The organism is Arthrobacter sp. FW306-1B-G06A, assembly GCF_058781765.1.
Genome location: NZ_JBYSXB010000044.1, coordinates 1 through 44,568, shown reverse-complemented (window position 1 = coordinate 44,568; position 44,568 = coordinate 1). Strand labels below are relative to the sequence as shown.

At 64.0% G+C, this 44,568-nt stretch carries 43 protein-coding genes and 1 tRNA gene; 21 read left to right on the top strand and 23 right to left on the bottom strand.

Annotation, left to right across the window (positions count from 1 at the left end; all coding sequences use genetic code 11):
• The coding region (locus AC3WJM_RS19370; RefSeq protein ID WP_492272706.1) for a CAP domain-containing protein at window positions 1-1,377 on the top strand (1,377 nt) is incomplete at its 5' end.
• Between the two features lie 7 nt (window positions 1,378-1,384).
• On the opposite strand, the gene AC3WJM_RS19365 is transcribed toward AC3WJM_RS19370, so the two are convergent.
• The gene (locus AC3WJM_RS19365) at window positions 1,385-1,831 is read right to left on the bottom strand and encodes an SRPBCC family protein (RefSeq protein WP_284991138.1); all 447 of its coding nucleotides are present in this window, start codon (window positions 1,829-1,831) and stop codon (window positions 1,385-1,387) included.
• Window positions 1,832-2,068: 237 nt separating this feature from the next.
• Here AC3WJM_RS19365 and AC3WJM_RS19360 point away from each other — a divergent pair.
• The 3 genes from AC3WJM_RS19360 (at window position 2,069) to AC3WJM_RS19350 (ending at window position 3,513) form a co-directional block, all read left to right on the top strand.
• Window positions 2,069-2,142 (top strand) — tRNA-Gly (locus AC3WJM_RS19360).
• An 85-nt stretch (window positions 2,143-2,227) separates the two neighbouring features.
• On the top strand, window positions 2,228-2,362 hold the full coding sequence (locus AC3WJM_RS19355) for a hypothetical protein (protein ID WP_264637052.1): 135 nt from the start codon (window positions 2,228-2,230) through the stop codon (window positions 2,360-2,362).
• Window positions 2,363-2,379: 17 nt separating this feature from the next.
• Window positions 2,380-3,513, top strand: coding sequence for a N(5)-(carboxyethyl)ornithine synthase (locus tag AC3WJM_RS19350; RefSeq protein ID WP_370872243.1), 1,134 nt, complete (start codon window positions 2,380-2,382; stop codon window positions 3,511-3,513).
• A gap of 78 nt (window positions 3,514-3,591) precedes the next feature.
• Here the strand turns inward: AC3WJM_RS19350 and AC3WJM_RS19345 are convergent, their stop codons facing one another.
• Window positions 3,592-4,989: an MFS transporter gene (locus AC3WJM_RS19345; RefSeq protein WP_492272705.1), complete on the bottom strand. Its 1,398-nt coding sequence runs from the start codon at window positions 4,987-4,989 to the stop codon at window positions 3,592-3,594.
• 150 nt (window positions 4,990-5,139) lie between these two features.
• Here AC3WJM_RS19345 and AC3WJM_RS19340 point away from each other — a divergent pair, with 150 nt between their 5' ends.
• Entirely contained in the window at window positions 5,140-5,994 is an 855-nt protein-coding gene (locus AC3WJM_RS19340; RefSeq protein ID WP_059389831.1) for a LysR substrate-binding domain-containing protein, read from the top strand.
• A gap of 24 nt (window positions 5,995-6,018) precedes the next feature.
• Here the strand turns inward: AC3WJM_RS19340 and AC3WJM_RS19335 are convergent, their stop codons facing one another.
• Window positions 6,019-6,618: a TetR/AcrR family transcriptional regulator gene (locus AC3WJM_RS19335; RefSeq protein WP_441432975.1), complete on the bottom strand. Its 600-nt coding sequence runs from the start codon at window positions 6,616-6,618 to the stop codon at window positions 6,019-6,021.
• A 99-nt stretch (window positions 6,619-6,717) separates the two neighbouring features.
• On the opposite strand from AC3WJM_RS19335, the gene AC3WJM_RS19330 reads away from it, so the two are divergent.
• From AC3WJM_RS19330 to AC3WJM_RS19320, 3 genes are all read left to right on the top strand, one after another.
• On the top strand, window positions 6,718-7,056 hold the full coding sequence (locus AC3WJM_RS19330; RefSeq protein ID WP_492272704.1) for a hypothetical protein: 339 nt from the start codon (window positions 6,718-6,720) through the stop codon (window positions 7,054-7,056).
• Between the two features lie 55 nt (window positions 7,057-7,111).
• Window positions 7,112-7,540, top strand: a complete 429-nt coding sequence (gene panD / locus AC3WJM_RS19325) for an aspartate 1-decarboxylase (protein WP_172465683.1) — start codon at window positions 7,112-7,114, stop codon at window positions 7,538-7,540.
• A 143-nt stretch (window positions 7,541-7,683) separates the two neighbouring features.
• Window positions 7,684-8,610 carry an AEC family transporter gene (locus AC3WJM_RS19320; RefSeq protein ID WP_059389827.1) on the top strand — a complete coding sequence of 309 codons (927 nt, stop codon included), beginning with the start codon at window positions 7,684-7,686 and terminating at the stop codon, window positions 8,608-8,610.
• Window positions 8,611-8,693: 83 nt separating this feature from the next.
• On the opposite strand, the gene AC3WJM_RS19315 is transcribed toward AC3WJM_RS19320, so the two are convergent.
• From AC3WJM_RS19315 to AC3WJM_RS19305, 3 genes are all read right to left on the bottom strand, one after another.
• A complete protein-coding gene (locus tag AC3WJM_RS19315; protein ID WP_306963179.1) occupies window positions 8,694-11,333 on the bottom strand; it encodes a trehalase-like domain-containing protein in 2,640 nt (879 codons plus the stop codon).
• Between the two features lie 114 nt (window positions 11,334-11,447).
• Window positions 11,448-12,437, bottom strand: a complete 990-nt coding sequence (locus tag AC3WJM_RS19310; protein ID WP_492272703.1) for an LLM class flavin-dependent oxidoreductase — start codon at window positions 12,435-12,437, stop codon at window positions 11,448-11,450.
• Between the two features lie 82 nt (window positions 12,438-12,519).
• Window positions 12,520-12,792, bottom strand: a complete 273-nt coding sequence (locus tag AC3WJM_RS19305) for a YybH family protein (RefSeq protein WP_307054862.1) — start codon at window positions 12,790-12,792, stop codon at window positions 12,520-12,522.
• Between the two features lie 190 nt (window positions 12,793-12,982).
• On the opposite strand from AC3WJM_RS19305, the gene AC3WJM_RS19300 reads away from it, so the two are divergent.
• From AC3WJM_RS19300 to AC3WJM_RS19290, 3 genes are all read left to right on the top strand, one after another.
• Window positions 12,983-13,957, top strand: coding sequence for an ABC transporter substrate-binding protein (locus AC3WJM_RS19300; protein ID WP_492260440.1), 975 nt, complete (start codon window positions 12,983-12,985; stop codon window positions 13,955-13,957).
• A 70-nt stretch (window positions 13,958-14,027) separates the two neighbouring features.
• Window positions 14,028-14,978 (top strand): D-2-hydroxyacid dehydrogenase family protein, encoded by a 951-nt coding sequence (locus AC3WJM_RS19295; protein ID WP_492272702.1) that lies wholly within the window; start codon window positions 14,028-14,030, stop codon window positions 14,976-14,978.
• Between the two features lie 26 nt (window positions 14,979-15,004).
• Complete coding sequence (locus AC3WJM_RS19290; RefSeq protein ID WP_492272701.1) at window positions 15,005-15,439, top strand: GNAT family N-acetyltransferase; 435 nt, start codon at window positions 15,005-15,007, stop codon at window positions 15,437-15,439.
• A gap of 3 nt (window positions 15,440-15,442) precedes the next feature.
• On the opposite strand, the gene AC3WJM_RS19285 is transcribed toward AC3WJM_RS19290, so the two are convergent.
• From AC3WJM_RS19285 to AC3WJM_RS19270, 4 genes are all read right to left on the bottom strand, one after another.
• The gene (locus AC3WJM_RS19285) at window positions 15,443-15,985 is read right to left on the bottom strand and encodes a GNAT family N-acetyltransferase (RefSeq protein WP_492272700.1); all 543 of its coding nucleotides are present in this window, start codon (window positions 15,983-15,985) and stop codon (window positions 15,443-15,445) included.
• Window positions 15,986-16,057: 72 nt separating this feature from the next.
• A complete protein-coding gene (locus tag AC3WJM_RS19280) occupies window positions 16,058-16,609 on the bottom strand; it encodes an NUDIX hydrolase (RefSeq protein WP_307054853.1) in 552 nt (183 codons plus the stop codon).
• A 293-nt stretch (window positions 16,610-16,902) separates the two neighbouring features.
• Window positions 16,903-17,130 carry a hypothetical protein gene (locus AC3WJM_RS19275; RefSeq protein ID WP_307054851.1) on the bottom strand — a complete coding sequence of 76 codons (228 nt, stop codon included), beginning with the start codon at window positions 17,128-17,130 and terminating at the stop codon, window positions 16,903-16,905.
• Window positions 17,127-17,369, bottom strand: a complete 243-nt coding sequence (locus AC3WJM_RS19270; protein WP_307054848.1) for a hypothetical protein — start codon at window positions 17,367-17,369, stop codon at window positions 17,127-17,129. Before AC3WJM_RS19270 ends, AC3WJM_RS19275 begins: the two co-directional genes overlap by 4 nt.
• Before the next feature lie 366 nt (window positions 17,370-17,735).
• On the opposite strand from AC3WJM_RS19270, the gene AC3WJM_RS19265 reads away from it, so the two are divergent.
• A complete protein-coding gene (locus tag AC3WJM_RS19265; protein ID WP_492272699.1) occupies window positions 17,736-18,302 on the top strand; it encodes a hypothetical protein in 567 nt (188 codons plus the stop codon).
• 1,294 nt (window positions 18,303-19,596) lie between these two features.
• Here the strand turns inward: AC3WJM_RS19265 and AC3WJM_RS19260 are convergent.
• Window positions 19,597-20,169 (bottom strand): hypothetical protein, encoded by a 573-nt coding sequence (locus AC3WJM_RS19260; protein WP_492272698.1) that lies wholly within the window; start codon window positions 20,167-20,169, stop codon window positions 19,597-19,599.
• A gap of 218 nt (window positions 20,170-20,387) precedes the next feature.
• On the opposite strand from AC3WJM_RS19260, the gene AC3WJM_RS19255 reads away from it, so the two are divergent.
• The 5 genes from AC3WJM_RS19255 (at window position 20,388) to AC3WJM_RS19235 (ending at window position 25,612) form a co-directional block, all read left to right on the top strand.
• Complete coding sequence (locus AC3WJM_RS19255; protein WP_492272697.1) at window positions 20,388-20,948, top strand: hypothetical protein; 561 nt, start codon at window positions 20,388-20,390, stop codon at window positions 20,946-20,948.
• Between the two features lie 105 nt (window positions 20,949-21,053).
• Window positions 21,054-21,380, top strand: coding sequence for a hypothetical protein (locus AC3WJM_RS19250; protein ID WP_492272696.1), 327 nt, complete (start codon window positions 21,054-21,056; stop codon window positions 21,378-21,380).
• A gap of 205 nt (window positions 21,381-21,585) precedes the next feature.
• Window positions 21,586-22,491 (top strand): hypothetical protein, encoded by a 906-nt coding sequence (locus tag AC3WJM_RS19245; RefSeq protein WP_492272695.1) that lies wholly within the window; start codon window positions 21,586-21,588, stop codon window positions 22,489-22,491.
• Between the two features lie 235 nt (window positions 22,492-22,726).
• Window positions 22,727-23,029 carry a colicin immunity domain-containing protein gene (locus AC3WJM_RS19240; RefSeq protein ID WP_306963217.1) on the top strand — a complete coding sequence of 101 codons (303 nt, stop codon included), beginning with the start codon at window positions 22,727-22,729 and terminating at the stop codon, window positions 23,027-23,029.
• A gap of 972 nt (window positions 23,030-24,001) precedes the next feature.
• A complete protein-coding gene (locus AC3WJM_RS19235; RefSeq protein WP_492272694.1) occupies window positions 24,002-25,612 on the top strand; it encodes an ABC-F family ATP-binding cassette domain-containing protein in 1,611 nt (536 codons plus the stop codon).
• Window positions 25,613-25,625: 13 nt separating this feature from the next.
• Here the strand turns inward: AC3WJM_RS19235 and AC3WJM_RS19230 are convergent, their stop codons facing one another.
• From AC3WJM_RS19230 to AC3WJM_RS19195, 8 genes are read right to left on the bottom strand one after another with little or no spacing between them, the layout of a single operon-like run.
• A complete protein-coding gene (locus AC3WJM_RS19230) occupies window positions 25,626-25,748 on the bottom strand; it encodes a hypothetical protein (RefSeq protein WP_492272693.1) in 123 nt (40 codons plus the stop codon).
• The gene (locus tag AC3WJM_RS19225) at window positions 25,745-27,154 is read right to left on the bottom strand and encodes an NtaA/DmoA family FMN-dependent monooxygenase (RefSeq protein WP_492272692.1); all 1,410 of its coding nucleotides are present in this window, start codon (window positions 27,152-27,154) and stop codon (window positions 25,745-25,747) included. The genes AC3WJM_RS19230 and AC3WJM_RS19225 overlap by 4 nt, the downstream gene beginning before the upstream one ends.
• 9 nt (window positions 27,155-27,163) lie before the next feature.
• Window positions 27,164-28,351, bottom strand: a complete 1,188-nt coding sequence (locus AC3WJM_RS19220) for an LLM class flavin-dependent oxidoreductase (RefSeq protein WP_492272691.1) — start codon at window positions 28,349-28,351, stop codon at window positions 27,164-27,166.
• On the bottom strand, window positions 28,348-29,193 hold the full coding sequence (locus tag AC3WJM_RS19215; RefSeq protein WP_492272690.1) for a DUF1684 domain-containing protein: 846 nt from the start codon (window positions 29,191-29,193) through the stop codon (window positions 28,348-28,350). The genes AC3WJM_RS19220 and AC3WJM_RS19215 overlap by 4 nt, the downstream gene beginning before the upstream one ends.
• A complete protein-coding gene (locus AC3WJM_RS19210; protein WP_492272689.1) occupies window positions 29,177-30,337 on the bottom strand; it encodes an LLM class flavin-dependent oxidoreductase in 1,161 nt (386 codons plus the stop codon). The genes AC3WJM_RS19215 and AC3WJM_RS19210 overlap by 17 nt, the downstream gene beginning before the upstream one ends.
• Complete coding sequence (locus AC3WJM_RS19205; protein ID WP_306963228.1) at window positions 30,334-31,332, bottom strand: ABC transporter substrate-binding protein; 999 nt, start codon at window positions 31,330-31,332, stop codon at window positions 30,334-30,336. Before AC3WJM_RS19205 ends, AC3WJM_RS19210 begins: the two co-directional genes overlap by 4 nt.
• A gap of 12 nt (window positions 31,333-31,344) precedes the next feature.
• Entirely contained in the window at window positions 31,345-32,184 is an 840-nt protein-coding gene (locus AC3WJM_RS19200; protein ID WP_492272688.1) for an amino acid ABC transporter ATP-binding protein, read from the bottom strand.
• Window positions 32,181-33,260, bottom strand: a complete 1,080-nt coding sequence (locus AC3WJM_RS19195) for an amino acid ABC transporter permease (protein WP_492272687.1) — start codon at window positions 33,258-33,260, stop codon at window positions 32,181-32,183. Before AC3WJM_RS19195 ends, AC3WJM_RS19200 begins: the two co-directional genes overlap by 4 nt.
• A gap of 266 nt (window positions 33,261-33,526) precedes the next feature.
• Here AC3WJM_RS19195 and AC3WJM_RS19190 point away from each other — a divergent pair, with 266 nt between their 5' ends.
• Together AC3WJM_RS19190 and AC3WJM_RS19185 are read left to right on the top strand one after the other, a co-directional pair.
• Window positions 33,527-35,512, top strand: a complete 1,986-nt coding sequence (locus tag AC3WJM_RS19190) for an FAD/NAD(P)-binding protein (RefSeq protein ID WP_492272686.1) — start codon at window positions 33,527-33,529, stop codon at window positions 35,510-35,512.
• A gap of 56 nt (window positions 35,513-35,568) precedes the next feature.
• Window positions 35,569-36,090 (top strand): GNAT family N-acetyltransferase, encoded by a 522-nt coding sequence (locus AC3WJM_RS19185; protein WP_284991114.1) that lies wholly within the window; start codon window positions 35,569-35,571, stop codon window positions 36,088-36,090.
• 2 nt (window positions 36,091-36,092) lie between these two features.
• Here AC3WJM_RS19185 and AC3WJM_RS19180 read toward each other — a convergent pair whose 3' ends face one another.
• Window positions 36,093-36,671, bottom strand: coding sequence for a DinB family protein (locus tag AC3WJM_RS19180; RefSeq protein ID WP_492272685.1), 579 nt, complete (start codon window positions 36,669-36,671; stop codon window positions 36,093-36,095).
• Window positions 36,672-36,746: 75 nt separating this feature from the next.
• On the opposite strand from AC3WJM_RS19180, the gene AC3WJM_RS19175 reads away from it, so the two are divergent.
• Window positions 36,747-38,441, top strand: coding sequence for a helicase HerA-like domain-containing protein (locus tag AC3WJM_RS19175; protein ID WP_492272684.1), 1,695 nt, complete (start codon window positions 36,747-36,749; stop codon window positions 38,439-38,441).
• Window positions 38,442-38,553: 112 nt separating this feature from the next.
• Window positions 38,554-39,546, top strand: a complete 993-nt coding sequence (locus AC3WJM_RS19170) for a zinc ribbon domain-containing protein (protein ID WP_306963243.1) — start codon at window positions 38,554-38,556, stop codon at window positions 39,544-39,546.
• 37 nt (window positions 39,547-39,583) lie between these two features.
• Here AC3WJM_RS19170 and AC3WJM_RS19165 read toward each other — a convergent pair whose 3' ends face one another.
• The 3 genes from AC3WJM_RS19165 to AC3WJM_RS19155 all read right to left on the bottom strand — a co-directional run bounded on the left by AC3WJM_RS19165 (window position 39,584) and on the right by AC3WJM_RS19155 (window position 44,113).
• The gene (locus AC3WJM_RS19165; protein WP_492272683.1) at window positions 39,584-41,557 is read right to left on the bottom strand and encodes an NHL domain-containing thioredoxin family protein; all 1,974 of its coding nucleotides are present in this window, start codon (window positions 41,555-41,557) and stop codon (window positions 39,584-39,586) included.
• Window positions 41,557-43,722 (bottom strand): bifunctional copper resistance protein CopD/cytochrome c oxidase assembly protein, encoded by a 2,166-nt coding sequence (locus AC3WJM_RS19160; protein WP_441438416.1) that lies wholly within the window; start codon window positions 43,720-43,722, stop codon window positions 41,557-41,559. The genes AC3WJM_RS19165 and AC3WJM_RS19160 overlap by 1 nt, the downstream gene beginning before the upstream one ends.
• 106 nt (window positions 43,723-43,828) lie before the next feature.
• The gene (locus AC3WJM_RS19155; protein WP_184739845.1) at window positions 43,829-44,113 is read right to left on the bottom strand and encodes an HU family DNA-binding protein; all 285 of its coding nucleotides are present in this window, start codon (window positions 44,111-44,113) and stop codon (window positions 43,829-43,831) included.
• Window positions 44,114-44,568: the final 455 nt, after the last annotated feature.

The following is a 44,568-nucleotide window of genomic DNA, read 5'->3' as shown; positions in this document are numbered from 1 at the left end:
GGCCCGGACCCGCTCCCCGGCGCCGCAGGGGACGTCCCGCCGCCGGATCCGGCTCCAGCCCCGACCAAATCCTCCCCCGCGGCCGTCCCGCTCGTCTCGGCGCAAGCATTGGTCAATGACGACAATTCCGCCCAGGTTCTGGCCGTGTTCAACGCCATCAATGCCTACAGGACGTCGCTTGGCTTGAACCCGGTGAAGTACAACCCCACGGTGTCCACTCTTTCGCAGGACTGGTCCAACAACATCGCCAGCCGCCAAGTGATTGAACACCGCCCCAACTTCTGGACCGATCCCAGGGCCTTGAACCCCAACAACGGCGCAGGTGAAGTCATCGCTGTCCGCTGGGATCGGGATGCCGCCCAGCTTGTCGAATGGTGGAAAAGCTCGCCCGCCCACGACGCACTGCTGCGTGATCCACGTTTCAACGTGATTGGCGTCGGCATCACTTTCACGGACGGCAACTACCAAACCACCCCCAATAGCTACACGATGTGGGGCGTGGTCAATCTCTTCGGCTACACGACGCTGCCCGCCGGCACAGTCAACAGCCCGGGCGCGGGCACAGCCCCGCCCCAACTTCCGCCACCGACGGTCTGCGACCCCATCGTGAAGCACCAACCACCCACGCTGGACCTCAGTGCGGCAGCCATCCGCAGCGCAGGTGACCTCGTCGCCGTCGACCCTTCGGGAAACCTGAGGGACTACCCTGCACTTGGCAACGGCACGTTCGGTCCCGCCCGGACAGTCGGGACCGGTTTCGCCGGGGCGAAAGAAGTGATGACCACTGATTGGGACCGCGACGGCGTGATCGATGTCCTCGTCCAGATGCAGGACGGCAGGCTCCTCCTCTACCCCGGAGTGGTGAGCGGAGGGTTCAAGGCCCCAGTGGTGTTGGGCCTATCGGGGTGGCAGTCGATGACCATGGCCGTGGGCATCTGGTGCGGCAACAACCGGCTCCCGCAGATCCTCGCCATTGATTCCAGCGGCGCGCTTTACCTGTACCGGAACGTGGGGCTAACCGCCATGGTGGGGCGGACTCAAGTGGGCACGGGCGTCAGTGCCATCCGGCTCAGCATGGTGGACTACGACGCCGACGGCTTCCAGGACCTGCTGGCCGTGGAAGCAAACGGGAACCTGCGCCTCTACCGCGGCTCCGGGCTCACCACGCCGAAGTCGGAGGCAAGGCTGGTAGTGGGAACCGGATGGACGGACTACTCCGGATTGCGCTCGCTCAACGGAGTCACGGGCCTCAACACGACTGGAATCGCGGGCCTCCTGAGCAACGGAACGATCGAATACTGGGACCTGACCGGCGGACGCCTCACGACGCCGAGCACTCCGGTCACCGGCTTGGGCGGACTCAAGCTGGCGCAGTAACTGGGCCCTAAGCCTCGGAGGTTTGCTCCTCGATGACCGACTTGAGCTGCTCCAGCTGGACTACTTCCTCTTCCATGGTCTTCTGGATCATGCTATTCATGAGTTTCTGCAAGCCTTTGGGGTGGTACTCCAGCGCGAACCGCAGGCGGGTATTGGGCCCCTCGGTGCTGAGGTAGTAGCCGCCGGTGGGCCGCGCAGGACCGGCAACGACGGCGAAGCGCACTTCGGCGCCCGGCCTGGCTTCAGTGATTTGGAAGTCAGCCGCGATCGGCCGCCCGCCCGGCCCCGCCAAAGTCTGCTGGTAAACGGCGCCTTTTTCGCCGGCATGTCCGGAACGGAGGGAAATGCTGCGGATTCCACTGCGCCACAGGGGATTGTTGAGCCCGTCCACCAGGAACTGGTAGACGGTCATGGCGTCGCGACCAATGAGTACTTCATGCTCTGCAAATGCCACGGAATCCTCTTTCGGCGTACGGCTCTTGGACATAGCCGGGTTCCCCATGACACAGCAGCTAACTGCTACAGAATAGTCAGGCGTGGCGCAGCGCAACACACCCACGTCGAGCCTTAACCGAATCTTTACGAGCCCGGCAGGGAATTTGATGAGACCGTGATACCGGTGAGTCTGTGTCCGGATCAGCGCGCCATCTGCGCTAAGCTGGGATCTGCTCCGGCTGGTTTGCGGAGCAATGCGGGCGTAGCTCAATGGTAGAGCGCTAGCTTCCCAAGCTCGATACGCGGGTTCGATTCCCGTCGCCCGCTCCATTTCTGCCCTGATACAAGGTGCCCAAGCCCTTGGGTGTATCGTCAGGAGCTAGGAGCCATTTCGGCTCTGCTCTAGGGAGCGATCATGGCTGACAAATCACCTCGCCAAGCTGCATCGAAAAAATCCGGCAAATCCATCAAAGAAAAGCGCGCGGATAAGAGGGCTTCAGAGTCCTCCGCGACCACGGTGGCCAAGCCGGCAACCGGCAACAAAAAGTGAGCGGCCATATAGGTGCCATGACCCTCGGCATCCTGTCGACATCGCGGAAGCCGGACGAGCGCCGGCTGCCCGTCCATCCCCTGCATCTGGAGCGCATTGCTCCGGAACTCCGGCAACACATCCGGCTGGAGCGCGGCTACGGCGAGCGCTTCGGCTTTTCGGACAGCCAACTTGAGCCGCTGGTCGGTGGCATGGCAAGCCGTGAAGAACTGATCTCGAATTCGGATGTCATCCTCCTGCCCAAACCGCAGCCGGAAGACCTGGCCGACCTCCGCGACGGGCAAGTCCTCTGGGGTTGGCCGCACTGCGTCCAGGACAGGGCCATCACCCAACTCGCCATCGACAAGAAGCTGACCTTGATCGCCTTCGAGGCGATGAACCATTGGGCCAGCGACGGCGGCTTCGGGCTTCACGTGTTCCATAAGAACAACGAACTTGCAGGCTACTGCTCCGTCATCCACGCCCTTGCCCTAACGGGCTCGACGGGTGACTACGGGAGGCGGCTGAGCGCCGTCGTGATTGGTTTCGGGGCCACGGCGCGTGGCGCGGTCACAGCCCTGAACGCGCACGGCATCCACGATGTCCAGGTGCTGACCAACCGCGGAGTTGCGGCGGTCGGTTCGCCCATCCACTCGGTGCGCATAGTGCAGTTCGACCACGACCAGAACGCCCCTTTCCTGAGCGAGGTCATTACCGATCGCGGACGCAAGCCGCTGGCTCCGTTCCTTGCCGCCGCCGACATAGTGGTCAACTGCACGCTGCAGGATCCGAACTCGCCGCTGACGTACCTGCGGACCGAGGACCTGGATGCGTTCCAGCCGGGCAGCTTGATTGTTGACGTCTCCTGCGACGAAGGCATGGGCTTCAGTTGGGCGCGGACCACGACGTTCGCCGAGCCCATGTTCACGGTGGGCGACCACATCAACTACTACGCCGTGGACCACAGCCCGTCCTACCTGTGGAACTCGTCCAGCTGGGAAATCAGCGAGGCGCTCCTGCCGTTCCTCGAGACTGTCATTTCGGGCCCCGAGGCCTGGGACGCCAGCGAAACAATCTCGCGTGCCATCGAGATCCGCGACGGCATCATCCGGAACCCGGACGTGCTCCAGTTCCAAGAGCGCTCAGCCGACTACCCGCACCTCGCGGCGTAGTCGCCTCGTAACCTCATAATGCGGCTGAGCCGGGCGCCTTGTGGGTGCCCGGCTCAGCCGCGTTTTGGCGACACTCCGCTACGCCGACTGCGGGACGATCCGCACCATCCGGCGTCGGTCCCGGACATTCACTTTGAGCCGCAACTCAGACTTCCGGGCCAGCACGACGGCGACCGTCGCCGCTGCGAGCGCCGGCACCCCGCCTGACACCAAGAGTGCAGCGTGCGGGTTCAGGTGCTCGGCAAGCCAGCCCATCATGGGTCCACCGATGGCTTGGCCACCAATGAGCACCATGATGTAAAGGCTCATGACGCGGCCGCGGATGCTCATGTTGGCGCTGACCTGGACCAACTGGTTGGCGGCGGTCAGGAACATGAGGCACCAGAATCCGGAGAGGACCATGGCAGCGGAGAGCCACACCATCGATGGCGCCAACGCGGCCAGGCACAGCATCAAGCCATACGTCCCGGCGCACAGCACCACCGAGCGCAGGCGCAACTGGCGGCGGCGGGCCGACGTGATTGCTCCGGCGAGCGCGCCAAGGGCCACCATGGCGTTGAGCAAACCGTAGCCGCCGGCACCGGCATGGTAGATGTGGTCCGCGAAGGCAGCGAGGAGCACGGGCAGGCTCATCGCGAAGACCGCTACAAAGCCGGCCATGAGCCACGGCCAGTAGATCGTGGGCTTGCTGAGTGCATATCGCAGTCCCTCCTGCAGCATCCCCTTGCGTTTTGGCACGGGCGTGCTGACATAAAGTTCATTCTTGCGCAGCATCAAGAGCATGGTGACCGTGGAGCAGCAAGCAACCGCGTTCGCCGCGAAGGCCCAGCCCGCTCCGACCGCGGTCAGCAGCACGCCGGCCAGGGCGGGACCAATGAGGCCGCCCAACTGGAATGTGGTGGAGTTGACGCTAATCGCGTTGCGCAGGTATTTCGGCCCCACGAGTTCGTTGACGAAGACCTGCCGTGCGGGCTGGTCGAGGACCGTCACGAGGCCCAGGACAAAAGCGATCACGTAAACGTGCCACACCTCGATGTGGTGGCTCAACGCCAACACGGCAAGGATGGCAGCCAGGGAGGCCGCGACGCTTTGGCACAGGATGAGGATGCGTCGCTTGGCGAAGCGGTCCGCCATCATGCCGCCCCAGGGGCCCAGGAAAAGCGACGGCGTGAACTGCAATGCCACCGTTATTCCGACGGCGGTGACGGATCCGGAGAGCTGTAGTACCAACCAGTCCTGGGCGATTCTCTGCATCCAGAGTGCGATGACGGCCACGAAGTGGCCGACGGCGAAGATCCGGAAGTTGGGTACTTTGAGGGAAATGAAGGTGTGCCGCCAAGGCAGCCGTTCGTTGATGACGGCGATCGGCTGGGTGACCGTGTCAGGGTCGGCAGCGTGCGGAATTCGGCTGCTTGCGGCGAGTGAATCGATGGCGGGTTGGCTGACGTTTGCCGCTGAGGGCGGTGGGGGTGCCAAAAGTAGTCCTTGGATAGGCGTTTCGCTGGGATGCCTTTAACGCTAGGGTTGGCCGCGGTGATTATGGAAGTGAATTGGCCGTATAACTAGCATTGCGAAGTGCAATACACCGGCGTGAGCGGCGGTGAAGGTAGCTATCCAAGGAGTCCCGTGTTCGAACCCGTGCAGCTGCGGTCCTTCCTGGCCGTGGCCGAGACTTTGAGTTTCACGAAGGCAGCCGAGCGCCTCGGCCTGGCCCAACCCACGGTCAGCCAGCATGTGCGAAAGCTGGAGATGGCGGCCAAACGGGCGCTCGTAGCCCGCGACACCCGGGATGTCCGGCTCACCGACAATGGCGACGCCATGGCAGGCTTTGCCCGCAATATCCTCTCAGCGCACGATTCCGCGGCGAGGTACTTTTCCGGTTCAGCCATGCGCGGCCGTTTGAGGTTCGGAACCGCCGACGACCTCGCGATCACGGGGCTGCCTCGGATCCTGCGCGAGTTCCGGCAGCTGTACCCCCAGATCAACCTTGAACTCACGGTCAGCCAGAGCGACCAGCTCTACAAACGGGTCAATGCGGGCCAGTTGGATCTCGTCTTCGTGAAGTGGGTGGGCGAGGCGAAGGACGGCACGGTGGTGCGGCACGACAAATTTGCCTGGGTCGGGGTCGAACAAACGGTGCTGGACCCGGCCAGCCCCGTGCCGCTGATCTGCTATCCGGCTCCGAGCGTCAGCCGGAAACTGGCCATCGACGCGCTGGAGGCCATGGGCCGGACGTGGCGGGTCACCTGCTCGACCAAGCAGATCGCCGGTGTCCTGGCAGCGGTGCGTGCGGGCATCGGCGTCGCCGTGATGCCGTCGTCGTTGGTTCCCGAGGACCTCACGGTGATCACCAAGCGCTTCGACCTCCCGCCCGTGGGCGACGTCGACTTCACCTTGATCCGCAACCCCTTGGCGAACGCCGAGGTGGTGGACGCGCTGACGCAGGCGATCATCGGCAGAACACTCAATAAGCAGGCGTAGCAAGGGCCACCAAACCGCGCGTGGCTAAACCGCGCTGCGCTCCGGGGCGAGCGCCTGCGCGGCGAGAAGGACGGTCCGGACGATCGCCTTCCGGCGCCGCTCCGCCCTCATTGGCCCCTTGCTGCCGGCCATGAGGCCATCCAGCTCGGGCAGTACCGGCCACGCGTCACACAACGCAATGATGGTGAGCATCAGATCGGCCGCGTCTTCCTTGGACGTCCCCGGCATGGCCCGGATGACACCGTCAACCTTGTTCCTGCAGTTCGCGGCCCGGTCCGGACGGTTCACCACATATTCGCCCCGCTCCAGACCCTCCCAAAACAGCAGCCTCGGAAGGGTGGCGTCCTGGTGGTGATGGTCGAACAGGCGTCCGGCGTAATCGGCCAAGGCTTCGGGACCGGCGCCCTCGATGCGGACTTCGTCCACCACTTTGCTGAGCTGGGACGCGATCACGGCGTCGAAGAGAAGATCTTTCTTACCGAAGTACTGATAGATGCGTTCCTTGTTGACTCCGGCCGCAGCAGCGATGCGGTCCACCCTGGCGCCGGCGAGTCCGAATTGGCAAAACTCGGCAGTCGCCGCCTCAAGGAGGAGTCGCTTGGTCCGCTCGGTATCCCATGCCATGTGTCCACCTTAACAGATTCCAACCAAGTAGTTGCAGTTTTCGAGGGTGGGGTCTAGTCTGAACTCACGCCGAAAGCAACCAATTAGTTGGAGAATGTCATGGACACCCAAATCCCCGTTGCCGCATCCGCGGACAGCGCCGCGGTTGCGGCGTTTGCCGAGCCGGCCGCACACGCGCACTCTGCGCATCTGCCTTCCATGCACACACCGTCGGTGCATATGCGTGCCGTGATCACCTGGCTCGCCATTTTTCCGCTCGTGGCGATCGGCATGACGATCCTCGCTCCGCTCACGGAGTCATGGCACCCCGCGCTGCGCGCCCTCGTCCTGACCCTTGTTGTGGTTCCTACCGCCGTCTACCTCGTTGTCCCCAAACTGATCGCTGGCTACGGCTCGCTGAAGAGGCGGCAGGCACGGAAGGCCGCCGCCAAGGCCTAGCGTGTGTCAGGCATCACCCGGCGATCCGGCGGCCACACGCTAAACTTGTCACGTTATGAACCGCACAATGTTTAAGTCCAAGATCCACCGTGCCACGGTGACCCATGCCGATCTGCACTATGTAGGTTCAGTGACGGTCGACCTGGATCTGCTGGATGCTGCGGATATTCTCCCCGGCGAGCTCGTCTCCATTGTTGACGTGACGAATGGCGCGCGCCTGGAGACTTACACCATTGCCGGTGAACGCGGCTCCGGCGTCATCGGCATCAACGGGGCCGCGGCGCACTTGGTGCACGTGGGCGACGTCGTCATCCTCATCACCTACGCGGAGATGACCACCGAAGAAGCCAAGGCCTACCAGCCCAAGGTTGTCCATGTGGACAGGGCCAACAAGATCGTCCAACTCGGCAGCGATCCCGCCGAAGGCATCACTCCGGGCATCATGCGCCCGCCGCACGCCCTCAACAACGCCCAGCTGAACTAGGCTTCCCGTAGTCGCGGGGCACCTCCTTACGTGGTCCACATGGCGGAACATGCCGCCGTCGTGCCTTACGGGCGAATAAAGCTGATTTAGGCTGGGACTGTGAACCCACGCCGCCCCGCGCCCGTCCCCCGCCGGATGTCGTAGTGCTGGGCGTCCTTTCCGGGTTCTTCGTGGTGTGGGCCATCATCCTGGTGGGCATGTTCGTCGGCAAGCGCGGGATCCTGGGGGACAATGCGCGTTCGGTCCTCAGCGGCCTGACTTTCTTCGTCGCGAGCCCTGCGCTTCTCTTTGAAACCCTGGGCAAGGCCCGTCTTCACGATGTCTTCGCCGCTCCGCTCCTGGTCACGGCGGTGGGCGCCGTCGCCACAGGCAGCCTTTTCTTCATCGTCGTGAAGTTCTGGCTCAAGCGTTCCTTGCCCGAATCGCTTATGTCCTCCATGAGCGCTTCGCTAGCCAACTCGGCGAACCTCGGCATCCCTATCGCGGTGTTCGTCCTGGGCGACGCCAGCTATGTGGCGCCCCTGCTGATCTTCCAGCTCGCGTTCTTCACGCCCATGTACCTGATGGCGCTCGATGCCAGCACCAGCAGCCACCGCACCACTCCCCTGCGCTTCGTCCTGATGATCGTCCGGAACCCGATGATCGTAGGATCCGCCCTCGGTTTGGTGGTCGCCGGGACGGGCTGGCAGGTGCCTTCGCTCATCATGGAGCCGATCCATTTGATCGGCGGTGCCGCAATTCCCGCGATGCTGATGGCGTTCGGGATGAGCTTGAATGGTTCGCGGCCCCTGCAGAAGGACACGGGCCGCCGGACGGATGCCCTGCTGGCCAGCGGCTTCAAGCTGTTTGTCCACCCCACAATGGCGTACCTGTTCGCCCGCTTCGCGCTGGGCCTGGAAGCGCATGCGCTGTTCGCCGTGGTGGTCACGGCGGCCCTGCCCACCGCGCAGAACGTGTTCGTGGCGGCGAGCCGCTACAACACGGGAATCACCGTGGCCAAGGATACGGTCCTGATCACCACGGTGGTGGCCGTCCCGGCAATGATCGCAGTGGCCCTCCTGCTCACCTAAGTCCGCCCCACCCAACTAGCTCGCAGTAGGTGTCGTTTAGACGCCCCAAAACGACATTAAGTGCGAGTCAGCTGGGCGGGCGCCTACTCTTCGTCCACCGAATCCAGATACCTGTCCAGGAGTTGCGCGCAGCGGATGAAGCCCAAATGCGAATACGCCTGCGGGTGGTTTCCCAAGTGGGTTTCCGTGCCGGGATCGAACTCCTCGGGAAGCAGCCCGGTAGGACCGAAGAGCGCCACCAGCTGGTTGAACAACTCCAGCGCATCGTCCAGCCGGCCCACCGCCAGATACGCCTCAATCAGCCAGGTGGTGCAGATGTGGAACCCGCCCTCCAAACCCGGCAGGCCGTCGTCGTACCTGTACCGGAACACGGTGGGACCCACCCGCAGTTCCCGCTCGACCGCGGTGACGGTGTCCAGGAAGCGCTGGTCGCGGACGTCCAGCAGGCCTGAAAGCCCGATGTGCAGGACAGCCGCGTCCAGGTCGGGGCTGTCGTAGGCCACGGTGTAGGAGCTCGCGGAATCATCCCAACCCTCCCGGAGGACCTCCGAGCGGATGGTGTTGGCCGTTTCCTCCCACTCGGCCCCGATGGGGCGTCGGAACCGGACCGCCGTGTGCATGGCCCGGTCCAGCGTCACCCAGCACATCACCTTGGTGTAAATGTGGTGCCGCGGCGCGCGCCGGGCTTCCCAGATGCCATGGTCAGGTTCGTGCCAGCGGGCCAGCACGGCGGACGCCATCTGTTCCATGAGCTGCCAGTGCTCGTCCGGCAGCGTGCCGCGGCGCCTGCTGAGGGTCTGGATGAGTTCGGCGATCGGGCCGAAGACGTCCAGCTGCACTTGGTGGTCGGCGGCGTTCCCGATCCGCACGGGCCGTGAGCCGGCGTAACCGGGCAGGCTCTCGATAATTGCCTCGGTGGACAACGGGGAGCCGGTCACGGAGTACAGGGGGTGCAGCCATTCCGGCCCGGGCGCGTTCTCCAGGATGCGGCCCAGCCAGCGGAGGAACCCGTCTGCCTCCTCGGTGGAACCCAGGTCCACGAGCGCATTGACCGTCATGGAGCCGTCGCGGAGCCAGCAGTAGCGGTAGTCCCAGTTGCGGGTGCCGCCGATCCCTTCCGGCAGCGACGTGGTTGGAGCCGCGAGGACGGCCCCGGTCGGCTCGTGCACCAGCGCCTTGAGGACCAGTGCCGAGCGCCGCACCAACGAAGGTTTCATGTCGGGCAGTTCCAGCCCACGGACCCACTGCCGGGATTGGTGCGCGACGGCGGCCCGCCGGGCAAGCTCTCCGGCGGGGTCCGGCGTCGTCGGCTCAGTGTCTCCGCACCTCAGGTTCATGACGATAGGACCGTACGCGAGGCTGACTTCAGCGGTGGCGGTTCCGTGCTTGCCGTCGCTCGTGACTGTGAAGGACACTCCGGGGGCGAACAGGATGATGGGATCCGAGGTGCCCACGACGTGCAGTTCTTCGCCGCGGATCTCCATGTTGAACGGAGCGTTGGCGTAGTCCGGCCGCGGGGCGAAAACAATCCGCGCGCTGCCGGTTCCGGAGAGGACACGGACCAGGCTGGTGATGCCGTCCGGTGCCGGCTCAAGGTAGTCGGTGACCGTGACGTCCGCCCAGCGCGTCTCCACGATCATGGTGTTGTCCACGTAGCGCTGGCCCAGCACCTTCGACGCCTTGACCGGTTCCACACTGAAGTGGCCGGCCGGGTCTCCACCCAGGATGTGCGCGAACAAGGACCCTGAATCCGGGAGGGGATGGCTCATCCAGCAGATCTTGGCCTCCGGGGTGAGCAGCGCCGTCGAGGTCCCGTTGCCGATCATCGAATGCCGCTCCAGCCCCACTGCGTCCTCGCCGAACAGCCACGCTCGGCGCAGTTCGAACAGGATGGCGAGCACTTTGGCGAAGGATTGCGGGTCCGGCAAGCGGTGGCGCGCCTTGGTTTCTCCATCCCCTACGTGCAGGCCAAGATCCGGGCCCCGCAAGGTGGCGATCGCGAGCTCATCGCTGTCCGCGTCGCCGGCAAACAGGGCCGCGCTGGCCCCCAACTGTGTACGCAGATGCTCCAGCGCGGCGTCTTTGGAGGGTTCCACGATGGACAGGTCCAGAACGGATCCGTCCACAATGAAAAACAGTCCCACTTCACGGGCGATCTGGTGCGCCTCCCGGGTCACCCTGGCGACCACGGCAGGCGTGGCCGGCCGGGTGTGGATGGCTACCGCCACGGGCTTGCGCTCGATGCTGATGCCCTTTTCGAAGCCAATGGATTCGTTGAGGGCCGTGGCTGCCTGTTGAAGGACGGCTTCCGTGGCCATCGAGATGCTGTACGCGTAGGTCATGTCGAACTCGGCGCCGTGCGAGCCCACCAAGTGGACTTCCGCCGGCAGCCGCGACACAGCGGCAAGGTCCCGCAGCGACCTGCCGGAGATGACGGCAGTGTGCGTGTTCGGCAGCGCTGCCAGTGCCCGGAGAGCGACGGCGGCACTCCCCAACGGGAGTGTCTCAGTGGATACGCCTTCCGCGGCGCAGAGTGTTCCACCGTAGTTGCAGGCCACCAGGAGTCCCGGAGTGCGGGCCAGCATCCTCAGTTCCGCGAGCAGCTCCGGAGTGATTCCATCGTGCGCGGCCTCGGATTGGACTGCCGTCCGCAGGAGACCCAGCGGAAGCGATTTTGTCAGCAGTGCCGAATCGGCCACGGACAAATTGAGCGGAGTAGCCATGGGGACGATCCTTCCGGGGTGGATTCGTCCAGTTTCCGCCCGGCGGGTTTCGCCTCCATGACCCGCGTATTGCCGGGGTGTAACGAGTTTGCCTAGTTACGTTTAGGCGGCGCCCTACACCCGCGTCAGCCCCACGGCCTCCGCCACCAGCTCCACCGAACGCAGGCGCTGCTCCGTGCCCGTGCTTTGGTGGGCGACGATCAGTTCGTCGGCGTCGGCGTGGCGGGCAAACTCGTCAAGGTAATCCCGCACGACTTCCGGCGTACCCACTGCCGAGTACTTCACCATTTGCGCGATGTGCTGGCCTTGGGGCGAATCGAGGATGAGGTCCGCTTCGGCGTCGGTGAACTCGCGTCCACCGCCCAGGAAACGGGAGACGCGGTCCCGCTTGACCTCAAGGAAGAGCCGTTGGGCTTCAGCCGCCGAATCCGCGGCCACGACGTTGACGCCCGCGATCACGTATGGCTCCTGCAGCTGCTCGGACGGCTTGAACTCGCGGCGGTAGACGACGACGGCGTCCTGCAGCGCATTGGGTGCGAAGTGCGAGGCGAAGGCGTAGGGCAGGCCGAGCTGCGCCGCCAAATGCGCGCCGAACAGCGAGGACCCGAGGATGTAGAGCGGCACGTTGGTGCCCTTGCCCGGTGTCGCTTCGACCCCTTGGATCCGGGTGGGTCCCGTGAGGTAGCCCTGCAGCTCCAGCACATCCTGAGGGAAGGTGTCCGCGGCCATGGGATCGCGGCGGAGTGCACGCATGGTGTTCTGGTCGCTGCCGGGTGCCCGTCCGAGGCCGAGGTCGATGCGGCCCGGGTGCAGCGTCTCAAGGGTGCCGAACTGCTCTGCGATGGTGAGCGGCGAGTGGTTGGGCAGCATGACGCCGCCTGCACCGAGCCGGATAGTGCTGGTGTTGGCCGCGATATGGGCAATCAGCACGCTCGTAGCCGAGGAAGTGATCGAGCCCATGTTGTGGTGCTCCGCGTACCAAATCCGGCGGTAGCCGAGCCGTTCGGCCAGTTGCGCCATGGCGACGCTCCCGGCGAAACTCTCCGCCGCCGTCTGGCCTTTGCCGATGATTGCCAGGTCGAGGATGGAGAGGGGAACAGTCACGTGATGCCGGCCTTTCGAAGGTGGTTTCGTTCGAGGGGCCGGTTTCCCGGCCACTCTTGCGACAACGACGGCGGTGCCCGGGTTATTTCTCCAGCTCGCGTGGGTTCCGTCTCAGCTCGCGAAGATACTGCACATCGTTGAACTCGACCTGAACGCGCTCGTCGCCGGGCGAAGAGAACCATTCGGCCGCCATCGACCGCCAAGACTCGATTCCCGTGTATTGCCATTGCCCCCAGGAATCGTAGATGTGGACGTTGTCGTTGTAGAGCGCCGCGAAAGCATTCACGTCTTTCGCGTGGACAGCGGCTGCGTAAGCTTCCAGCGCCTGATTGACCAGGGTTTGCTCGTTGCTCACGAAAATTTCCTCACGTGTCGGCGGTTGTGTCTGGGAAGCCTACACCGCGGTTGTTTTGTGACCCTTCGGGACCTCGAATGAACCCCAGTTAACCCTTGTATCCCCGCGTTTCAGAGCGCTTTGACCGGCTCTTGGCGCTGCCGGATAGTTGCAGCAACGCACACCATCCATCACTCTCGAAGGGGATTCCATGGCTATTTCACGACTCAAAACAGGCGCCGCACTGGCACTCGCCGTGACCACGACTCTCGGCCTCGCCGCTTGCTCTGACCCGGGCGCCTCAGCGGCGTCAGCGCCGTCGTCGTCCGCTTCCGCGGGCAAGACTTTCAACCTGTCGCCGGAGCAGAACCGCTTCCCTGTCACCAAGGACGACGCCGCTGCGGCGCTCGTCCCGGAGGCCATCAAGGCTGACGGCAAACTCACCGTGGTGACCACAGGCGGCACCGCTCCGTTGAGCCTCTTCGCGACGGACAACAAAACCCTCATCGGCAACGAAGTCGACCTCGCCTACGCAGTCGGAGAAACCTTGGGCCTAAAGGTTGAGGTCCTTCCCGTGGCTTGGGCCGATTGGCCCTTGGGTATTGAATCGGGCAAGTACGAGGCCGTCCTCTCCAACGTCACCGTCACGGAGGCGCGTAAGGAGAAGTTCGACTTCGCCACCTATCGCACGGACCTCCTGGGCTTTTATGCCAAGAGCGACTCCCCGATCGGTGAGATCAAGGAAGCCAAGGACGTGGCGGGCAAGCGGATCATTGTGGGTTCGGGCACCAACCAGGAAGCAATCCTGTTGCGCTGGGACGCCGAGAACAAGAAGAACGGCTTGAAGCCGGTTGAATTCCAGTACTACGACGACGACTCGGCTTCCTCGCTCGCCGTGCAATCCGGCCGCGCGGACCTGACGTTCGGCCCGAACGCTGGAGCGGCGTACAAGGCCGCAAAGGACGGCAAGACCAAGCAGGTGGGAACAGTCAACGGCGGCTGGCCTCTTAAGGCGGACATTGCCTTCACCACCAAGAAGGGCAACGGTCTTGCCGTTGCAGCCCAGGCAGCCCTCAACAAACTGATCCAAAACGGCACGTATGGAAAGATCTTGGACCGCTGGGGGTTGTCTTCGGAGGGTATCGCGAAGTCGGAACTGAACCCGCCGGGCCTTCCGAAGAGCTAGCGCCGGCTCCGGGGTGTAACTTTCCACGTATCCGGAACCGCTGCGGACCGGACAAGCGAAAGGGAGTTCCATGGGCCAGCGCCTTGCCATCCTCGACGACTACCAAGCCGTGGCCTTCGACTACGCGCCGTGGGCCGAGCTCACCGACGACGGCGTCGAAGTCACCGTTTTCGGCGAGCCTCTGGCGGACGTCGCGGACTCGCTCCGCGACTTCGACATCATCATGGCAATGCGTGAACGGACCACTTTCGACGCCGGGCTCTTCCGGCAACTGCCGAAGCTGAAGCTCCTGGTCACCACCGGGATGGCCAACGCGGCCATCGATCTACTCGCGGCCGCGGAGCAGGGCATCACGGTCTGCGGGACGGGCGGCTCGCCGGCCGCCGCGCCCGAGCTCACGTGGGCCCTGCTCCTGGCTTTCGCACGGAGAGTGCCGTTCGAGGACCGCCGGCTGCGCGCCGGAAATTGGCAGAGCACCGTGGGTTTCGAACTGTCCGGGAAGACCTTAGGAGTACTTGGACTCGGTAAGATCGGGAGCAAAATCGCCGGCTACGGCAAGGCGTTTGGCATGGAGGTCATTGCTTGGAGTCCCAATCTCACGGAGGAAACCGCGGCTGCGGCGGGTGCGCGCAAGGTGGGCAAGGAAGCACTCTTCCGGGAGTCCGACGTCGTTAGCGTCCACGTGCGGTTGTCGGAGCGGTCCCGGGGGCTCGTCGGGGAGGACGAACTGCGGCTCCTCGGGCCCAACGGTGTCCTGGTGAATACAGCCCGTGGGCCGATCGTAGACGAGGCCGCGCTCCTCCGCGGACTGAACGAGGGGTGGCTCGGCGGAGCGGCCCTGGACGTGTACGACGTCGAGCCCCTGCCGGCGGACCACCCGCTTCTCATGGCGCCGCGCACCGTGCTGACGCCGCACTTGGGTTACGTTACTTCGCAAAGCTACGCCCGCTTCTACGGCGAGGCCTTCGAGGACGTCCGGGCGTGGTTGCGGGGCGATCCGTTGCGGGTGCTTACGGGTTAGTGCATCAGTTGGGCTTAGATTGTCAGGTGCCTGCCGAATTCTCGCTCCGTCCCGCCCTGCCCGCCGATGCCGCGTGGATCGCGGAACTGCGCGCCGTCGTCATGCGACCCGATTTGGAGCGGCTAGGGCGTTGGGATCCGGTCCGCGTCAGGGAGCGTTTCTTGAAGGCGTTCCAGCCGGAACACACCTTTGTCATTGCCGTGGAAGGGCAAGCTGCAGGTGTCATCGCGGTGCGCCCGGAACCCGACGCTCTGTGGATCGAACACTTCTACCTCGCTCCGGAGTTCCAGGGGCAACGGCTTGGTGCCGGCGTGCTCCGGCGGGTCATGGGCGAGTCCAAGGACCACCGGCCATTCCGTCTCAACGTGCTCCAGGGCAGCCCGGCCCGACGCCTCTACGAACGCCACGGCTTTGTCCTGGAAACCGAGGATCCGGTGGACGTGTTCATGGTCGCAGGCTGACCTTCAGTCGTGAAGGATCACTTGGTAGAGGTTGTGGTCTTGCCATTTTCCGGCGATCTGCAGGTATCGCGGTGCCATACCAATCTTCTGGAATCCGGCCTTTAGCAGCACCCGCTGCGAGGCAGAGTTGTGGAGAAGAGTGCTCGCCTCGATGCGGTGCAGTCCGAGTTCGTCGCGCGCCATTTCGACTATCGCCTGGACCGTAGCGGACGCCAGCCCGCGGCCTGCGTACTCGCTGTCCACCCAGTAACCGAGCCCCGCGCTCTGGAAGGGCCCGCGGACGATTCCTGCCACGTTGAATCGACCGATGAGTCGATCGCCGTCGAACAGGCCGAGCGGATGCGCTTCCCCGGCTTCATGCGCGACGAGGCGGTTCGCAATGTCGGCGGACTGCCAGGTCTCGGTGTAGTACTCCTCGGGCCGTAGAGGCTCCCACGGTGAAAGGTAGGCACGGTTGCGCACATATGCGGCCGCAAGCGCCGCCGCATCACTGACGCGTAGTACACGCATGCTGACGCTCTCACTGAGTTGGCGCGGTTCAATCATCGGTCAACATTAGTCCCGTCGCAGCCGAAACATCACGGATGGCCGCCTCAACACCGAGCTTGTCGTGCACTGTTAACCGATCCGCGTCCCACTCAGTGACATCGCCGTACGCCGCGCGCGTTCCAAGCGCGCGCAGAAGTCTGCCGGCACTTGAACTGGTAATTCATTGATCGGGAACCAGCGGACGTCATCGCTTTCTTCACTCACGGCGATTTCCACATCCGGGTTTGCTGTCGCGGCGAACCCCACATCCCAATGGGCGGTACATGAGAATCCCCCATGCAGATCGTGTCGGTCAAGATCCACGATTGCTGGAGAAAGCAGAACCAGGTCATCAATTCCGGACTCCTCGCGGGCCTCCCTCTGGGCAGCTTCCGCCACCGACGCGTCGTTCGACTCGACGTGACCGCCGAACTGCACCCAGAACTGCCCCTTGCGATGGAAACACAACAGAACACGATCGAATTCAGGCGAAAACACGAAGCAGGACCCGGTGACATGCTCCGGCCCACCATTTCGACGCAACGCGGCGTCCCCCGCCAAGTTCAGGAACTGCAGATACGCGTCCCGTAATCCCGATTCAGGAAGTGTCCTGAGGCTGGCAAGCAGATTGGCAAGAGGCATCCTGCTATTTTGCCGCACAGGGCAACGAACAACTCAATGCCACGACGAGGGGTGTGATGCGTCGGATAGATGTCACGCTAGGTGCCCGTTAGCCGATCCTTCACCGGACACTCTGATTCGCGGGGAGTTCGAACCAGCGAGTTGAGACGAAGGACGTTTCCGCGGCGGCATGTGATGGTGTCTTTATGGCCTTTGACGTGTTCGTCCAAGCCTTCCGCGGCGGAGACTCTCTATCCGGCCTAGGCCACTGAAACCTTTGGTCCGCCCGTCCAAAGCAGCCGCAGAGAACCGGCCTAGAGGCCTCCAGCGGCCACCGCAACTCCGATCACGACTACGACTCCTCCGAATACCGCCATACCGACACGAAAGAGGCGGCCCATTCCTTTCGTTGCCCGGGTCCCGTCGCCAAAGCCCCGAAGGAGCATAAGCATGAAGGAGGCGTAAAGGTTCCGGGCGAGAATCATCAGCATGCCGAAGACAGCCGCTCCGACCCCTACCAAGATTGCGGTCGAGTCGCTCATCCCCCGGCCACTTTTGCTCCCGCAAGCCCGAAGATCAAAAAACCTAGTCCAATGAGAAAAATCAGGCCAGGGAAAACCACTCCGCCGATTTCCTGAGAACGTCTGAACCTTCCAACGTCCCTCTCCGGGAAGGTTCGGGCGTACCCCCTGATGACGACGCCGCGGACCAGTCGAATCAAGACGAAGCCCAGGATGCTAATACCGATAGCAAACAGGCCAAACAGTACTTCATCTGACATCTGAGCTCCTCGGATTGAAACCACCTGCAAAATAGTGATCTTGATTGAACCCCGCCACGCTGGCCGCCCATCCCACGCTCTAGGCGCCGACCACTGTCCTGCCGCTGGTGTCGGTCGACGCAGGCAGTGGCACCAGGGCAAAGACGGCCAGAAGGCAGGCCGCTACTCCAGCTAACCGGACGCTCTCTCCCATGGCCGCATCATACTCCCGGCACAAAGGTGCTGTTACGGCGATTGGGCCGCCCCTTGGCTTCCGCAATGTGCACGCTAAAGGATCCTTTAACGTGCTTGCTTCGCTTGGTGCGCGCGACCGCCCGGCCGGACGCCAAACGGGCTGTTCCAGGGCAATTAACGAGGAGGAATCCGGTGAATCAGAACGCCATAGACTGCTGGGACCACGTCAACCTACCTTTTCGGATCGGACCAATGAGCGCGATAGACCTCTCGCAGCCGTTCACCATTCACCTCGGCGTGGACGAGCCACAGTTCGAACGCTTCGAAGATGACGCCCTCATGCGTGGAATGATGATCTTTCGACTTGACCTGACAGGCCTGCCAGATAGGACAGCTCTTGCGGACTACCTCGCTCAGGAGTTCATGTACCCCTTCAGGACAGCCGGACTTGACGCAGCAGTTTCACTCATCTCTGATCTTGAATGGTTCGGAAACACCAACGGCCACCTCGTGATTGCACGGGGACTGGCGACTCCATCTGATGTGGGGGACTCATTCGTTTCAATCCTTCCGAACGTCACCGATCGCTGGCGTACCCAGGCAATCCCTTTCATTGTCGCCATCGAGGGGAAAGGCGACCGCCTCAGGTCGTCGCTGCAGGACGCGAACGACCACATGGAAGAGTCTGCGAGCCTCCCGTGGGCTCAGCCTGGAGAAGGCCCAGTGAATGTGGTCATCCACGGGTCAGGACATCCCTGACCCGTGGATTGGTGCGAGGATCCTTCGGCCGGCGGCCATGCCTTGTGCAGAGGGACAGCTCTTCGTGGGGCGCATCGCGGCGCCGTCACCGAAACGACCACATCCCGTCCCGGTGGAGGATACACCAAAGGGCGATGGCTCGTCTCGTGCTCACGTGCCAGGCAGGGGGCAGAATTCTTCCCCCACTCGTCTACGGACTCGGCTGGTTAATCGGAGCGTTTTGCCCTCGGGTAGGCGCGTCTCATTGATTCTAAGAAGTAGTCACGAGCATCAGCTTCAGAAAGAAATTCGCGTTCATCGCTTCGAGACCCACGCTCTGTGTAATAGACAAAGAACTTGGACCCTTGCTGTTCGATGTTCAACGTGTCGTTCCGGTCGCTGCCGTGCATGACGTAAGAATCCGGTGAGAAACCTTCTGCCGCGAGGGTAAGTTCGAGCTGCTTTCTGTCCATGCATTGATTATGGAACCAGCAATGGGCAATATGCTCTTCGGGCCTTCCCCCAGCTTCGCCCGACAGCTAGCCGGGAGGGCCTTATTGACGTCGCATTTTCGAGGGTGCGCCCCCAATCCCTGCACACAGATTTTGTTCAGAGCCTCAAGAGCGTCCGGTAAAGGATCGGCTTACGGACGGGGGTCTGAACGCTGGATGAGTACGCGATCGGGCTGTTGCGCGCCGGACTAGGTATCGCGGCCGTACCCCGAGAGACGGTAGCCTGCGGACTAGACAACAAGCCCGCGAAGCCTCCGGCCCCCTGAGAGGAATCAGCGTGAAGAATTCTAGTGACAACGAGTGGGCCCTCCGCGTGGGTTCCCCTGCGGTAGCCAGCCTACGCAAAGCAAACCGCTTCCTCAGTGGGTGCAGCGCCGCTCTCGCGCTTGAAGTCGGGGGGATCCTTGCCTTGAAACTAGGCCCACAGGCTCTTCCCTTTGTGTGGACCTGTGTCTTCGCGGGATTGACCTACGTATTTGTCATCTACCCCATCGGGTACTACTACTGGGAGCGCCGAGGCGCCCGCGAAGCGGCCGAACACATAAACCTGTCCGATTACTCCCCTCGGAAGCGGGTAGCGAAGCCGGCACTTCGGTCCACACGCGACTTCGACAACTTCATGCTGGAAGAAGGAATCCCCCCGCGTCCCGGCTACACCCCCGATCCAGCCCCCCGTGCATACGCCTTAGCCGAGAAAATGCGACAGAAACGCGAACGAGCACTTCAAAAAAGACAAACCAGATGAACTCCGGCCGTCACACGGCGTCCCGGTGGAGGATCGGCTAACGGGCCGCGGTGTACTGCTATTCGTTCCTGCTGCGGCCCTTCAGAATTGCGGTAGCTTCCTTGCCGAGCACTGGATCCTCGGAGAACGACTGAACGACAGCTCGGCCTTTGCCTGCTTGCATCCGGTTTCCAATCCGGTTCAGGGGACGAAGGAAGTAAATGCGTGTCGAACCGAGTCTTGTTGTGTTGACGAACGAGAGTAGATCTTCGTACTGATCTTTTGCCGCGCACTCGCTCAGGGCTGCGGCAAGTACGTTTCGGACCACAGGGATCTGGGTCTCGAGGTAGATTCGTTTAAGTTCGGGCCACCAGGCGCGCGCTGACTTATGGCAGAACCCTTGGCCTATGCTCTCAAGAACGAGCAAAACGGGAAACGCAGCCGGGCGGGAATCGGGAATTTTGTAGAGGTCCCAGAGGGTGCCCACTTTAATACCGATCGCCGCCAGATCACGGACCACAGGCTGTGCGGCAGCTCGGAGCTCCGCAACACGCTGAGCCCGATCGGCTTCCATGCGTTCGAATTTGGCACGATACTCTGGGTCTTCGCGAAGTAATCGTTCCTTCTCCGCGATTACCTCCGCTGCTGTCACGCTTCCGCGCCCTTTGGCTCCCATGGAGTCCACCGTATCTCGGCCGCAGCTTCTGATCTCCCCCCATTGCTCGACATCTTGCGGTGTCCGGTCAGGGATCCCCCTGCGGGCTGTCGGGTGACAAATAGCGCGGCGAAAGACCGCCATTTATCGCTGCGGTTCACAGTCGTTTGAGATGTCGTGGCTATCCCGCAGTCGCGGTCTGAGACGATCTGGTTATGAGCTTTAGCGCGAGTTGCGAGCCGGATCAGATGATCATCTCCTTGGAAACCCGGCGGGCGTCAGTGATCGACGACGAGCTGACCGCATCGTTTGCCCTGGGCCGGACCATCCTTGAGTTGGTTCAAACGAAGTCCTCGCGGGATGCCCTTCGGCCGGTCCGTGCCGTTGTGGAGATCGTCCGACACGGCGGTGGGTTGATGCCGCGAGCACTCCTGGGAGGGGCCTTCACTCCCAGCGAAGACGGCGCCGATCTTTTCATCGAGGTGCAGACCTCGGGAGAGGACTGCACCGGAAAGCCTTCGTGCAAGAGCCGCTTGTGGACCCCGCTGATTCCGGGACTGCCAGGCGAGTTTGCGCAGGCGGTCGTCGGCGGATTCATTCGTCGCCCGCTGCCGGCTGGCCGCATCGTTGTAGATCGCGCGGCTTTCGATCCGGTCGAGTCATCACCCTTGGCGTTCGAACTGGCTGCCGAGCTCCTGGCAATCGTGCTCCATGCCATGCTGATGGGACAAGAGGTGGAACAGTCAGCGCGAGCCGCGATTGAGGCCTGGTCGTGAGCGAGAGCGTGGACTCAGCCAGCTAAACCAGGTGGGCAGGCTTCCGCAGCACGGTGGTCGACCGGCTTACGGCCGCAGGTCTGGGCTGGATGTGATGATAAGTCGATGAGTCATGAGATGTTTCAGTACTTGCCTTGGCCCTTCCCTAATAATGAGTTTCCTGCCGATCTGGGCGCAGTGGTCATGCGTTCAGTTCTTGACGGCGTTATGCCGGCACTTCAGGTCCTTCACGATCCAGAGGGCGGGTGGGCTATTGCTGACGGCGTGGGGGATCCGAACGATCAAAAGGCTTTGGTGGTTACGCATATCCGGCATGTAACTGACCATGATCCTTCCCTGAATGAGCTGGCGACGATGCCTCCAGGAACAGAGGCCAACCGCGAGAGCGTCAACGGCGATTGGGAGCTTTCTAATTTCGCCTGGGACGACTAGCAAGTAGCGATGCGGGCTCATTGGGACGCGTGGTGGCGCCGCAGGTCCGGAACCAGGCTCTTAGTGTCCGCTAAGGGATGCTCAAATGAGACTGGCCGGCGCTCTGCGCTGGACGGGCCGTCTGTGAAAGTCGTCGGGCCCTGAGCTCTGGGTCTGTATCCGCTGAGGTCGGTGATTATTGCGTGGTCGTGTTTATGCTGTCTGCATGGGTAGCTGGGGTACGGCGATTTTTTCCGATGACGTGGCTGCTGATGTGCGTGCGGACTGGCGGGAAGGGATCCTCGACCGAGTCCCTCCCGAGGAACTGACGGCAAAGCTCATCAATTCTTATGCGGCGCAGGCGGACGATACGGACGACGGTGTGGTGTTTTGGCTTGCCTTGGCCGCGGCCCAGCACGAGACCGGTCGACTCCGTCCCGACGTGCGGGACACGGCACTGGACATCCTTGACCGCGGAGGCGACGTTGCCCGCTGGGAAGAGGAGGACCCTGGCCTGGCGAAACAGCGGCAGCAAGTGCTGGAGAGGCTACGGAAGAAGCTGGCCGGACCGCAGCCTGCACCGAAGCGTTTGAAGCGTCCGGTGCCGCACGGTGTGGCGTTTGACGTCGGTGATGCTGTGCTGCTGCGGTCTCCGGGCGGTAGGCGCGCGATCGTGGTCGTGGTAGGGCATAAACCCGGCTGGCCAAAAGGCACCGAGAACCCGGTAGTGGAACTGCTGCTATGGGATGACGCAGGAGAGCTGCCGACGCGAGAGTTCATGGCCACCGCACCGCCCCTGTTTACCGACAGCGAAGTCCCCAATCCTTTCAGGCAGGGACCGGCCAGGATACGGCCGGAACTGTTCAGTGTCCTCACAGCGCAGAAAGCCTCAGCGTTCAGCGCGGACATCGGTGAGGTGATCGCCAACGGCATTCCCCGGCCTCCGGCGGGCGAATACCGCGACGGGTCCGTAATGAGTGGCGACGTCATCGTGTCCGGGGTTCAATGGAGATGGTTCGGCGTATTCATGGACCAACCCCGTTACGAGGCGATGCGTGAACTGACGCGTGCCCACACGGGCCCGCGGAGGAAACGGTGGACGGACCTCTTCAAAAAAGGTGACCTCTCATGAACCGCGAGGCCGTCCGCAACGAGAATGGCCCACCGGGCCCGCCCGCAAAAAGCCAGCTCAACGTTCGGCTGACGGGCACCAAGGATACGGTGATCGATCCCCTCAGCGCGTAAGGGGATCCTTCACCGGACGGATCCGAAACCGATGCTCGATGATCGAGCGACGACGTAGAGTTCGAGCATGTCGAAAGCTTCGGCCAATCTCATGTCGCGGCCGGTTGAGAAGGGTCTCATTGATGGGTAAACAATGGTGGTCGTCTTGGGTGCTTGCTGTGACCCCTTACGGTGTTTTGCTGCGGCTACTTATCGATGGGCGCATCAGCGGCGAGGAGTTCGAGGTTGTGTTCCTTCCCCTTTACAAGAAGGACTCTACTCAGTGGTCCCCGGAGATCTTCGATGTGCTCGACGGCTTGTTTGCCGATGTCGACGACTTCTGTTCGGATCCTGACCTGCTAATAAAGGTTGGCGGAATCGATGAGCTGGAACTTCGCCGCCGGGCAACGTTGGCCTTCGAACGATTGTCGGCGCTGGCTGGTTGATCCCAGAGATCATCTTCTCTCCCACCTTCCCGGAGAAATGCTCGATGGACGGTTTTGAGGAGGTTCGCATAAGCCCGGTAGGCGGAGACTGCTTCTAGATCCTCTGTTCCGGCGCAGCGCAGTTCCTCGACCTGTCCTACGAGGTTCTCGAGCGCACCTAGCACGTCGTGAACAGCAGGCTGCCAGATTCCTCGGTCCATGAACGGCACGACAGATTCGGCGACCCAGGTGTCATAAAGCGCAAGGTTCGCGTGCACCTCGTCCAAAGGGTCAATTGAACTGCCCCGCGGAAGCGGCGCATCGCGCCACGATTGGAAGGCCCCTTCGAAGGTTCTCGTCATACCGGAACCCTAATAATGCTGTCTGCAGGTTGTCGATGAGGTCACCGGCTAGGCGCCCGTAAGCCGGTCCCCCACCGGCCAGCTCAACACCTTCATGCCTTCCCTTCAGGAAAGCCTTAATGTGGGTATTCTCTGATTCCCGTATGACCCGCCCGTAAAAGTGCCCGGTGAAGGCGCCCTAAACGCTACACTTCAGGGCTCCCGGCAGCCCTGAAAATTCGAGGACGCACTAAGGCTTCTCGGCCCGCGAAGGCGTCCCGGTGAACGCCGCCCGCGGTGCTCACCTATTTAGATCATCCATGTGAACCACCGTGATGAATGCCTTCCCTCATCCACAATTGGCCGCTCAAGAAGTTTGCGGTTATGGTTTTGGCTATGGAGATTGAGGTCGACAGAGCCTAGCCACCTGACGTTCGGTGGCCGCCCGGTTGTTTGCGCTCGTGCGCACCCGGTGAGAAATCTCGCTTTCAGCTGTCTGTAGCCGCTTTTCCGGCGGCCCTGCGTCCGAGCTGAAAGATTCCGTACGTCAGGTGCAGTGCCTTCCGAAGTAGCGCGCGTTTTCGCGCCCCGGAGTGAGCACGTCGACCCATGACTGCGCCCTTGATGGGCAAGAACCAAAGGACTGTGTCTCATGTCAGCACATTCAGCCATCACCTTGCACGACCTGTCATTCGAGTGGCCTGACGGCACTCCCGCTCTTCAGCGGCTCAATGGCACCATGACCACCGGCCGGACTGGACTCGTCGGTCGCAATGGTGCAGGAAAATCGACCCTGCTCCGTTTGATCGCCGGCACACTGACGCCGACCCTGGGCCGGGTCGAAACCGTCGGTGACGTGGGCTACCTTCCTCAGACCCTCACCCTCGGTCACCACACAACGGTCGCCGCATTGCTCGGCATCGACGGCATACTCACGTCGCTCCACGCCATTGAGGACGGCGACGTCGATGAGCGCCATTTCGACACGGTCGGCGACGACTGGGACATTGAGTCCCGGGCAGACGAGGCTCTGCACGAAATCGGCTTCTCCGCGGGTGATCTCAAGCGCCAGGTCGGGGAGCTCTCAGGTGGCAAGGCAATGCTCATCGCGCTGACCGGGCTGCGCATCCGCCGCACCCCGGTCACGCTCCTCGACGAGCCAACCAACAACCTTGATCGGCGCACCCGGGCCAAACTTGCCGACTTCGTCGACAGTTGGCCGGGCACCCTCGTGGTGGTCAGCCACGACCTCGAGTTGCTTGAGCACATGGACTCCACTGCTGAGCTTCATGCCGGCAAGCTTGACGTCTTTGGCGGGGCTTACAGCCTTTTCACCGAACATCGCGAGCAGGAACAGGCCTCTGCCATCCAGGCAGCACGAAGCGCCCAGCAAGCGCTGAAGGTCGAAAAGAAACAACGCGTCGAAGCCGAAACGAAGCTTGCCCGCCGCGAGCGCACAGCGAAGAAGACCCAAGCCAGCGGCGGGATCCCGAAGATCCTGGCCGGCAACCGTGCGAGCAAGGCGCAGGCATCTGCCGGCTCGATGCGCTCAACCCTCGACGACAAGGTGCTGTCAGCCCAGGCCGCCGTCGACGCCGCCGCCGCGAGGGTCAGGGAAGTTGAGCACATCCACCTCACCCTTCCAGATCCCGACGTGCCACGGAGCCGCCGGATCGCCGAGCTGAGCGACGGTTCCCGCACGATCGTCATCCAGGGCCCCGAGCGCGTGGCCCTGGTGGGACCCAACGGCTCAGGCAAATCGACGCTCCTCAAACACCTCGTCGAGAGGCGCCCTGCAGAATCCTCGGGCCGGATCACCGGAAAGCTGCTGACCGGCCGGGTGGGATACCTCCCGCAACGGCTCGACGGCCTGGACGATTCCCGCTCAGCGCTGGACAACGTGCGGGAAGCGGCTCCGGCGTCGGCTCCCGGAGACATCCGCAATCAGCTCGCACGCCTCTTCCTCCGGGGATCCACCGTTGATCGCCCGGTCTCCAGCCTGTCGGGAGGAGAACGGTTCCGGGTCAGCCTCGCGAAGGTGCTCCTGGCGGAGCCGCCCGCCCAGCTGCTGATCCTCGACGAACCGACAAACAACCTCGACATTGCCAGCGTCGAGCAGCTCGCCGAAGCCTTGGACGCCTACCGTGGCGCATTGCTCATCGTGAGCCACGACCTCGGGTTTCTCCGGCGCCTCAACATCGACACGGTAGCCGAGCTCGACGGCGAAGGGGGCCTGCGCGAGCGCACGGAGCCACTCACCTAGGGCCCGCAGCAAATCAGAGCTGTTGTTCCCACACGGTCAGTTGGAGCCGCACCAGCTCCGCGTCCGGGTCGCGCGAACCGCCCTCGTCGGTCTGCAAGCCGACGACGGCGGCCGCGACTCGCGCACGGAAGCTCACCGCGCGCCCCCGGCGGGTACCGACTCCAACGACTCCGAACGCACCGGCGTCGTGAGGCCCAGGTTCTCGCGGAGGGTCCTGCCGACGTATTCCGTGGGGTACACGCCACGTTCCTGCAGCTCGGGCACCAAGTGGTTCACGATGTCGTCCAGGCCGGTGGGGATAAGCCATGGCGAGATGTTGAAACCGTCGACGGCACCCACCCGGGCGTACTCGGCCAAGGTATCGGCCACGGCTGTGTAGGATCCGGTGAACGTCGCGTCAACCCTGGACGTCCTGGAGCTCACGAACTGCCGGATGGGTAAGCCCTTCTCCTTGGCCTCGGCGCGCCATTGCTCGGCGAGCTGCCGGGCTTTGGCCCCGTGGAACCCGCTCCCCCGGGTCTCGGAGGTCTCCTCCACCACCGGATCGATCTCCGGAAGCGGACCATCGGGATCGTAGGCGGACAGCTCGCGGCCCCAGAACTGTTCGAGATACGCAACTGCCTGCTGCGGCCCGATCTGCAAGCTGCGGACCCACTCCTTCTTCTCGCGGGCTTCCTCGTCTGTGGCGGCGAGGATGAACTCGCTGGCCGGCATGATCTGGACGTCGTTGGCGCCCCGTCCGGCAGCCAGGGAGCGCGAGACGATATCGGCGCGGAACTCCACGGCGTCGTCGAACTTCGGGTGCGCCGAGAAGATGACATCCGCTTGGCGGGCGGCGAAGTCGCGGCCTTCCGGGGAATCCCCGGCTTGGAACAGCACCGGCCTGTACTGGGCGCTGCGCGGCAGCCGGGGGGTGACGTCCACGGAATAGTGCTGCCCGGAGTGGTGCACGCGCCGCGCATGGCCGGGAACCGCCCATGAATCCGCGGAGACGGACGAGGAGACCGCTCCGTCCTCCCACGAATCCCAGATCTTCTTGGCGGTCTCCACGAAAGCTTCGGCGTGGATATAGCGATCGGCGTGGTCCAGGTAGCCGCCCCGGCGGAAGTTGGCCCCGGTCCACGCGTTGTCCGTGGTGACGACGTTCCAGGCTGCGCGGCCCCCGGAGAGCAAGTCGAGGGAGGCGAGCCTGTGAGCGAGGTCGGCGGGATCGTTGTACGTCGTATTCTGCGTGGCCACGAGCCCGATATTGGACGTCACCGACGCGAGCGCCGCCAGCATGGTCTGCGCATCCGGCCTCCCCGCGACGTCCAGGGCGTGCGGTCGTCCGAGATGTTCCCGCAAGCGCAGGCCCTCGCCCAGGAAGAAGGCTGCAAACAGCCCGCGCTCGGCGGTCTGGGCGATCCGTCGGAACGACTCAAAGTCGGTCTGCGAACCGGATTCAGGCGCTTTCCAGATGGTGCCGGAATTGACGCCCTGGAAGAAGATCCCGAACTGGATCTTCCCGCTCGGCTGGAATTTAGCACGGTTGTGCTGTGTCATAGTCTCTCCTCAGTTTTCCAAGCCAACGACGGCGGCGCCCGCCGCGCCCACGCTCGCGTACCGGCTCAGCGGCCGTTCAAGACCCAGCAGTTCCCGGAACGTGCCGCCCTGCGCAACAGGCTTCAGCACCCCGCGGCGACGAAGCTCGGGCAGGACCAATTGCGCCAGTTCCTCGAGTTCCACGTCCAGCACAGCCGGATGCAGCCTTACGCCGTCGGCCACGGCCAGCAACCCGGCAAGGAAGTCGACCAATTCCGCCGCCGTGCCGACGAAGCGCGCCCGGGAACTGGTCCACGGAGTAAACGCGTCCAGTTCGGCGAGCCGCGCGGAGGCGCTTTGCCCACGCGAGTCAAGGACGACGTCGAGCTCCGCCACTACCGACGGGCCGCCCCCAACCGCCGGGCCGCCCCCAACAGCGGTCCGGGCACGCACGTCCGCAACCTCCTCGGCGAGAAGTGAAGGCGTCGGAGCGGACACCAGCACCACGTCGGCGTCCGAACGAAGCAAGCCAGCCTGGGCAACCACGGGCAATTGCCCCTGCAGCGGGCGCGGAATGATGGAGGGACCCTTCACGGAATACCCGGCCCCTGCGAGATCCGCCGGCGTCTCGAAGTCGACGTAGTGCAGTTTGTCCACGTCAAAGTACCGCCCGGTGGGGACGTCGCGGATCACGGCGTGGTCCTCCCAGGAATCCCAAAGCCGCCGGCTCACTTCCACCGACGCCGCGGCCTCCTGCGCCAAGGCGGCACCTTCAACAAATGAACGCCCGACGGCGGCAGCCTCCTCCGCGGAGCCGCTCGCCGCGACGAGCCAACCCGCCCGTCCGCCCGAGACATAGTCCAAGCTCGCCAGCTGAGTGGAGATGTGGAACGGCTCGGTGTAGACCGTGTCCACTTCCGGTACCAGCACGATGGAACTCGTGACGGGACCCGCGAACGCGGCGCGCTGAAGGGCGTTCAGGCGGCCTGCAACATCTCGCCCGCCAGCGCCGGAGCCGTCAGTCCCAGACCCATCAGCGAACATCGCCACATGAATCCCGGCCGATTCCGCCGCCAGCACCGTGTTCTGGATCCGCGAACCGTTCAGCAACTCATCCGGGGCATGCCGGGCTTTGCGCCAGGCCGCGGGGTGGGCGCCGTCGCCGTCGAGCTCCAAGGCCAAGAATCCGGGCTGGCCCGGACGGGAGATGCCGCTCATTGCTGCTCCTGCCTTTCGTAAGGGATCTGTTCGCCGGCTTCGATGGCCACGCTCAGCCGGTTTTCCGAGGGTGGGAGCGGGCACGTGGCAAGGTCCGTGTAGGCGCACGGCAAATTGACGGCACGGTTGAAGTCGAGCACCACGGAGCCGTCCGATTCCGGGGTCACCGTGAGCGAGCGATTGGCCGCGTAGGTGGTCTTGCCCGACGTCGCATCCGTGAACAGCACCGAGAGTGTGCCCGGCGCATGTCCGTTGAAGGCCGTGAGCACCAAGTCCTGGCCCGCGAGGTTGAAGTGGAGCTCGCCGGGCGCCTCGTAGACGTGCTGGATACCCTCGACGGCGGCCCCCACTGTGGTCGGTCGGGGAACCTCAAACGGCACGAACGTACCGTTCACCGCGAACGATGCATCCGGTGCGTATGCGGGCGTTCCGCGGTATTCGTTGAGCAGCGGATTCCCGGGGTGCCGCGGCCGGACGATGTACTCGCCGCCGCGCTTGGCGAGCTCGACGACCGTGTCCCCCGCGTTGAGGTTGAGGCCGTCTCGTTCCGCGATGGGGCCGAAAACGACGGTGGCCCCGGCGGCGTCGGTGTTGAGTTCCCGGCCGTCCCGAAGCAGGCTTTCGCCTGGTCCTAAAACCACAGTGACGACGTCGTTCTCCACACTCCAGGCGCCGGGCACCCCGTCGAGCGGAGCATCTTCGGAACCAAGCCAGTGCAGATGGGTGACAGCGAGGAATCCGTGCGGATCGGCCCGGTGACGCTCGTGCTCGGCGTGCCATTCCTGCCAGGCTGCGGTGAAGGCCGGAGTGGTGGACGTAGCCGTTTCAGTGGGCGTAGGCATGATTCCTCCTGTGGTTTGCATGATCTGTGGTGACAGTTCCGGAAGCGTCCGGTGACGTGGCGCCAGCGAATTCCGGGCGGCCACCAAAGGGATCCGCCGGTTCCCACAAGGTCGTGGGCGCGGCGGCGCGGACGGCCGGGATGACCTCGAGCGCGAACCGCTCCAGGATCTCCAGCTGCTGCTCGAAGGGCAACGTGGTGGGCAAGGAAACGGACTGAAGATCGTGGCCGTAGAGCGAGTGGTAGCTCAGGATTTTGTCGATCACCTGTTCCGGACTGCCCACCAGTGCTGGCCCTTCAGCCACGGCATGCTCGATGTCCCGGAACGGCGAATTGTTGCCCGGGACGTTGCGTCCAGCGGTCAAGGCCTCATAAACAGGCCCGAACTGGCGCTTGGCTTCCTGCGTGGTGTCCGCGACGAACACGCCGCCTGCGCCGGAACCCGAACCGAGGTACTGGTGCCGAGGATCGTGGCCGTGGCGTTCGTATTCCTCGCGGTAGTGGTCGATCAGGATCTTGTAGTTCTCGCGAGGCTGGATGGCGTTGGCCGTGAAAAGTGGATCGCCCCACTGGGCGGCGAGGGCAGCCGAGGTCAGGGTTGTAGCCGAGCCGTGCCAAATCCGCGGCGAACCCGCAAACGGTCGCGGCGTCGTCGTCGTCGCTTCGCTCAATGCGGGCCGGAAACGGCCGGACCAGGTGACGTTTTCTTCACGCCACAGCCTCCGCAACAAGCCATACTTTTCGGCGAGCAGCTCCCACTGATCATCGAGGGAGAGCCCGAACAACGGATATTGCAGCACTTCGTTGCCCTTGCCGATCACGAGTTCCAGGCGGCCCCGGCTCAGCTGATCGATCGTGGCGTAGTCTTCGGCCACCCGCACGGGATCGAGCACCGACAAGACGGTGACGCCGGTCTGCAATCGAATACGGTTGGTGACCGCCGCGATGGCGGCGAGGACCGTCGTCGGGGACGATGAGATGAACTCACCGGCATGCCTCTCCCCCACAGCGAAACTATCGAAACCCAATTCCTCGGCCCGGCGCGCAGTCTGCACCACTTGGTTGAGCCGCTCGCCCGTCGAGACGATTTCTCCCGTCAGCGGGTTCTTCAGGTGCGGAATGATGTCGAGTACCTGGAACTTCACTGTGTTTTCCCTGTCTGGGCACTCCCGAAGTTTGCCTCTGTCACGGTCTTCGATTCCGGCAAGGCTTCCTGCGAAAGGCCCCAGCGGTCCAGGACCTTCCCGTAGGAGCCGTCCTTGATGGCCGAATTCAGGGCATCCGTGATGGCCGGAGCCAGGCCGTTGCCTTTGAGGGTGGTGGCCGCGACGAGGGTCTCTGAAGGCCAGCCAGCGTTGACTTTGCCCACCACTTTCAGGTCGTCCCGCGTGTTCTCGCGGTAGGAGACGGACGGATAGGGCGCGATGTTCAGGTCCGTCCGGCCCGAGGAGAGCGCCAGGATGGTGTCGGCGTCGGAGGAGTAGTACTGCAGTGTTGCCGGAGCCTTGCCACGGGATTCCAGGTCCTTGTTCCAGGCCAGGAGGATCTTCTCCTGGTTGGTGCCCGAGCCCACCGAGACCTTCAGCCCGGAGATGTCGTCCGCGCCTTTGATGTTGTACGTGGACGATTTCTTGGCTTCGAATCCCATGTACGCGGCGCGGTAGGTGGAGAAGTCGAACAGTTTCACCCGGTCCTTATTGATGCCCACGTTCGAGAAGACCGCTTCGAAATCGCCCGACTGCGTCTTGAGCGGCCAGTTCTCCCAGGAGGTGACCTGCACGTCCAGTGCGAGGCCCAGCTTGTCGGCCACGAGCTGGGCGATGTCCACCTCGACTCCGATCGGGGTCTTGTCATCCGTCGCATGGAAGGACAGCGGGATGGACCCGGCCGTGGTGGCAACGGTCAGTTTGCCGTCCTTGCCGATCGCGGCCGGCACGGCGGCTGCCGCGGCGGGATCCTTCTGCGCCCGGATACGGTTCTGCTCGGGCGAGGTGTTGTAGACGACGCCGTTGCGGGCGGCACTCGCGGACGGGCTGGCCCCGGCCGCGGAGGCACCGGGGTCGGAGCACCCGGCGAGCCCCGGGAGTACGACGGCGGGCAGCACCGCGAGCGCGAGAAGCCTGGTTTTGATGCGTGGCATTAGGTTGGTTCCTCAGATGTTGAAAGCTGGTTCGATGACTTTGGAGAAGAAGCTCCGCGTCCGGGGTTCACGGGGATTCGCGAAGATCTCCTGGGGACTGCCTTGCTCAACGATCTGGCCCTGATCCATGAAGACCACGGTGTCTGCGACGTCGCGGGCGAAGCCCATTTCGTGCGTGACGATGATCAACGTGGTGCCGGAGGTGGCAAGTTCGCGGATGACGTCCAGGACCTCGTTGACCAGCTCCGGATCGAGGGCCGACGTCGGTTCGTCGAAGAGCAGGATCTTAGGGTCAAGGGCAAGCGCCCGGGCGATGGCAACGCGCTGTTGCTGGCCGCCGGACAACTGCCGCGGATAGGCGTCGGCCCGGTCCTTGAGGCCCACGCGGTCCAGGAGTTCCAGCCCGCGCTTGCGCGCTTCGGCCTTGTTCCGGTGGAGCGCGACGACGGGTGCTTCCGTCACGTTTTCCAGCGCGGTGAGGTGCGGGAACAGGTTGAAGTTCTGGAACACCATGCCGATGTCCGTGCGTTGCTTGAGGATGTCCTTTTCGCGCAGTGCGTGCAGCTTGTTTCCGCGGACCTGGTAACCCACCAATTGGCCGTCGATGGTGATGTACCCGCCGTCCACCTTTTCCAAGTGGTTAATAGTCCGCAGAAGCGTGGACTTCCCCGAGCCGGAGGGTCCCACGATCACGGCGACGCCGCCTGGCGGCACCGTCAGGGACACACCCTTGAGGACTTCCGTTCCCCCAAAGGACTTGCGGACGTTGGTGATTTCCACGTGGCCGCGGGTTGCAGCGGCGGCTGGCGCCGCCGTCGTCGGGCTCTCAGCGGGAAAAGCAGCGGTGCTCATCGGGCGTCCTTCGCTCGGTCAAAATTCACGGGTGCGTGGGTGGCAAAGAACTTCCTTGCCTTCTGCAGCGGAGTGAGCGGCAAGTTGCGGACGGCGCCCTTCGAATAATGCCGCTCGATGTAGTACTGGAAGACGCTCAGGACCGAGGTAATGGCGACGTACCAGAGCGTCGCCACGAGGAGCAGCGGAAGGACTTGCTGGGTGCGGTTGTAGATGACCTGAACGGTGTAGAAGAGCTCGGAATAGGCCAGGACGTAGACGATTGAGGTGCCCTTGACCAGGCCGATGATCTCGTTGAAAGCGGTGGGCAGGATGGCCCGCATGGCCTGCGGCAAGACGATCCTGGTGGAGCGTCGCCACGCCGGAATGCCCAGGGCCGCGGCTGCCTCGAGCTGGCCCTGATCCACCGAGAGGATGCCGCCGCGGATGATCTCCGCCGAGTACGCCGCCTGGTTGAGGGTCAGGCCCAGGACTGCCGCAGCGAATTGGCTGATGAGCGTGGTGGTCTGGACCTCGAAGAAGCGGATATCCGTGAAGGGGATGCCCAAGCTGATTTTCTCGTAGAGGTAGCCAAGGTTGTACCAAAGCAGCATCTGCACCAACAAGGGAGTGGAACGGAAGATCCAGGAAAACGTCCAGGACACCGACAGCAGCAGGGGCGAGGCCGACAGCCTCATGAGGGCAAGGATGAAACCGAGGACAAAGCCGAGCGCGCCGGAGATGGCCGTCAGCTTGAGTGTTTCCACGAGGCCGTTCACCACGGACTGCGCGGTGAACCATTGCGCCACCACGCCCCACTCCCAGCGCGGATTCGTCGCGAGGGACCAGGCCACCGCCACGACGCCAAGCGCCACCACAACCGTGCCTACCCAGCGCCATGGATGCCGGGCCGGGACCAGCTTGTAGCCGGAGTAGTCGGTTGGGGCACCCGGGGCGGCAGCACCCTCGGCTGCACTCCGGGCGGCGGCACCCGGCCCGGCGGCCGGCGTCGGGCTTTCCGTGACGGCGCTGGCGGGCGCCGGTTCCGGTGCAGATTGCTGTGCGGACTGCGCCACTGTGGTTGCTGCTGAACTCATGCGCCACCTCGCTTCGTATGGGTTGTTGGCTATCGGATGGCTGCCAATCTAGGGGCGCTCCCGAAGCGGCTGCAAGGCAGGTTTTTGCACTTCTTCATGGGGATTCATCGCGCTTCGCGCGGCTTCATACGGAGCCATATGAGTCCGTTCTTTGCGCTTGTTGACGCACCGTGACGCGTGGTGAACGGCCGTTACCCGGGCCTCGACCGAGGGCCCGCCGGGTCCCTAGGCTCGGGTACCACCAGCCACCGCCAACAGGAGTTGCCATGCCGCCCTTCGCCCCCACCATCGTGTTCATTGGCGGTGGCCCGCGCTCAGCCGGCATCCTAGAACGGCTCGCGGCCAACAGGCACGGCCTCTTCGACGGGCCCCTCTCCATCCACGTCGTCGAGCCGTACGAACCCGGTTCCGGGAGGATCTGGCGCTATGACCAGAGCCCGGGACTACTGCTCAACTCCACGGCAGCGGACGTCACGATGTTCACCGACAACTCCGTGGCCTGCGACGGTCCCTCCGTTGACGGTCCGGGCCTCGCCACATGGGCAACGGGCGTGCTCGACGGTTCCATCCGCGACGTCCCGGAGTTGGAATCCCACCTCCTCGAGCAGCTCCGGGTGCTGACACCGGCCTCGTTTCCTAGCCGGCAGCTCCAGAGCAAGTACCTCGAGTGGTTCTTCCGCCGGGCCGTCGCGGCACTCGGCCCGGACGTTAGGGTGACGGTCCACCGGGACACGGCAACCGCCGTCGAACGCCACTCTCCGGAGGGTCCGGGAGGGCCCGACGGCGGTGCGAAGTACCGCGTGCGGCTCGCTTCTGGCGGGGTGCTGGAGGCTGACCTTGTGGTGTACTCGCTGGGCCACACGGACTCCCGCGCCGAGCCGGAATCGGCGCGGTTGGCCGAGTTCGCCGCCCGGCACGGCGGGTTCCACGCGGCGCCGTCGTACACCACCGACGTCGACTATTCGGCGATCGCACCCGGCCAGGACGTCCTGGTTTCGGGCATGGGGCTGGCGTTCGTGGACCTTCTGGTGCTCTTGTTCGAGGGCCGTGGCGGCCGCTTCGAAGACAGGCCCGACGGCGGCCTGGACTATGTGCCGTCCGGCGCCGAACCGCGGCTCTGGGCAGGCTCCCGGCGCGGAGTGCCGTACCACTCCAAGATCTCCTCCACCCTGCGCGGCGAACCCGTCGGCGCACCCCGGTACTTCACCGCGGACGCCGTGGAATTGCTGCTCGCCGCGCACGAGGAGCTGGATTTCCGGACCCAGCTGTGGCCCCTCATCGCCAAAGACGCCGGCTACGCCTACTACCGCGAGCTCTTCACCGGCTATCCGGAACGCGTCCACGGCGGCTGGGACGAATTTTCGGCGCGCTTCGATGCCCTGGATTGGTACAGCCGCGAACGCGAAAACCTCGTGGCCTCGGCCGTCCCGGACCCTGCCCGCCGTCTCGACCTCGAGGCCCTGGACCAACCGTTCAGCGGCTGCGCTTTCGCGGACCATGCCGCGGTGCAGAGATCGGTGGCGAGCTACATTGAACGCGACCTCAAGCTCCGCACGAGTCCCGACCATTCGGAAACCTTGGCCTTGTTCACGGCCCTGCTCCGGGTCTACATGGAACTCGGCCGGCTGGTCCCGCAGGAGCGGCTCAATTCGCGCTCCCAACAAGCGGTGCATGGTTGGTGGCACGGCTTCTTCAGCTTCGTGGATTCCGGCCCGCCGCCGCACCGGCTGCGCGAAATCCTTGCCCTGCACCGGGCCGGATTGTTGCAGTTCCTGGGTCCGGGCATGTGGGTGCGTCCGGACGAGGCCAGCGGGCGGTTCGTGGCCGGTTCCTTCCAATCGCCCGTGGTGGTGGACGCGGCGGCGTACATCGAGGCCCGCTTGCCGTCGCCGTCGGTGGCGCGATCGGCCAACCCCGCGCTGGCGGACCTGCACGACGCCGGTTGGGGCACCGAACAGTCGCTCCTCACCTCGGACGGTCCCCACTCCACCGGTAAGCTGTTGGTCTCGAGTTCGCACGAAGTCCTAGCTGCCGACGGCGTGCGGCAGGCGGGGCTTTTCGCCGTCGGACCCTGGACCTCGGGTTGGGGCGCTGGCGCGTTCGCTCGGCCCGGCACCAACGCAGCGCCGTTCCGCGAGAACGACGCCCTGGCCCGCCGCCTCCTGGCCGAACTCTCCGCCCCTCACCCAACCAGCTCCGTCCACCCAACCAGACCAGCCCACCCAACTGACTCGCAGTTGTTGTCGTTTTGACGCTCCATAACGACAACAACTGCGAGTTAGTTGGGGACATTCACGAAAGGTAAGCCATGACAACAACGCCGACCCTGCCGCCGTCGGGCCTTTCCGTCCTGACATTGCCCATGCGCGATCCCCGCGTCAAGCCCCTCCTGGACGAACTCGCCGTCGAATACACCACGCGCTACGGCGACCTCTTCGGCAGCGGAGGCGCGGCCGAGGAACTCAACAGGTACCCGGCTGGCGAGTTTGCCGCACCCCACGGCGCGCTGCTCATTCTGCAGGAGAACGGGGAAACCGTGGCTGGCGGGGCTTTCCGCCGCTACGACTCCCGCACGGCGGAGCTCAAGCGGATCTGGACGCATTCGGCGCACCGCCGTCGAGGACTGGCCCGGGTTGTCCTCGCGGAACTGGAAGCCGAGGCATCCCGCCGCGGCTACCGCCGCATCTACCTCACCACCGGTCCGCGGCAGCCCGAAGCCAAGAACCTGTACCTGGCCACGGGCTACACCCCGCTGTTCGACGTCGACGCGGATCCGGAAGAGATCAAGCACCTGGCGTTCTCGAAGGACTTGGCGCCCATCGAGGCGTGAGCCTACCCCACAGCCTGGCGGGCCGCGGCTTCGATCCGGGCGCGGTGATCGGCCCATTCTTCGGTGGTTCGCTGCGACAGGTTCAGGTCCCCCGGACCTTTCCCCGCCGAGCCGTCGATCAGCTCACGAAGTATGTCGGCATGCCCCAAGTGCTGGGCTGTCTCGACGCACATGTGCACCAGGATCTGGTGAAGCGTCACGCGTCGGCGTTCTTCCGGCCACCACGGCACTTCCCCGGGAGCGTCGAGTGGGAGCGATTCGATGGTTGCATCGCTGTGCTCGGCCGAGTAGCGGTGCAGTTCGATGATCTCTTCCCTGCTCTCTTCCTGCGGAACCCACAGGTCCTCGTCAGGTTCGGCATCGTCGGCAAACCACGGTAGATCCCGGCCGCTCGGCCGGCCAAAGACCTCCCCGAAATACCCAAGCTCCACACTGGCCACATGCTTGACCAGTCCCAAGAGGTTGGTGCCGGTGGGGGTCATGGGCCGGCGGACGTCGTACTCGTCGAGTCCGTCGAGCTTGGCGAGGAGCTCGCCGCGGCGGGCGCGCAGATATTTGAGCAGAACCGCTTTGTCATCCATCCGGGCACTATACCGTTGCGGAGCACGGCAAAACTTTCCCGCCACACCGCGGCCCTGGACCACTAGGCTATGCGCATGGCCAAGAAAACAACAGCTGAAAAACTTGCCACGATCCAGCAGGGATACACCCTCGATGGGCCCACGATCGAGCTGGGTGCCGCCATCGTCGACGGCGAAGTCCACAAAGAGGCCCAAGTCCGGTTGCCGCTGTCCATGATGAACCGGCACGGCTTGGTGGCCGGGGCCACAGGCACCGGCAAGACCGTCACCCTGCACATGGTGGCCGAACAGCTGTCCACGGCCGGCGTCCCCGTCTTCCTGGCGGACATCAAGGGAGACCTTTCAGGACTCGCCACCGCGGCGACGGCCAGCGAGAAACTCACGGCCCGCACCGCAAGCCTCGGCCAAGAGTGGGTAGGCAAGGCCTTTCCGGTCGAGTTCCTCTCATTGGGCGGGGATGGCAACGGCGTTCCCGTCCGGGCAACCATCACCTCGTTTGGCCCCATCCTGCTCTCGCGCATCATGGAACTCAACGACACGCAGGAATCCAGCCTGCAGCTGATCTTCCATTTCGCCGACCAGAAAAAACTGGAACTGATCGACCTTAAAGACCTGCGGGCCGTCATCCAGTTCCTGACCTCGGATGAGGGCAAGGCTGAACTCGAAGACCTCGGCGGACTCTCCAAGGCCACGGCCGGCGTCATCCTGCGCGAACTCGTCAACCTCGAGGCCCAAGGCATGGAGAAGTTCTTTGGCGAGCCGGAGTTCGACACCGCAGAACTCCTCCGCACAGCCCCGGACGGCCGCGGCGTGATCAGTTGCCTTGAACTTCCCACGCTCCAGACCAAACCCATGCTGTTCTCGACGTTCCTGATGTGGTTGCTTGCGGACCTTTTCGAAGACTTGCCCGAAGCAGGAGACCTGGACAAGCCCAAGTTGGTGTTCTTCCTCGACGAAGCCCATCTGCTCTTCTCCGACGCATCCAAGGCCTTCCTCGAAGCCATCACCACCACTGTGCGGCTCATCCGGTCCAAGGGGGTCGGGATCTTCTTCGTCACCCAGACACCCAAGGATGTCCCTGCCGCCGTCCTCGGTCAGCTTGCCAACCGGGTCCAGCATGCCCTGCGCGCATTCACCCCGGAGGACGCCAAAGCCCTCAAGGCCACCGTGTCCACGTTCCCGGTGAGCGACTACGACCTTGAGGAAACCCTCACTTCCGCCGGTATCGGCGAAGCGGTCATCACCGTCATGAACGAAAAGGGCGCGCCCACGCCCGTGGCGCTGACCAAGCTGCGTGCCCCGGAATCCGTGATGGGACCCAGCACGGACGAACTGATCCGCAGCACCATCGCCGCTTCCCCGCTGCTGCCGAAGTACGGCACTGCCGTGGACAACATTTCGGCCTACGAGAAACTCACTGACAAAGGGACCGCGCCCTCCACCGGAGAAGCCGCACCGGGTCGGCCACCGGTACCAGCCTCCGTTGATCCTCAATCCGTGGACGCCGAAGCCCGCAGGATCGAGGAAGAAATCCTTGGCCGTCCCAGCAGCCGCCCGCTACCAGGCTCCGAAGCGTGGCCGCCCGCACCCGCGCCGGTCCAAGCACCGGCTCCGCAGCAAGGCGGCGACGGCATGATGGGCGATCTCGCGGGCGTCCTGGGTGGTGCGCTCGGCGGCGGAATCAAAAGCATGGCACGGTCCTTCGGCACGCAACTCGGCCGGGAATTGCTCCGCGGAGTGTTCGGAACCTCATCGCGCCGGCGCCGCTGAAACGGAGCTGCCACCCGCCGTCGGACTCTTCGCAAATGCGTGTCCAGATGTCACGGGAGGGGAAGGATGCCGGGGTATTGCGGAACCGGCGGGTAACGTAAAGGGCGTGCAGTTGAGTCAAGCGTTGGTCAAGACCGCGGCCGGGTGGCTGCTCGGTCTGATGCTTGCTGTGGCCGCTGCGATCGTTTCCATCAACCTGGTGAGCAACTCCATAGCCAGCCCCCAGCAGCAAGTGCGCGATTACCTGTCGGCCCTCCAGCAGGGGCACGGCGGGGAAGCCCTCGGACTCCTGCACGCCTCCGTGCCCAACGCCAATGCGGCCATGCTGGACGGTACCGCCCTGCAGACGGCGGCGTCGAAGATCACTGATATCAAACTCGGCAACGCCGAATCCCGTGGCGGAAACCGGGTGACGGTCCCCATGGACTACCAGATCGACGGCAAGGCGCTGCATTCGGACTTCCTCCTGGAACGGACGGGAACCGAGTGGCTGTTCTTCGGTAAGTGGTCCTTCGTGCCGTCATCCTTGCCGACCATTGAGGTCACCGTGGTGAACGCCAACGAGGCCACCCTGAACGGGGTCCCGGTAAACCTGCCCAACGGCCGCAACAGCTTTGCCGTGTTTTACCCCGGCCAATACGAAGCCAGCCTCGCCGGCAAATACTTCTCGGCGCCGACTACCAGCACGTCGGTGACTACAGGCGCCCTGCCGCAGGCGCCCCTCAACCTTTTGACCAAGCCCACCGACGCCATGATCAAGGTGGTGAGCGACAAGGTCAAGGAATTCCTGGACACCTGCGCCGCGGATGCCACCAAGCAGCAAAAGCTTCAGCCCGATTGCCCGTTCTACCACGTGACCAACAGCCGGGTGGTGGACGGGACCATCAGGTGGCAGATCACGGAGTACCCCAAGGTCAGCATCGACCCCTTTAACGGGCAGTGGGTCGTGGCGCCCCTCAACGGCAAGGCCAAGGTAACCGCCCGCGAAATTGACCTCTTCAGCGGACTGGTCGGCGACCTCAGTGCCGTTCACGACTTCAGCTTCACCACACGGTTGGACATAGGCGCGGACACCATCACGGTCACGCCGCTGGTGAGCTTCTAGGTTCGGCTGCGGCCCGCCCGGTCCAGCCAGCCCCTGCCTAGTCCATCCCGCGCAGGTCAAGCACCAACTCGGAGTCGCCGTCGGCCTGCATGACCACGGGGATGCCCCAGTCCTGCTGGTAGAGGTGGCACGCGGCGTGATCCGGGATTTCGCCGTCCTCGGTTTCCGGGCCATCACACGCAGCCGCGCGGGCCGTAATGTGGAGGATCCCCTCAGGCACGTCCGCGGACAGCTCGACGGTCCGCAGCAGGCCTACCGACGTGCCACCGCCGGAAAGCAGCAGCTCAGGCGGGGTCGAGGAGATCTTCAACTGCGTAGGGTCGCCCCAGCGGTCGTCGAGCTTCTGTCCGGTCGGGGCCGTGAAGCGCACGGTCAGCTCCACGTTCCCTGGCGCCACGGGGCTCTTGGGCCGCTGCGTCTGGGATGCTCCCTCGTCCACCTGCTGGGCTTCCTTGGGGATGGGAACGAGAACCAGCTGGTGCTTGTTTGATTCCACCACCACCAGCAGCGGTTCGCCGCCTTCCGGGTAGACCACGACGACGTCGCTCGGCTCGGCGAGACCCCTCGCCAGGGTGGACACTGCCTTAGCCGCCGGATCGTAGCGCCGCACGGCACCGTTGTAGGTGTCTGCGATGGCCACGGAGCCATCGGGGAGCACTGTGACGCCGAGGGGGTGCTGCAGGCGGGCTTCCGTGGCCTCGCCGTCGCGGAAACCGAAATCGAACAGGCCCTTGCCCACGGCCGACTCAACAGTCACACCTGATTCGCCTACGACCAGCCGGCGCAGCGCCGAGGTCTCGGAGTCGGCCACCCAGATGTTGTCATCCGCATCCACGGCCAGGCCGGAAGGCTGGGCGAACCAAGCTTCCTCGGCGGGGCCGTCAAGCAAACCTTCAAGGCCCGAGCCGGCCAGGATGGATACCTCGCCAGAGAGGGGCTCGAAAGCGAAGATCTGGTGCGTGCCGGCCATCGCGATGACAACGCGCTGCAGCTTCTCGCTCCACACCACGTCCCACGGCGAGGACAGGGACACCCCGGTCCCCACACCAAGTACCCCGACGTCGAGTGCGTCGGCCGCGAAGTCAGCCGGACCGCCGTCGGGGTGTTCAGCCCAAACGCCGGCACCGCTTTCCGTCACACGGGCCGGGCCGGCGTCGAGCAGGCGCTGAACGCCGTTGCCGGCAACAGTCTGCACGTAACCCGAGCTGAGCGTGACGCCGCGGAGGCGGTGGTTCACGGTGTCCGCGACCACTGCTTCGTAGCCAAGCTGCCAAGCCAGCGACGACGGGAGCACCGCCACGCCCTGAGGCTCGTTGAACTGCGCGATTTCCGCCGCACCATCCAGGTAACCCTTGGTTCCGGAGCCGATGACACGCTCAACCGTCTCAAGGTCAGGACGAAGTTCCACCAAACGGTGGTGGCCGGAATCGACCACCAGGTAGTTGCCGTTGTCCAGCTGGGTCGCCTTGCCGGGGAAGCGCAAGGTGCCCGACGTCGGGACGGGCGCCACGTAGGGGCCGTCGCCGCGGTGGAGGGTCCCCTTGGCTTCGTGCTCGGCCACGAGTTCCTCGAGGAGCACCGCAAGGCCGTCTGCGTGGCCCTCACCGGAAAGGTGCGCCACGATGTAGCCCTCGGGGTCCACAACCACCAGCGTCGGCCAGGCGCGGGCCGTATAGGCCTTCCACGTAGCGAGCTCGGGGTCGTCCAGGACGGGGTGGTGGATTTCGTAACGCTCGACGGCGGAAGCGAGGGCCACGGGATCGGCCTCGTGCTCGAACTTGGGAGAGTGCACGCCGACCGTCACCAGGACGTCGGAGTACTTCTCCTCGAGGGGGCGCAGCTCATCCAGGACATGGAGGCAGTTGATGCAGCAGAACGTCCAGAAGTCCAACAGCACGATCTTGCCGCGCAGCGCTTCCAGGTCCAGGGTCTTCCCACCGGTGTTGAGCCATCCACGGCCCACCAGTTCAGAGGCGCGGACACGCAATTGGGTGCGTACGGTTTCGCTCATCAGCGTCCTTCCAGGTTGGTCTTGCTTTCGGGCTGCTTGGAGTCCCGATCAATCAGTTTCGCATCGCGGTCTGCAAGCCTCGCAAACATATCGTTGTAAGCATTCAGGTCGGCGTCGTTATTCCTGTCCGCCGCCCGGTCGGTGCGTTTGGTCTCCCGCTCATCCGAACGCGACCACATGACCGCGACGCCGATCGCCACCAGCAAGGTGGGAACTTCGCCGATTCCCCAGGCCACGGCGCCGCCTGTCTGCTGGTCGAGCAAAGCCGATTGTCCCCAGGTCCGGCCGAGGTTGCCGAAGTAATCGGCGGCGAGCAGTCCAGTGCCTCCCATGATGGATACGCCGAAGAAGGCGTGGAAGCCCATCGTGGCGAGCAAGAGAAGCAGCCGCATCGGGTAGGGCGCACGACGCGGCAGCGGGTCCGTGCCGATCATGGTGAGGACGAAGATGTAGCCGGTGAGCAGGAAGTGCAGGTTCATCAGTTCGTGGCCCACGTGCTCACGCATCGCCCAGCCGAACGCGTCCGAGAAGTAGAACAGGACGATCGAACCGGCAAAGTTCGCCGCGGCGAAGAGTGGGTGGGTCACCACTTGGGAGAACTTCGAGTGCACGAACACCAGGAGCCATTCACGAAGGCCACGGGAGCCATCTCCGCGTGATCCCTCGCCGCGCGACGGCAGGGCCCGCAATGCCAACGTCACCGGGGAACCCAGGACCAGGAACAGCGGCGCCACCATCGTCAACGCCATGTGGTCCACCATGTGGGCGGAGAACAGTATGCGGCCGTATACCGACGGCGGCCCTGACGTGATGTAGGTCAGGACGAGCAGGCCGATCATCCAGTTCACCGCACGGAACCACGACCAGGAGTCACCGCGGCGACGGACCTTGACCACGCCAAGGATGTAGCTCGCCGCGCCGAAGAGGGCCACAGCCACCCAAAGCCAGTCGAAGCGCCACTCGGTCAACCATCGCGCGGGCGTCAGTTCGGGCGGCAGCTCGTAACCGGACAGGATGAAGGCCGGCGAGGCGTCGGGCGCGTAGGTGGTGGGCAGCGGCGGTGCCGAACTGGCCAACGCGACGGCGAGTCCCGACGTCGCGCCCATCACCAGAAGTTCAACCAACACCAGCTGCCACAGCACGCGGCGCGTGGTCATCGACTTGCGGCCCAGCTGCGGGATCACCCACTGGCGGTGCATGAAACCGATGCCGCCGAGGACAACGGTGGCAAGCGCTTTCGCCAGGATGATCTGCCCATAGGGGGTGCCAACCAAGGCCGAAAAACTGGTCACACGAATGCTCGCGTTCACGACGCCCGAAGCGAAGACCAGCACGAAGGCGAAGCCGGCCAACGCGGAGAACCGGCGCAGGGTCTGCTCAGTAATGTCCTTGGTGCCTGTTGCCTTGGAGCCTCGCAGGAGGCTCGAGAGGACCGCAAGCATGATGATGCCGCCCACCCAGGTGGACACGCCCACCAAGTGAAGGCCGAGCGAATTGATAGCGCCCTCGTGGTCGTTAGAACTCGCGGAGTGCCCGATCAGCGCACTCGGGATCAGTCCGCCCAGGGCCAGGACGAGCGTCAGCGCTAGTCCCGCCAGCGAGCGGACGCCGAACAGCGCCGTCGTGACAATCGCAGCGATGATCGTCACGGCGAGCCACGCCTGGCCCGTCTGGATGTCCGTCATGAAGTAGACGAGGGATGCAGTGAACTGCGCGTCGCCCGAGAGGCTCTGCCCGGCCACATCCGAGTACGTCAACACAAGGACAGCGACGGCGGAGAGCGTCCAGGCAGCGCCTGCTGCTGCCGCTACGGCCAAAGCACGGGCGAACGCCGGGTGTTCCGGGGCGTCATCGCCCCTGGATCGGGACAGGTGCTTGGGAAGGATAACGACGGCGAAGATCAGCCCGCCGATCACAGTCGCCAAGGAGACATTGTGAATGGCTTTGGCGACGGGCAGCCCCCAACGAACCAAGGCGCCCGGGTCAGAGACTTGGCGCGCGGCCGAGGCGCCGGAGAAGATCAATGCGCCCGCTAGAGCCAGGAAGAGCGCAGCGAAGCCCGCAAGCTGCCACGGTAGGGAGATCCCCTCCACGGCAGCGCCTGCCTTCGTTCCCGGCTTGGAAGCGGGCGAGGGGGCAGTGGAGGGAGTTTTGGCTGATGGCACCTATCCATTGTCCGCTAACGTCGGCGGCGCGGCGAATCGAGCGGGTTAAAGCAGAAAGGCGGCAACCCGCAGGTTGCCGCCTTTCCTAGGCGTTCGCCGAAGTGTCTTACTTCTTGGCGACAGCTGCCTTCAGCTTGGAGCCGGCGGTCAGCTTGACGCTGTGGCCAGCGGCGATCTGGATGGTCTCGCCGGTCTGCGGGTTGCGGCCCGTGCGAGCTGCGCGGTCGGTGCGCTCGATGGCGAGCCAGCCCGGAATGGTGATCTTCTCGCCAGCGGCGACGGAAGTCTCGAAAACTTCGAACAGGGCATCGAGCACGGAGTTGACTGCAGCCTGGCTGGTGCCAGCCTTGCCAGCTACCTCGGAAACCAGTTCGCTACGGTTCTTAGCCATTTGTGTCCTCCTGGACTTTACGATTTTGGAGCCCACACACGGCATGCGTGCGAGCCACTGTTCGAAAACTTACCAGCTTGGGAGGACTCGGCCAGCAAATTCCGCGTGTTTCCGCGCTTTTTTGACCAAATTCACCCTATTTCGGGCGCTTTTGGGGGTCAATTCCGCCGGGGGCGAACTCCCGAACCCCGACGCTCGCTCACTTATAGGGGGTTTTGAGCGGACGCCCGCTCACATGTGGCGGCTCCCGGCGGGACGCCCGCTCACATATACCGGCTCCCGGCGGGACGCCCGCTCACTTATGGCGGCTCCTGGGCGGACGCTCGCTCACATCTGCCGGGTTCCGGTCGGATGCCGGCTCACATCATGTGGGCGGGCGTGGGCCGTGGAACCCGCATGTCTGAGCGGGGGTTTGGGATTTCCGGGCCATAGGTGAGCGGGGGTCCGGGGAAGCT

Coding starts and splice junctions, on each gene's coding strand:
- AC3WJM_RS19245 (WP_492272695.1), top strand. CDS start 21,586: ATGGGTAGCTGGGGTACGGCGATTTTTTCCGATGACGTGGCTGCTGAT.
- AC3WJM_RS19330 (WP_492272704.1), top strand. CDS start 6,718: ATGGACACCCAAATCCCCGTTGCCGCATCCGCGGACAGCGCCGCGGTT.
- AC3WJM_RS19180 (WP_492272685.1), bottom strand. CDS start 36,671: ATGGATGACAAAGCGGTTCTGCTCAAATATCTGCGCGCCCGCCGCGGC.
- AC3WJM_RS19335 (WP_441432975.1), bottom strand. CDS start 6,618: ATGGCATGGGATACCGAGCGGACCAAGCGACTCCTCCTTGAGGCGGCG.
- AC3WJM_RS19175 (WP_492272684.1), top strand. CDS start 36,747: ATGGCCAAGAAAACAACAGCTGAAAAACTTGCCACGATCCAGCAGGGA.
- AC3WJM_RS19255 (WP_492272697.1), top strand. CDS start 20,388: ATGAGCTTTAGCGCGAGTTGCGAGCCGGATCAGATGATCATCTCCTTG.
- AC3WJM_RS19190 (WP_492272686.1), top strand. CDS start 33,527: ATGCCGCCCTTCGCCCCCACCATCGTGTTCATTGGCGGTGGCCCGCGC.
- AC3WJM_RS19250 (WP_492272696.1), top strand. CDS start 21,054: ATGAGTCATGAGATGTTTCAGTACTTGCCTTGGCCCTTCCCTAATAAT.
- AC3WJM_RS19315 (WP_306963179.1), bottom strand. CDS start 11,333: ATGGCTACTCCGCTCAATTTGTCCGTGGCCGATTCGGCACTGCTGACA.
- AC3WJM_RS19270 (WP_307054848.1), bottom strand. CDS start 17,369: ATGTCAGATGAAGTACTGTTTGGCCTGTTTGCTATCGGTATTAGCATC.
- AC3WJM_RS19280 (WP_307054853.1), bottom strand. CDS start 16,609: ATGCCTCTTGCCAATCTGCTTGCCAGCCTCAGGACACTTCCTGAATCG.
- AC3WJM_RS19155 (WP_184739845.1), bottom strand. CDS start 44,113: ATGGCTAAGAACCGTAGCGAACTGGTTTCCGAGGTAGCTGGCAAGGCT.
- AC3WJM_RS19185 (WP_284991114.1), top strand. CDS start 35,569: ATGACAACAACGCCGACCCTGCCGCCGTCGGGCCTTTCCGTCCTGACA.
- AC3WJM_RS19225 (WP_492272692.1), bottom strand. CDS start 27,154: ATGACACAGCACAACCGTGCTAAATTCCAGCCGAGCGGGAAGATCCAG.
- AC3WJM_RS19195 (WP_492272687.1), bottom strand. CDS start 33,260: ATGAGTTCAGCAGCAACCACAGTGGCGCAGTCCGCACAGCAATCTGCA.
- AC3WJM_RS19205 (WP_306963228.1), bottom strand. CDS start 31,332: ATGCCACGCATCAAAACCAGGCTTCTCGCGCTCGCGGTGCTGCCCGCC.
- AC3WJM_RS19165 (WP_492272683.1), bottom strand. CDS start 41,557: ATGAGCGAAACCGTACGCACCCAATTGCGTGTCCGCGCCTCTGAACTG.
- AC3WJM_RS19235 (WP_492272694.1), top strand. CDS start 24,002: ATGTCAGCACATTCAGCCATCACCTTGCACGACCTGTCATTCGAGTGG.
- AC3WJM_RS19350 (WP_370872243.1), top strand. CDS start 2,380: ATGACCCTCGGCATCCTGTCGACATCGCGGAAGCCGGACGAGCGCCGG.
- AC3WJM_RS19240 (WP_306963217.1), top strand. CDS start 22,727: ATGGGTAAACAATGGTGGTCGTCTTGGGTGCTTGCTGTGACCCCTTAC.
- panD (WP_172465683.1), top strand. CDS start 7,112: ATGAACCGCACAATGTTTAAGTCCAAGATCCACCGTGCCACGGTGACC.
- AC3WJM_RS19295 (WP_492272702.1), top strand. CDS start 14,028: ATGGGCCAGCGCCTTGCCATCCTCGACGACTACCAAGCCGTGGCCTTC.
- AC3WJM_RS19200 (WP_492272688.1), bottom strand. CDS start 32,184: ATGAGCACCGCTGCTTTTCCCGCTGAGAGCCCGACGACGGCGGCGCCA.
- AC3WJM_RS19300 (WP_492260440.1), top strand. CDS start 12,983: ATGGCTATTTCACGACTCAAAACAGGCGCCGCACTGGCACTCGCCGTG.
- AC3WJM_RS19355 (WP_264637052.1), top strand. CDS start 2,228: ATGGCTGACAAATCACCTCGCCAAGCTGCATCGAAAAAATCCGGCAAA.
- AC3WJM_RS19215 (WP_492272690.1), bottom strand. CDS start 29,193: ATGCCTACGCCCACTGAAACGGCTACGTCCACCACTCCGGCCTTCACC.
- AC3WJM_RS19275 (WP_307054851.1), bottom strand. CDS start 17,130: ATGAGCGACTCGACCGCAATCTTGGTAGGGGTCGGAGCGGCTGTCTTC.
- AC3WJM_RS19285 (WP_492272700.1), bottom strand. CDS start 15,985: ATGATTGAACCGCGCCAACTCAGTGAGAGCGTCAGCATGCGTGTACTA.
- AC3WJM_RS19220 (WP_492272691.1), bottom strand. CDS start 28,351: ATGAGCGGCATCTCCCGTCCGGGCCAGCCCGGATTCTTGGCCTTGGAG.